This is a genomic window from Pseudomonas sp. MYb2 (genome assembly GCF_002979955.1).
Taxonomy (GTDB): domain Bacteria; phylum Pseudomonadota; class Gammaproteobacteria; order Pseudomonadales; family Pseudomonadaceae; genus Aquipseudomonas.
The window spans coordinates 1-57,671 of the sequence record NZ_PCQC01000025.1 but is presented as its reverse complement, the minus strand read 5'-3'; the positions used below and the strand labels follow the sequence as shown (position 1 = coordinate 57,671).

Annotated in this window: 45 protein-coding genes and 1 pseudogene (1 of these 46 running past the window's edge); 9 read left to right on the top strand and 37 right to left on the bottom strand. The window is 59.7% G+C overall.

The features are described from left to right. The 7 genes from CQ009_RS27265 to CQ009_RS27235 form a co-directional block, all read right to left on the bottom strand. A protein-coding gene (locus CQ009_RS27265) for a hypothetical protein (protein WP_105709261.1) crosses the window boundary here: on the bottom strand, window positions 1-318 show its 5' portion. It extends 162 nt beyond the left edge of the window; the window shows 318 of its 480 coding nt (coding positions 1-318); its start codon is at window positions 316-318; its stop codon lies off the left edge, out of view. A 164-nt stretch (window positions 319-482) separates the two neighbouring features. Beyond that, complete coding sequence (locus CQ009_RS27260) at window positions 483-1,856, bottom strand: DUF1329 domain-containing protein (RefSeq protein WP_105709260.1); 1,374 nt, start codon at window positions 1,854-1,856, stop codon at window positions 483-485. Window positions 1,857-2,019: 163 nt separating this feature from the next. Further along, window positions 2,020-3,978, bottom strand: a complete 1,959-nt coding sequence (locus CQ009_RS27255; RefSeq protein ID WP_105709259.1) for a DUF1302 domain-containing protein — start codon at window positions 3,976-3,978, stop codon at window positions 2,020-2,022. Window positions 3,979-4,025: 47 nt separating this feature from the next. Continuing rightward, window positions 4,026-5,315, bottom strand: coding sequence for a phospholipase (locus CQ009_RS27250; protein ID WP_105709258.1), 1,290 nt, complete (start codon window positions 5,313-5,315; stop codon window positions 4,026-4,028). Between the two features lie 241 nt (window positions 5,316-5,556). Beyond that, window positions 5,557-7,125, bottom strand: a complete 1,569-nt coding sequence (locus tag CQ009_RS27245) for an FGGY-family carbohydrate kinase (protein ID WP_105709257.1) — start codon at window positions 7,123-7,125, stop codon at window positions 5,557-5,559. Window positions 7,126-7,145: 20 nt separating this feature from the next. Continuing rightward, entirely contained in the window at window positions 7,146-8,741 is a 1,596-nt protein-coding gene (locus tag CQ009_RS27240) for a glycerol-3-phosphate dehydrogenase/oxidase (protein WP_105709256.1), read from the bottom strand. A 5-nt stretch (window positions 8,742-8,746) separates the two neighbouring features. Continuing rightward, complete coding sequence (locus tag CQ009_RS27235) at window positions 8,747-10,342, bottom strand: FAD-binding oxidoreductase (RefSeq protein ID WP_105709255.1); 1,596 nt, start codon at window positions 10,340-10,342, stop codon at window positions 8,747-8,749. A 208-nt stretch (window positions 10,343-10,550) separates the two neighbouring features. On the opposite strand from CQ009_RS27235, the gene CQ009_RS27230 reads away from it, so the two are divergent. Both CQ009_RS27230 and CQ009_RS27225 read left to right on the top strand, forming a co-directional pair. Continuing rightward, the gene (locus tag CQ009_RS27230; protein ID WP_105709254.1) at window positions 10,551-11,567 is read left to right on the top strand and encodes an AraC family transcriptional regulator; all 1,017 of its coding nucleotides are present in this window, start codon (window positions 10,551-10,553) and stop codon (window positions 11,565-11,567) included. Between the two features lie 277 nt (window positions 11,568-11,844). After that, window positions 11,845-12,097: pseudogene (locus CQ009_RS27225) on the top strand (DUF6124 family protein); the annotation flags it as partial. Between the two features lie 266 nt (window positions 12,098-12,363). Here CQ009_RS27225 and CQ009_RS27220 read toward each other — a convergent pair. The 9 genes from CQ009_RS27220 to CQ009_RS27185 form a co-directional block, all read right to left on the bottom strand. Then, window positions 12,364-12,732 (bottom strand): glyoxalase superfamily protein, encoded by a 369-nt coding sequence (locus CQ009_RS27220; protein WP_064387845.1) that lies wholly within the window; start codon window positions 12,730-12,732, stop codon window positions 12,364-12,366. 151 nt (window positions 12,733-12,883) lie between these two features. Continuing rightward, on the bottom strand, window positions 12,884-14,341 hold the full coding sequence (locus CQ009_RS27215; RefSeq protein ID WP_105709253.1) for an amidohydrolase family protein: 1,458 nt from the start codon (window positions 14,339-14,341) through the stop codon (window positions 12,884-12,886). Between the two features lies 1 nt (window position 14,342). Beyond that, window positions 14,343-15,203 carry a MurR/RpiR family transcriptional regulator gene (locus CQ009_RS27210; RefSeq protein ID WP_105709252.1) on the bottom strand — a complete coding sequence of 287 codons (861 nt, stop codon included), beginning with the start codon at window positions 15,201-15,203 and terminating at the stop codon, window positions 14,343-14,345. A gap of 16 nt (window positions 15,204-15,219) precedes the next feature. Beyond that, window positions 15,220-16,569: a GntP family permease gene (locus CQ009_RS27205; RefSeq protein ID WP_105709275.1), complete on the bottom strand. Its 1,350-nt coding sequence runs from the start codon at window positions 16,567-16,569 to the stop codon at window positions 15,220-15,222. Between the two features lie 637 nt (window positions 16,570-17,206). After that, window positions 17,207-17,515 carry a Fic family protein gene (locus CQ009_RS30295; RefSeq protein WP_256585507.1) on the bottom strand — a complete coding sequence of 103 codons (309 nt, stop codon included), beginning with the start codon at window positions 17,513-17,515 and terminating at the stop codon, window positions 17,207-17,209. Window positions 17,516-17,524: 9 nt separating this feature from the next. Beyond that, window positions 17,525-17,824, bottom strand: a complete 300-nt coding sequence (locus tag CQ009_RS30290) for a hypothetical protein (protein ID WP_241091106.1) — start codon at window positions 17,822-17,824, stop codon at window positions 17,525-17,527. Window positions 17,825-17,964: 140 nt separating this feature from the next. Continuing rightward, window positions 17,965-18,858 (bottom strand): NAD-dependent epimerase/dehydratase family protein, encoded by an 894-nt coding sequence (locus tag CQ009_RS27195; RefSeq protein ID WP_105709251.1) that lies wholly within the window; start codon window positions 18,856-18,858, stop codon window positions 17,965-17,967. A 103-nt stretch (window positions 18,859-18,961) separates the two neighbouring features. Continuing rightward, complete coding sequence (locus CQ009_RS27190) at window positions 18,962-19,873, bottom strand: LysR family transcriptional regulator (protein ID WP_064387840.1); 912 nt, start codon at window positions 19,871-19,873, stop codon at window positions 18,962-18,964. A 120-nt stretch (window positions 19,874-19,993) separates the two neighbouring features. Further along, entirely contained in the window at window positions 19,994-20,584 is a 591-nt protein-coding gene (locus tag CQ009_RS27185) for an NAD(P)H-dependent oxidoreductase (RefSeq protein WP_105709250.1), read from the bottom strand. Between the two features lie 185 nt (window positions 20,585-20,769). On the opposite strand from CQ009_RS27185, the gene CQ009_RS27180 reads away from it, so the two are divergent. Then, entirely contained in the window at window positions 20,770-21,084 is a 315-nt protein-coding gene (locus CQ009_RS27180; RefSeq protein WP_105709249.1) for a putative quinol monooxygenase, read from the top strand. Here CQ009_RS27180 and CQ009_RS27175 read toward each other — a convergent pair. Then, window positions 21,074-21,838 carry a sulfite exporter TauE/SafE family protein gene (locus CQ009_RS27175; protein ID WP_105709248.1) on the bottom strand — a complete coding sequence of 255 codons (765 nt, stop codon included), beginning with the start codon at window positions 21,836-21,838 and terminating at the stop codon, window positions 21,074-21,076. The genes CQ009_RS27180 and CQ009_RS27175 overlap by 11 nt on opposite strands. 212 nt (window positions 21,839-22,050) lie before the next feature. Here CQ009_RS27175 and CQ009_RS27170 point away from each other — a divergent pair, with 212 nt between their 5' ends. From CQ009_RS27170 to CQ009_RS27160, 3 genes are all read left to right on the top strand, one after another. Next, on the top strand, window positions 22,051-22,932 hold the full coding sequence (locus tag CQ009_RS27170; RefSeq protein ID WP_105709247.1) for a LysR family transcriptional regulator: 882 nt from the start codon (window positions 22,051-22,053) through the stop codon (window positions 22,930-22,932). Window positions 22,933-23,127: 195 nt separating this feature from the next. Continuing rightward, a complete protein-coding gene (locus tag CQ009_RS27165; protein WP_045123182.1) occupies window positions 23,128-23,634 on the top strand; it encodes a flavin reductase in 507 nt (168 codons plus the stop codon). A 67-nt stretch (window positions 23,635-23,701) separates the two neighbouring features. Continuing rightward, the gene (locus CQ009_RS27160; protein WP_064387835.1) at window positions 23,702-23,977 is read left to right on the top strand and encodes a LysR family transcriptional regulator; all 276 of its coding nucleotides are present in this window, start codon (window positions 23,702-23,704) and stop codon (window positions 23,975-23,977) included. A 33-nt stretch (window positions 23,978-24,010) separates the two neighbouring features. Here CQ009_RS27160 and CQ009_RS27155 read toward each other — a convergent pair whose 3' ends face one another. The 7 genes from CQ009_RS27155 to CQ009_RS27125 all read right to left on the bottom strand — a co-directional run bounded on the left by CQ009_RS27155 (window position 24,011) and on the right by CQ009_RS27125 (window position 33,180). Continuing rightward, complete coding sequence (locus tag CQ009_RS27155; RefSeq protein ID WP_064387834.1) at window positions 24,011-24,571, bottom strand: chorismate lyase; 561 nt, start codon at window positions 24,569-24,571, stop codon at window positions 24,011-24,013. Between the two features lie 80 nt (window positions 24,572-24,651). Further along, window positions 24,652-25,017, bottom strand: a complete 366-nt coding sequence (locus CQ009_RS27150) for a helix-turn-helix transcriptional regulator (protein WP_064387833.1) — start codon at window positions 25,015-25,017, stop codon at window positions 24,652-24,654. A 129-nt stretch (window positions 25,018-25,146) separates the two neighbouring features. Next, entirely contained in the window at window positions 25,147-26,598 is a 1,452-nt protein-coding gene (locus CQ009_RS27145; RefSeq protein ID WP_105709246.1) for an efflux transporter outer membrane subunit, read from the bottom strand. 10 nt (window positions 26,599-26,608) lie between these two features. Next, the gene (locus CQ009_RS27140; RefSeq protein WP_064387831.1) at window positions 26,609-29,686 is read right to left on the bottom strand and encodes a MexW/MexI family multidrug efflux RND transporter permease subunit; all 3,078 of its coding nucleotides are present in this window, start codon (window positions 29,684-29,686) and stop codon (window positions 26,609-26,611) included. Further along, window positions 29,683-30,783: an efflux RND transporter periplasmic adaptor subunit gene (locus CQ009_RS27135; RefSeq protein ID WP_105709245.1), complete on the bottom strand. Its 1,101-nt coding sequence runs from the start codon at window positions 30,781-30,783 to the stop codon at window positions 29,683-29,685. The genes CQ009_RS27140 and CQ009_RS27135 overlap by 4 nt, the downstream gene beginning before the upstream one ends. Before the next feature lie 135 nt (window positions 30,784-30,918). Continuing rightward, complete coding sequence (locus CQ009_RS27130; RefSeq protein WP_105709244.1) at window positions 30,919-32,076, bottom strand: oxidoreductase; 1,158 nt, start codon at window positions 32,074-32,076, stop codon at window positions 30,919-30,921. A 228-nt stretch (window positions 32,077-32,304) separates the two neighbouring features. After that, window positions 32,305-33,180 carry an NAD(P)-dependent oxidoreductase gene (locus CQ009_RS27125; RefSeq protein ID WP_105709243.1) on the bottom strand — a complete coding sequence of 292 codons (876 nt, stop codon included), beginning with the start codon at window positions 33,178-33,180 and terminating at the stop codon, window positions 32,305-32,307. 155 nt (window positions 33,181-33,335) lie between these two features. Between CQ009_RS27125 and CQ009_RS27120 the strand changes: the two genes are divergently transcribed. Then, window positions 33,336-34,481, top strand: coding sequence for an LLM class flavin-dependent oxidoreductase (locus CQ009_RS27120; RefSeq protein ID WP_105709242.1), 1,146 nt, complete (start codon window positions 33,336-33,338; stop codon window positions 34,479-34,481). A 101-nt stretch (window positions 34,482-34,582) separates the two neighbouring features. Here the strand turns inward: CQ009_RS27120 and rfbA are convergent, their stop codons facing one another. From rfbA to CQ009_RS27095, 5 genes are all read right to left on the bottom strand, one after another. Next, a complete protein-coding gene (rfbA, locus tag CQ009_RS27115; RefSeq protein ID WP_008083352.1) occupies window positions 34,583-35,506 on the bottom strand; it encodes a glucose-1-phosphate thymidylyltransferase RfbA in 924 nt (307 codons plus the stop codon). Window positions 35,507-35,569: 63 nt separating this feature from the next. Continuing rightward, on the bottom strand, window positions 35,570-36,652 hold the full coding sequence (rfbB, locus tag CQ009_RS27110; protein ID WP_105709241.1) for a dTDP-glucose 4,6-dehydratase: 1,083 nt from the start codon (window positions 36,650-36,652) through the stop codon (window positions 35,570-35,572). A gap of 64 nt (window positions 36,653-36,716) precedes the next feature. Continuing rightward, window positions 36,717-38,894 carry a prenyltransferase/squalene oxidase repeat-containing protein gene (locus CQ009_RS27105; RefSeq protein ID WP_105709240.1) on the bottom strand — a complete coding sequence of 726 codons (2,178 nt, stop codon included), beginning with the start codon at window positions 38,892-38,894 and terminating at the stop codon, window positions 36,717-36,719. A gap of 22 nt (window positions 38,895-38,916) precedes the next feature. Then, window positions 38,917-40,125, bottom strand: a complete 1,209-nt coding sequence (locus CQ009_RS27100) for a hypothetical protein (protein WP_241088805.1) — start codon at window positions 40,123-40,125, stop codon at window positions 38,917-38,919. 38 nt (window positions 40,126-40,163) lie between these two features. Beyond that, window positions 40,164-41,135, bottom strand: a complete 972-nt coding sequence (locus CQ009_RS27095) for a DapH/DapD/GlmU-related protein (protein WP_105709238.1) — start codon at window positions 41,133-41,135, stop codon at window positions 40,164-40,166. Between the two features lie 564 nt (window positions 41,136-41,699). On the opposite strand from CQ009_RS27095, the gene CQ009_RS27090 reads away from it, so the two are divergent. Beyond that, complete coding sequence (locus CQ009_RS27090; RefSeq protein ID WP_064387823.1) at window positions 41,700-42,044, top strand: cupin domain-containing protein; 345 nt, start codon at window positions 41,700-41,702, stop codon at window positions 42,042-42,044. 163 nt (window positions 42,045-42,207) lie between these two features. Here the strand turns inward: CQ009_RS27090 and mmsB are convergent, their stop codons facing one another. Next, window positions 42,208-43,110, bottom strand: coding sequence for a 3-hydroxyisobutyrate dehydrogenase (gene mmsB / locus CQ009_RS27085; RefSeq protein WP_105709237.1), 903 nt, complete (start codon window positions 43,108-43,110; stop codon window positions 42,208-42,210). Window positions 43,111-43,120: 10 nt separating this feature from the next. Then, on the bottom strand, window positions 43,121-44,647 hold the full coding sequence (locus CQ009_RS27080; protein WP_105709236.1) for a CoA-acylating methylmalonate-semialdehyde dehydrogenase: 1,527 nt from the start codon (window positions 44,645-44,647) through the stop codon (window positions 43,121-43,123). A 149-nt stretch (window positions 44,648-44,796) separates the two neighbouring features. Here CQ009_RS27080 and CQ009_RS27075 point away from each other — a divergent pair, with 149 nt between their 5' ends. Beyond that, window positions 44,797-45,744 (top strand): LysR family transcriptional regulator, encoded by a 948-nt coding sequence (locus tag CQ009_RS27075; protein WP_064387820.1) that lies wholly within the window; start codon window positions 44,797-44,799, stop codon window positions 45,742-45,744. Here the strand turns inward: CQ009_RS27075 and CQ009_RS27070 are convergent. From CQ009_RS27070 to recC, 6 genes are all read right to left on the bottom strand, one after another. Continuing rightward, window positions 45,741-46,193, bottom strand: coding sequence for an OmpA family protein (locus CQ009_RS27070; protein WP_177330934.1), 453 nt, complete (start codon window positions 46,191-46,193; stop codon window positions 45,741-45,743). The two genes, CQ009_RS27075 and CQ009_RS27070, sit on opposite strands and share 4 nt — an antisense overlap. Window positions 46,194-46,239: 46 nt before the next feature. Beyond that, complete coding sequence (locus tag CQ009_RS27065) at window positions 46,240-47,508, bottom strand: diguanylate cyclase domain-containing protein (RefSeq protein ID WP_105709235.1); 1,269 nt, start codon at window positions 47,506-47,508, stop codon at window positions 46,240-46,242. After that, complete coding sequence (locus CQ009_RS27060) at window positions 47,505-48,080, bottom strand: YfiR family protein (protein WP_105709234.1); 576 nt, start codon at window positions 48,078-48,080, stop codon at window positions 47,505-47,507. The genes CQ009_RS27065 and CQ009_RS27060 overlap by 4 nt, the downstream gene beginning before the upstream one ends. Window positions 48,081-48,198: 118 nt before the next feature. Next, window positions 48,199-50,316 carry an exodeoxyribonuclease V subunit alpha gene (gene recD / locus CQ009_RS27055; protein WP_105709233.1) on the bottom strand — a complete coding sequence of 706 codons (2,118 nt, stop codon included), beginning with the start codon at window positions 50,314-50,316 and terminating at the stop codon, window positions 48,199-48,201. Continuing rightward, window positions 50,313-54,002: an exodeoxyribonuclease V subunit beta gene (recB, locus tag CQ009_RS27050; RefSeq protein ID WP_105709232.1), complete on the bottom strand. Its 3,690-nt coding sequence runs from the start codon at window positions 54,000-54,002 to the stop codon at window positions 50,313-50,315. The genes recD and recB overlap by 4 nt, the downstream gene beginning before the upstream one ends. Further along, complete coding sequence (recC, locus tag CQ009_RS27045; RefSeq protein ID WP_105709231.1) at window positions 53,999-57,451, bottom strand: exodeoxyribonuclease V subunit gamma; 3,453 nt, start codon at window positions 57,449-57,451, stop codon at window positions 53,999-54,001. Before recC ends, recB begins: the two co-directional genes overlap by 4 nt. Window positions 57,452-57,671: the final 220 nt, after the last annotated feature.

Below are 57,671 nucleotides of genomic sequence, written 5' to 3'. Positions count from 1 at the left end.
TACAACTTCACCGGCACGCGCCCCGTATGTTGGGTAAAACTCGCCGTCGATAAACACCAGATGCTTGATCTCTGCATTTGGAAAAGAAAATTTGCCACTGGGCTGACGGTCATTTTTAAAAGCCACGTAAATCTGCGCGTTGCGTGGCTTATCTATATCTCCCGAAACGATCAATCCAATGCCCTGGTCGTCAAATCGGTGAACCAGTGTCGATTCAAATCTGAACTCGTCAACTAACTGGTCATCACCTCCCCGGTAACTCTGAACCATTCCTTTCATCGTGCCACGCGATGCTTTACTTGCCTGATCAGCATCCATATCGTCCACCTCTCGCTCTGCCCAACGCCCACACCGGTATCGGCGCAAGAGCAGCATGCTGCAAGTAAAGAGTCTTTTGACCTGTTAGAACTGACAGTTCGAAAGACTCAATCGCGATTAAAATCCACTGTTGATACGCGCATTTCAGGCGCAACGTCTGACCATTACCGCGTGCCGCGCTGGCGCAACGCCGACGGCATGAAGTAAGCGTCCTCCGGCACCGGTTGCGCAAAATCCACCGTCTCCGCCTCTTCGTTATCAAGGTTCTGCACGTAGTAACGCCGTGCCTGCAAATCGTGGAACACGTCCAGCGCACTCCACGTGGTGGGCAGGTCGTAGAAGTTTTTCAGGTAGGCCATCGACACGCGCCACAACTCCCCTCGCCCATCGTATTGATCGACCAGTGCCGCGCCCCAGCTGTCTTCATCGAGAAACAGCACACGCTTGGAATAGATGTGTCGCGAACCCGGTTTCAGGTTGCCTTCTACGACCCAGACCCGGTGTAGTTCGTAGCGGGTGTATTGCGGATTGAGGTGGCCCGGGGTGAGCAGTTGCGCGTATTTCACCTCGGGGCTGCCGACCTTGTAATTGTTGTAGGGGATGTAGATTTCCTGTTTGCCCTTGAGCTTCCACTCGTAGCGATCCGGCGAGCCGTTGAACAGGTCGGTGTCGTCGGCGGTGCGCAGGCCATCGGAGGAGGCGATTGGCGTGTCGTAGGCGAGGTTCGGTGCGCGGCGCACGCGGCGTTGGCCGGCGTCGTAGATCCACGCTTGGCGCGCATCTTTGAGTTGATCGAGGGTTTCGTGCACCAGTGCGGCACCGCCGGCCAGTCGCGCCGGGCTTTTCACGAAGGCGAGGTAGTAGAACAGGATGTTTTTCAGGTCGGCGAACTGGCCGTTCGGGCGGTAGTAGTTGAACAGGGCTTCCTGCTGCGAGGTCACCAGCGCGAAGCTGCCGTTGCGCTGGACCGGCGCTTCGGAAGCGCGGCGCACGACGTAGATGCCGCGATAGCGGGTGATGTGGTTCCACAGCACTTCAACGCCGTCCTTGGGCACCGGGAATGGTACGCCGCCGTAGGCATCGGAGAAGCCGCTGCCGCCTTCGAGCAGCTTGGCCGAGGTCGCATTCTTGAGGGTGTTGTCGTACAGCCACTGCGGCGCTGAACCCGAACGGCGTGACGGGTAGACCGGCATCTGGAAGGTGTCAGGGTAGCTGTTGAACAGGGCGATCTGGCCGGGGCTGAGGTGGGCTTTGTACTGGTCGAGATTGGCTTTGGTGATGGTGAACAGCGGTTTGTCCGTTGCGTACGGATCGGGGTGATGCTGGCCGGGTTTGTAGCCGGCCGGGGCTTGAGTGATGCCGCCGGTCCACGCGGGGATGGTGCCGGCGGCGTTGCCGGCGCGCTCGGCGCCCATGGGGGTCAGGGAGGTTTTCAGTTGTTCGGCTTGTTGTGGGGTGATGGCGGCGAAAACGCTGCCGGCGGCAAGACCTAGAACAAGCCCGAGCGAAGCCTTAGTCAATCGTGAGTTGTGAAACATGATCAATCTCCGAAATGGGAGTGAGGTCTGCAAATCACCGCAGATCCCCCGTAGGAGTGAGCCTGCTCGCGATAGCGGTGTATCAGGCAAAAACTACTGCGACTGAAAGTCCGCCATCGCGAGCAGGCTCACTCCTACAGGGGATGCGCCTGTGTTCCGGGTATCAAAGGAAATACTTGAGGTTGAGCCCGACGTTGTCGCGGTCGCGGATGCCGTTGTTCTGCCCGCCACCGTAAAACTCGGTGTATTGCAGTTCGGCTTCGAGCTTGTTCTGGTAGTTGGCCTTGATCCCCAGCGTGTAGGCCTTGCGACCTTCGATGGTGTTGCCGGCCTGATAGCTGTTGCCCTCGAAATCGTCCTTGTAAACGATGTAAGGCGAGACGTTGACCCCGGCGTACACGTCGTTCCAGGTGCCGTTGAGCATCGCCGTGTAGCTGTAGGAATCACGGTTGACCTGATCGTCGCGATCACCGCCCGACACATAGGAATAGTTACCGGTGCCGGCGTAATAACGGTTCGTGCCGTCATAAGCGGTGTACTGCAAACTGCTGCCGCGCAGATGTTCCGAGGCCAGTTCAAAGATGCCGAACAGCGAGTCGAACGAGGCCGTCGGGCCGAAGTTGTAGATGGTCCCCAGCGAGGTGTTGAACGCTTCGACACGTTCGGCGTTGTTGATCTCGCTGTTGAGGTTGACCATCTGCCCGCCGACGTTGATCGACCTCCCCATTACCGCCACGGCAGCTCCGTTGGCCAGGTCACCGATCAAATCGTTGGTGGCAGCGACACCGATTGGCAGGTTCGGCCGATAAGCGATTTCACCGAACACCGAGGCCTCGCCCAGCGTGGTGTTGAAGCTGAAACCGTACATGCGAATGTCTTCGGCATAGCGACGATGCGCCTGAATGTTGCCCATCACATCAGCGGTGGCCAGACCATTGGCCAGCGCGCCGGCCTGATCACCTGCGACGCCGGACAGCAGGTTGGTCAGGGTATTCATGTCGATGCCTTGGTAGCCGCCCAGATCTGCTGCAATGGTCGGTTCCTTGGCGTGGTAATTGACCATGTACAAACCGAACTCGGTGCTGTTGAGCTGCTCGGCTATGTAGCGAAAGGCGAAGCCGAATTGGCCGTCGTTGCGCGCGTTGTAGTCTTTACCGATCGACGCCACTTTCAAGGTATTGCCGTAGGCCGGGGTCACCCCGTTGGCATACAGCCCGGTGGATTTCAGCACCGGCCCCAGCAACGGGTTGTTGCCCAGCGCGCTGTACAGACCGATGACGTTGCCGAACCCTGGCACGGGTGTATCGAGCGCCGTGCCGCTGAAGTTGTTGTAACCGGTGTTGCCGCCGTCAGCGAACAGGTCGGTTTGCGAGTAGAAGGTGCCGACCGGATCGATGCGGGTTTCCTTCCAGTTGGTCTGGTAGAAACTCTCCATCGTCAGCGAATCGGTGAGGCCGACGTTGAAGCTCAGCGCCTCGACCGGCACCAGCACTTCCTTCACTTCGGCGCCGGGCAAGCGGTACTTGGCAGCGTCCACCGGGTTGGTTGTGTTGATCCCGCCGCGATAGAAAATCCCCTCGCCCCAGTTGAACACCTGCCGACCGACGCGCGCGGTCACCGGCATCTGCGCAACGTCCCAACTGCCATGCACGTAGGCGTCGAGCATCTCGATGCGGCTGCCGGCGATGTCGCGGGTCTGGCTGGTGAAATGATCGTCCTGCGGGTAGCTTTGGCTCGGTTGCGAGGGGCTGTTGTTGTCGTAGTAGTTGTTGCGTTTGTCCATCAACTGCGTGTCGTAAAACGCGGTGCCGCGCATGAACAAACCGTAGTTCTGATAGTTGGCTTCGAGCTCGGAGGTGATCTTGTACACCTCGGAGACCAGCCCGGTGTCGAAGTTGCGATTGCCGTCGTTGGTGTTGACGTCATCGTTGGTTTTATCGCGCCCCTGCACCCGCCACAAACGGCCATAGGACAAGGTCGTGTCGAACGAGCCGGTGACCTGTTTGTCCAGCACGCTGAACTCCACTGCGTGCGCGCCATCGACTGCGCACAGTTGCAGCAACCCGGCCAGGCCGACACCGGGGAGCGCCGCGCCCGTCAGGCGCAATCGAGAGTTGATCATGTGTTCCTCCTTCCCTGTTTTTTATTGTTGTGGTGTGCGTTGCTGCGTTACGGCGCCAATCCGGCGCTGACGTAAATCCGGCTGTGCGCGCCGAAATGGCCGAGCAATTTGAACAGCTGCTGATTGAGCGCCGGATGGTCGAAATTTTCCCGTTGCAGCTGATTGCCGCTGCTGAAATCACTGGTCGCTGGCGCCGTTGCAAGCCACTGGCCGATGGCCTCGTCGAAAGCTGCGGAATCGTCGACCGACTCGGCGCTGACCACTTCACGCAGGTAGTCCACCGAGTACGGCGGATAGCGTTTGTCCTGAGCCACATCGGCGTAAGCGTCGAGCATCGGATGCGGCAGACCGGCGCGCAGCAAGCGGCGCAGCCAGGTTGACTGGTACTTCTCCACCTCCGTGTGCCGGGTGGCGACGCGCTCGATCGAGGCCTGTTTGTCCTCAGCGAAACCGGCGATGGCCTTACCTTCCAGCAGCAGGAGATTGGCGAGGTCGACGCCGGGCAACGGCTTGGCGTGATAGGGCTGGGTCAGGTCCTGAATGTGGTGCAGGCCCCAGCCAAGAAAGCGATAACCCCAGTACGGATGACCGCTGGCAAACGCCAATCGCGCCAGACCCATGTATTGATACGCGCGCCAATCCGGCCAACTGCGTTCGAGGAAACCGGCAGCGGCGTACACCACAGGGCTTTCATGGAAAAAGCCCATGTGGAACGGCGCTTGAGAACTGTATTGAAACCGCTCATCGCCGAACGGTTGCGGACCGAAGCCATACAGCGCGCCGACTGCACCGGGGTTGTCGCTGAACAGGTTGATGTCGTGGCCGTAATCCGGCTCGTCTGCAGCACTGGCGAGCACGGCCAGCGGGGCGACTTTTTCGTGCTCGGCGACAACGATGAAGCGCTGGCGATTCCACGGCGAAAGGGTTTGCTCGACCATGACTTGATTGACCTGCAAATGCTCACGTTCGGGCAGGTCTTTGCCGGGCAATGGCTGGATGACCATCGCCAGATGAATCTGCGAATTGATGCGCAACGCGGTAAGGAAGTCGTGGCGCAGATTGTCACTCGGCGAGCCGGGTAATTTCAGCGCGTCGGGGCGTGGTGGATATTGGGCGAAGTGCTCGCGGGCGAAGGTTTCCTGTTCCTCCAGCAGTGCACTCACGGCCTCGTATTGCTGCGCAAGAAAGGCTTCCAGCGGCTCGACTTCGACCAGTGGCGCATCGCGCAACGCCGGCAGTTCCTGCAATGCCAGATAGCTGCCCACCGTATGGTTCGACCAGCCCCAGGCGCTCGGGGCCGTTGCACAAAGCAGCAACAGGAGGAAGGTCAGCTTCATTGCTTTTCGTTCTTATTGGAGGTGCCGTGGGGGATGAGCCTAACAACCGACCCCGCCGCTGACACTGTCCGATCTCACCAGAAAAGTTCTCCGATGGCGCCATATACCCGATATCAAAAACACCACCGCCCCCTGTAGGAGTGAGCCTGCTCGCGATAGCGGTGTGTCAGTCAGATAGATGTTGGCTGACCCTCCGCTATCGCGAGCAGGCTCACTCCTACAGGGGATTTGTGGTGGTCAGCTAAACGGGATAGCCGGTGATTTTGCGGATGCTTTGATACAGCGGTTTGAGTTGGCGGTACATGCGCAGGTAGACCTCTTTGTACAGTTGCTGGTAGATCTTCTGCGCTTCGGGCTGCGGGGTGAACACCGCGCCGACGCGGGTCATCGCCGCGATGGCCGTAGGAAAATCCGCATGCAGCCCCAACCCCACCGCACAACAAATCGCCGCGCCCAAACCCGACGCCTCATACACATGCGGACGCTCCGCCGGCAGGCCGAAAATATTCGCCGTCAGCTGCATCGCCGCATCACTTTGCGAGCCGCCACCGGCCACGCGCAAACGCTTGACCGACACCTTCGAACGCCGCTCGATATTCTCCATGCCCTGGCGCAACGCATACGCCAACCCTTCAAGAATCGCCCGGTAAATATGCGCGCGGGTGTGCACATCGCCGAAGCCGATCATCGCGCCTTTCGCTTCCACGCCCGGCTCGCGAATCCCCGGCGACCAGTACGGCTGCAGCATCAAACCCATCGATCCCGGTGGAACCGCATCGACCAGCGCATCGAACAACTGCTCCGGCTCGATGCCCTGCTCTTTGGCCTGCTGCATTTCACGCAAACCGAACTCGTTCTTGAACCAGCTGACCATCCAGTAACCGCGATAAATCATCACCTCGCAGTTGAACTGATCGGGCACCGCTGACGGGTACGGCGGAATCAACGGGACGATTTCCAGATAGCGCGAACGGGTGCTGGTGATCGTCGCCGTGGTGCCATAGGACAGGCACACCGTGCTCGCATCGACCACGCCGGCACCGACCACTTCACAAGCCTTGTCGGCACCCGCCGCAATCAGCGGCAAGCCTTCGGGAATGCCGGTGTGGCGAGCGGCTTCAGCGGTGATGTAGCCGAGGGTTTCACCGGGTTTGTGCAAGGTCGGCAATTGCTCGGGGCGCACCGCCAGCGCCTGCCATTTCCAGTCACTCGGTGCAGCCCATTTCAGGCGTTTGAAGTCGAACGGCAGATACCCGACGCAGCAACCCACCGAGTCGACAAAACGTCCGCACAGTCGATGGGTGAGAAACCCCGAGAGCAGTAAAAACTTGTCCGTCGCCGCCCACACCTCAGGCTGATGCTGAGCGATCCAGTTCGCCTCAGCCTGGGCACGAAAATAATCCACAGTGCCCTGCGCGCCGACCAGTTTGAACAACCAGCCCCACGGCCCTTTGATCCCGCCCGCGACTTCACTCTGCCGTTGATCAAGCCACAGAATCGCCGGGCGCAATGGCTTGCCCTCGGCATCGACATTGATCACCGTGCCGCGCTGCGTGGTCAGGGAAACGCCAGCAATCTGCGAACGATCAATGCCGGTTTGCGCCCAGACTTGCTGACACGCCTCGCCGAGCTTCGCCCAGTAATACTCCGGATCCTGCTCGGCCCAGCCCGGTTGCGTCGAGTAATACGCCTGCAGTTCAACCTTGCCTTTGCCAAGCAGATTGCCCTGCAGATCGAAGAGCAGCGCGCGCACGCTCTGGGTGCCGTTGTCGATGGCCAGCAGGTAACGCTTGTTCGGGTGGTTATCCATGGAGCTCTCTTCAAGGGGCATCAAGGCGTGGCATCCGGCAAACCGTGATGGCGTTGCCACAACGCCCGATAACGCTGAATTTCCTGCTGCCAGTGTTCGTCGCTCCAGCCGAGTCTTGGCTGGCAGAGCTGGCGGATGGCGGTGAAATAATCTTCGCCGCCACGAGGCAGCAACAGGCCCAGACGTGTGCGGCGCAGCAGCAGATCGTCGAGGTGCAAGACCATTTCCGCTTCGCAGGCGAAGGCCAGTTCTGCCCATAAGGTGTCCGTGGCGCCAACCTTTTCGTGGCCGATATCGTTGATCAGTTGCGCCAGCCTCGGCAGGTTTCGGCCATGCCTTCCGGCCAGTCGTCGCCATTGCTGGTTGCTCAATTCTGCAATCGCCAGCGCAGGTACGGCGGCAAACACCGGCGCGGCATCGTCGACGAAGGGACGTTCGAGCATGTCCGCGCAGGCCTTGAGCACTTCGATGGCTTGCGGGCGAAACGTAGTCAGTTTACCGCCGGCCAGAGTCACGCAACCGGACTCCTGCCACAGCACATGCTCGCGGGTTTCGTTCGAGGGTTTGTCTTGATGATTAACCGCTGCGCTGCCGACCACCGGACGCACGCCGGACCAGGTCGACAGCACATCATTCGCCGTCACTTCAGCGCCGGGGAATTGTTGTATGCAGGCCGCCAGTAGATAGTCGAGTTCCTCGCCGCTAATACTCGCGCTCTGATCTAGATCCTCGCGATGATCAAGATCCGTGGTGCCCACCACCGTCGCGCCTTCCCAAGGGAAAACAAACACCGGTCGCCGGTCGCGCTCATGCAGAAACGTGAACGCCTGCGCCACCGGCAAACGCCAACCCGGCAGCAATAAATGACTGCCGCGCAATGGGCGTAATTGCCGTGGTGCCTCAGTCGGCCGCAAGCGCTCAGCCCACGCGCCAGTGGCCACAGCGAGCACACCACAACGCATTTGCAGGGTCGCGCCGGCTTCGCAATCTTCGATCTGAACGCCGCACACCCGTCCGTTTTCTCGCAGCAAATGCTCGACACGAACGCTGTTAACCACCACAGCACCATCCGCCCGCGCCTCGCTCAACACACGCATCACCAGTCGCGCATCATCGGTCAGCGCATCGACAAAACTGGTGCCGCCGAGCAAGTCACTTTCCTTCACGCCCGGCGCCAGATATCGAAGCTGTTGTGCATCATGAAAACGATGGCTGCGCCGTCCCGCCAAGGCGTCGTAAACGCTCAGCAAACCACCCAACACCCGAGGCCCGGGAAAGCCGCCGCGATAGTGCGGCATCAGGAAACTCATCGGCTCGACCAGCCCCGGCGCTTCGTCGAGCAAGCGCTGACGCTCGCGCACCGAATCGCGGGTCAGACGCCACTGGCCCTTGGCGATATAACGCAAACCGCCATGGACCATTTTCGATGATCGGCTGGAGGTGCCCCAAGCAAAGTCGCGCTGTTCCAGCAACAGGCAGCGCCAGCCGCGACGCGCCGCTTCACGCAAAATCCCGGCGCCGCTGATGCCGCCACCGATGACGATCAGATCCCAGGTTTCATCCGCCAGTGTTGGCAGAATCTGCTGGCGCCACGCGGCGTTCCAGTCCTGACTCATGGCCGTCACTCCGGCAACAGCGTGCCGGGGTTGAGGCGCCCGGCCGGATCGAAATGTTTGCTCAGCGCCTGCAAGGTATCCATTGCCAGTGCGCCCTTCTCGCGCAACAGGTACAGCGCGTGATCCTTGCCGACGCCGTGCTGATGGCTGATGGTGCCGTGGTTGTCGACAATGGTCTGGCTGGCCGTGTGTTTGAGCGCTTTCCAGCGCGCCAGCGTCGCCGGATAGTCTGCGGCCGGGCGAAACACGTAAGTGGTGTAGATGCTCGAACCTTCGCCGTAGACGTGGGACAAGTGGGTGAAGACATGCACGCGCTCGCCCTCGGCGGCCAAGGCGTCGCGCAGGCTGGCTTCGATGAGGTTGAGCAGGTTGTCGACGTTGCTCCAGTCGGTGGCGGTTTCGAGGGTGTCGACCACGTAACCGGCGTTCCACAGGTTCTCGCGCAAGTAAGGGAAACGGAAGCGGTTCTGCGCCCATTTCTTGCCGAGCAAGGTGCCGGTGAACACGCCGCAGAAGGCTTTGAGGTGTTGTCTCGCCTGTTTTAGCGACAGTGCGTTTTGTCGGCGATTGCCGGTGACGCCGAAGGTCAGCAGGCATTTGCCCTCTGCCGCCCCCCTTAGCTTCAGATACTTTTCCAGCCAGGCGATTTGTTGCGGATGACCGGCCAGTGCCAGTTGCGTTTCGGTTTCCACGGCGTTGGATAAACGCAGCATCGACAGCGGCACGCGTGCCTGGGCCAATTGGCGAATGGCTCTGAGAGCCTGCGGCCAGTCGGGGAGAAAAACGCCGTAGAAACGTTCATCGGCGGGCAGTGCACTGACGCGTACTTTCACCTCGGAAATGATTCCGAAACGGCCCTCGCAACCGAGCACCACTTCGCGCAGATCAGGACCCGCCGCTGAGGCCGGGAACGTTGGAATTTCCAAAGGCCCGGCAAAGGTTTCCAGCGTCCCGCCAGCAAATAATTGCTCGATCCGGCCATAGCGCAACGACTGCTGACCGCTGGAACGACTGGCCACCCAACCACCCAATGTCGACAGCTCCCACGACTGCGGGAAATGCCCCAGCGTGTAGCCCCGCGCACGCAGCTGACTTTCCACCTGCGGGCCACTCGCACCGGGACCAAACGTCGCCAGCAGGCTCTGTTCGTCGAGGTCGATCAGGCGATTCATCCGCGCCAGCGACACCGTCACCACTGGCCGCGCAGATTCCGGCGGATTGATGTGCCCGGCCACCGACGTGCCGCCGCCATACGGGATCAGGCACAAGTCCTGTTCGTGGGCGAGCGCCAGCAATTGGCGAATATGTTCAGCGGTCTCGGGAAACGCCACGGCATCGGGATAATTGCCCAGCGCACCTTCGCGCAACGCCAGCCAGTCCGGCAGGCTCTGGCCTCGGGCATGCAGCAAACGGTCGTGGGCATCGATGCTGTACAACGTGTGCGCCGACAACCGCGAGGCCGGCACACGCGCCAATGCGGCTTCAAGGGTCGAATCGGGCAGCGCACGCCCCTCGCCCAGTCGCTCATGAAGAAACTCCGCGCCCTGGGCCGGCAGTTCGACCACCGTGGTTGCATCTCCCCAGCCGTTCCAGCGTCGCATGCGTGTGTCCTTCTAACCGTCAGATCAGTGATATTTCAGGCCCCCATACTAGCCAGCGGCCGCAAAGTGTCACGGTCGCATCCGGCCAGTTCGTGTAGCCAATTGAGTCAAACGTCGCGCAAGCGTCAGCCATTTACTTTAGTCGGGGTTTCAAATTACCTTTCAGGCATTCATCCGCCCACGCGGCCGTCGATCAAAGGAAGGGATCATGCAATCGCTCGGCTTCACCTCAGTTCCGCCGCTGCTCAAATACCTGCGCCATGCTGAACAACTGGGCATGGCGATTGAACCTGCATTGGCGTCGGCGGGTTTGCAGGCGCAGCAGTTGAGCGACAACACCTTGCGTTTGCCCGGTGAGGCGCATGAACGGTTGCTGGATTATTTCTGCGAACACTCGGGCGATCCGTTGTTCGGGCTCAACGCGGCGAATTTCGTCCTGCCCAATTCGTGGAGCGTGCTCGGTTACATCACCATGAACTGCGCGACGTTGGGCGATGCGATGAGCCGGATCATGCCGTTCGAAAAACTGGTCGGCGACATGGGCGTCAGCCGCGCCGAGGTGCTGGATGGCCATGTGCATCTGATCTGGACGTGCCGTTATCAGCGTCCACGGATTCGTCGGCACCTGGTGGAAAACGTACTCGGCTCATGGCTGCAATATGCACGCTGGATCGCCGATACACAGATGTCGCCGGCCGGAGTCTGGCTCGAACATTCGTGCCCGGCCGAGGCTACGCCGGCGCAGTACGAAGCGTTTTTCGATTGCCCGGTAGTGTTTGATCAGGCGTATTCGGCGTTGATCGTGCCGCTGGCTTATTTGCAGTTGCCGTTGCGTCAGGCGGATGCGCAGTTGCTGCGCACGCTGGAAGAACATGCGCTGGGGTTGATGGCGACGCTGGAGGATGCGTCGCTGGAACAGCAGGTGAAGAGCATCCTGCGGCAGTTGCTCAAGGAAGGCTTGCCACGCAAGGAGCAGGTTGCCGAACAGTTGAGCGTTTCGGTGCGAACGTTGCAGCGGCAGTTGCATCAAGCGGGGACGTCGTATCAGCAGATTCTCGATGATTTGCGCCAGGAGCTGGCGGAGCATTATTTGCTCAACAGTACGTTGCCGATTCAGGACATTGCGCAGTATCTGGGGTTTACCGAACCGAGGTCGTTTCACCGCACGTTCAAGAGCCGTCGGGGGATGCCGCCGGGGGAGTTTCGGCAGATGCATCGGGGTTGATTGTTCTGGCCCCTTCGCTGGCAAGCCAGCTCCCACAGTGTCCGAGTCGTCCACAAAATCTATTACTTGCACATAAACCTGTGGGAGCTGGCTTGCCAGCGATGGCGTCAGTGGCAGCAACCGATTCCTACAGGTAAATCTTCGATACTTGAGCGCAATAAACATCCCGCACCACAGGTGTTTAAAGACACTCAGCGTTACGCGAAACACCCCACAAATCCTTGCGCCGTAACCTACGCCTGCGCCAGAATCCGCCGGCTTGTGCGCCCTGAGCATGCCGACGAACGCCGACCTCATGGCCACGCCCTATTCGCCCAACACGCTGTACATGGCCAACCCCGCGGCGAACACCGAATCCCTGCTGACCGACACCAGCGAAACCCTGGGTTCGGAGACGGTCATGCTCAACAACCATGCCGCGCAGGTTGAAGGCACCGCACCGCAAGACCCTGCAAGGCATCGCGCAAGTGGTGATGGTGGCGGAAATGGCGGTCAATCGCGTGCTGGACCAGTTAGTGCCGACCGAGTAACGCAAGAGCCCGCGGCCCAACAGGAAGGGTTGGATGGCGGGCTTCTTTTTGCGGTGTGTCATGTTCCCCTCACCCCAGCCCTCTCCCGAGGGAGAGGGGGCCGACCGAGGTGTCTGGCGCTATACATCGACCTGAATGACCGAGTCGATTATGGATTCGACCGAGCTGGTTCAGGTTGGTGTATCTCTCAAGCATCCCCGGATCGGTCCCCTCTCCCTCCGGGCGGTCCGACGTTTCGGGAGGGCTAGGGTGAGGGGCTTTTCGTTCTAGAGGCTAATCGCATTGGTAAACACCAACCGATTGCCAAACGGATCGGCAATCGTCATGTCCTGACTCCCCCACGGCATGGCCTGAATCTGCGGATGCGAGAACTTGTAGTCCTTGGCGATCAATTGCTGCTGAAACACCTCCAGCTCATCCGTCTCGATGCGCAACGCCGAACCCGGGCTCGCATCGCCGTGATGTTCGGACAGATGCAACACGCACTCACCGCGAGACACCTGCAGATACAACGGGAAATTCGCTTCGAAACGGTGCTGCCAGTCGATCTTGAAGCCAAGGAAGTCGACGTAGAATTCTACGGCCTTGGCTTCATCGAAGATCCGCAGGATCGGGGTGGTTTTACCGAAGCTCATGGGGTGCTCCCTGACTGGTTGGCCCGACAGTGTAGTTGGGCTGGATGTCAGCACTTCGGCTTGTTGCTGGCTTTCTTTAATCTCAGAGTGCCACTATGAGACGTGGATCAAAAGATCGCAGCCTGCGGCAGTTCGTACAGGGACATTGCGGTCAATGAAAACCTTCGCGCAAATCACCTTCGCGCGCCAGAAACCGCCCTTCCCTGCGCCCATTTGCCTGCCCGTCGCGGTAACTCAACACGCCATTAACCCAAACCCCGTCAATGCCCTGCGCCGCTCTTTGCGGATCGTTGAAATCGGCGACATCACGCACGGTCGCCGGATCGAACAACACCAGATCCGCCCAATAGCCTTCACGAATCTCGCCGCGCGCCTTCAAACCAAACCGCGCCGCCGACAACCCGGTCATCTTGTGCACGGCGGTGTGCAGCGGAAACAGCCCGACATCACGACTGAAATGGCCCAATACCCGTGGGAAAGCGCCCCACAGACGCGGATGCGGGAACGGGTCTTCCGGCAGTCCGTCAGAACCGACCATCGAAAGCGGATGCGCGAGGATTCTTCGTACATCCGCCTCGTCCATGCCGTAGTACACCGCGCCCGCGGGTTGCAGGCGTTTGGCGGCGTCGAGCAGCGGCAGGTTCCATTCGGCGGCGATGTCGATCAGGTCGCGGCCGCTGACTTGCGGGTGCGGTGTCGACCAGGTGATGGTGATGCGGTGGGCGTCGGTGACTTGCTTCAAATCCAGCGTCGAAGAACTCGCCGCGTACGGGTAGCAATCGCAGCCGACCGGGTGGGTTTTCGCGGCCTCTTCCAATGAAGCGAGGAGCTCAGGGCTGCGCCCCCAGTTACCCACACCTGCACACTTGAGGTGGGAAATGATCACCGGTGATTTGGCGTGGCGACCGATTTGAAAAGCTTCGTCCATTGCTTCCAGCACCGGGGCAAATTCGCTGCGCAAATGGGTGGTATACACCGCGCCAAATGCTGTCAGTTCTTCAGTCAGTTGCATGACTTCATCGGTGGAAGCGTTGTAGGCGCTGGCGTACGCCAGACCTGTGGATAAACCCAACGCACCGTCCTCAAGGCTTTCACGCAATTGCTCGCGCATCGCGGCAATTTCATCCGGGGTCGCGGTGCGGAACAGGTCATCCAGATGATTACTGCGCAGCGCCGTGTGGCCGATCAGTGCGGCGACGTTCAGCGTGGTGTTCGCTGCTTCGACTGCCGCGCGGTAATCGCTGAAGCGTGGATAAACAAACGCCGCCGCGGTGCCGAGCAGGTTCATCGGATCCGGCGGATTGCCCTTCAATGTCACGGGCGATGCGCTGATCCCGCAGTTGCCGACAATCACCGTGGTCACGCCTTGGCTGAGTTTTGGCAGCATCTCTGGCTGACGAATCACTACGGTGTCGTCGTGGGTGTGCACGTCGATAAAACCGGGCGCCAGCACGCGGCCGGCGGCGTCGATTTCTTCGGTCGCCGTGGCGTCGTGCAAGTCACCGATACGCTCGATGCGGCCCGCGCGAATCGCCACGTCGGCGCAGTAACCGGGGGTGTTGCTGCCGTCGATGATCAGGGCATTACGAATCAGGGTGTCGTACAGCATGTCAGTCTCCCAGCGGCAGGTGATCGTCGCCGCCACGGTATTCGTCGAGGGCCAGTTTGATGCGCCGCAGACGTTCTTGATTGTCTTCAGGATTGGCCAGCGCCAGCTCGGTAGCCAGCACGTCGATGGCGAGCAGCATGCCGTAGCGCGCCGCCGTCGGTTTGTAGATGAACGAAGTTTCTGCGCCTTGCAGCGGCAGGACGATGTCGGCCAGTTCCGCCAGCGGCGAGTCGGCGCGGGTGATGGCGAGAATGCGTGCGCCGTAGTTGCGCGCCAGTTCGACAGTCTCAAGCAATTCCGGGGTGATGCCGGTCAGCGAACAGACAATCACCACTTGTTCGGCGTTGAGGCTGGCGGCGGTGACGCGCATCATCACCGCGTCATGGCACACCGCGATCGGATAGCCGAGGCGCACCAGCCGCACTTGCAATTCATCACTGCAAAGCGTCGAGCAACCGCCCATGCCGAAGGCATGAATCATCCGTGCCTGACCGAGCAGTTTCACCGCATCGGCAAAACGTGATTCGTCGAAACCGGCCAGATGCTGACGCAACGTGGTTTCGATATCGCCGACGATCTGCCCGTAGAACGCCGACTGCTCTGGCGTGCCCGCCGGGTCAAGAAAACGGCTGCCAACGCCGCTGGCCTGAGCCAGTTGCAGGCGCAGATCACGCAAGTCGCGACAGCCGACCGTACGGGCAAAACGCGACAGCGTGGCGGTGCTGACTTCGGCACGTTGTGCGAGGTCTTCGAGGCTGGCGCTCGCGGCAAAACCGACGTCATCGAGCATCAAACGGGCGATGCGGCCTTCGCCGGCGCTGAAGGAATCCTGGCGGGCGCGGATCTGGTAGAGGATGTCCATGGGCGGCAGGCTCCGGTTACAGCAAGTAAGAAAGGCCGACGGTCAGGCCGAACGCAACTACCGAGATAAGCGTCTCGAGCACGGTCCAGGTCTTGAACGTCTGCGCGACCGTCATGTTGAAGTATTCTTTGATCAACCAGAAGCCGCCGTCGTTGACGTGGGAAAAGATAACCGAGCCCGCGCCGGTCGCCAGCACCAACAGTTCTGGGTGTGGATATCCCAGACCAATGGCCACCGGCGCGACCACGCCGGACGCGGTGGTCATGGCCACGGTCGCCGAGCCTGTGGCGATGCGCATCAGCGCGGCGAACAGCCAGCCCATGATCAGCGGCGACAGGTGGAATTCATGAGCGAGGCCGACGATCTGATCGGTGACGCCAGCGTCGACCAGAATCCGGTTCAAACCGCCGCCAGCGCCGACCAGCAAGGTGATGCTGGCGGTGGGTGCCAGGCATTCGTTGGTGAACTTGAGGATCGATTCACGGTTGAAACCCTGAGCGATACCCAGCGTCCAGAAACTCAGCAAGGTCGCCAGCAGCAAGGCAATCACTGAGTTGCCGATGAACAACAGAAACTGGTTGAAACCGCCACCCGGCGTGGAAATCAGGTTCGCCCATCCGCCAATCAGCATCAACACCACCGGCAACAGAATGGTCGCCATGGTGATGCCGAAACCCGGCAGCTTGTCGCGCGGTTCGCGGTCGAGGAATTGTTTTTCCAGCGGGTTATCCGCCGGCAATTGAATGCGCGGCACGATGAATTTGGCGTACAGCGGCCCGGCAATGATCGCGGTGGGAATGCCGATGGCAATCGCATACAGCAAGGTCTGCCCGACTGAAGCCTGATAAGCCTGCACCGCCAGCATCGCCGCCGGGTGCGGCGGCACCAGCGCATGCACCACCGACAGGCCCGCGACCATCGGCAACCCGACCATCAGAATCGACACACCCACGCGTCGCGCCACGGTGAACGCAATCGGCACCAGCAAGACGAAACCGACCTCGAAGAACAACGGCAGCCCAACCAGAAACGCGATGCAGACCATCGCCCAGTGCGCGTTCTTCTCGCCGAATTTATCGATCAGCGTGCGCGCCATCTGCTCGGCACCGCCGGACTCGGCCATCATCTTGCCAAGCATCGTCCCCAGCGCCACCACCAGCGCAATATGCCCCAGCGTCTTGCCCACCCCGGCCTCATACGCCCCCACCACACCCGACGGCGGCATGCCCGCCACCAGCGCCAGGCCGATGGAAATCAGGGTGATGACGATGAACGGATTGAGCCGGTAACGGGCGATCAACACGATCAGCGCGATGATGGCGACGGCGGCATAGACCAGCAGCCAATAGCCGAAGGAAGGCGTCATGCGGTACTCCTCGAAAGGGTCACGTTCGAATGGGTTGTGAAACTCATAAATCATTTCGAGATCGAGATTTCAAACCGCATGAAAGTAATTTTCGTGGAGAGGTAAGGTGTGTCGCTAATGGATATGTCTTGTCGCGATTAATGAAAATCGCGGGGCGGGATTTTCATACTTATGCAGCCAACGCAAACCCTGTAGGAGTGAGCCTGCTCGCGATTGCGCCATTTCAGCCAACATGATCATTGGCTGAATGACCGCTATCGCGAGCAGGCTCACTCCTACAGTTTGATTGCATTGCGTCAGGTGCAACGCGGATAACCTGTGGTGTTTACAAGGGTTGGTGGACGACTCACACCATTTCGTTACGAATCCATTCAACCACCGACGTACGCTTCGGCACCCAGCCATAGACATGTTTTTCAAATCCAGCCAAGCGCTATACTCGCCTGACAACCTCCCGGAGTACCTGCCATGAGCCCCACGCCTCGTACCAAAAAAAAACTGACAACCGAAACGTTGATCCGCGCAGTTGCCAGTTCGACAGCCATCGAGACAGGTCAAAGCGTGGAAACCATTGAGCGCAAACTCAAACTCAGGTCCAGTAAGTTCCTGCACTTGTCCCTGGCCAAGTAGTCCCGCCTCAAGTCCATAATGCCTGCCGGACCCAATACTCCATGGGTTCGTAGTTGCAGTTCAGCCCTTGGTTGATGGCTGCAAAATAAGCCTCTTTGTTTCGTTCCCAACTGCTGTAGTCCAGCGGCACGTAGCCCGCCTGAACGGCCATGACATCCGCCAATAATCGCGACAAGCGCCCATTACCTTCGCGAAAGGGATGAATCAGGATGAACTCGACGTGCGTTACAGCGATGGCGCGAATCAGGTTCTCATCCAGATCGGGACCACATGGCGTGTATTTGGACAGGCAGTCCTTTTCAAATCCATCGAGCAATCGAGGAATTTACGGCGCAGCAGCAAAGAAAAATCCATCTTTGCCCAAATTTACCGCGCGGACATCGCCCGCCCATGGATAGATATTCCCGAGCCAGTGTCGATGCCAATCCTTCAGATCCTGAACAGTGATTGACCGATCAGGCAAATGCTCGATGAGCACAGACTGGTAGAGCTTTTCCAACAAAACCAGCTCTGCATCATCCATGTCTTCGGGTTCGATAATTCCCAGTTTATTGCTCAGCACTTGCTCATTCGAGCCGGGCTGAAAGCTGCTTTGCGCCCCTTCTGCTTCATATCGGTCAATCATCCTTGTACCTGCTGAACTGGCAATGTTCAGAGCACCATAGGTCTGGCGTGACACAAGCGCAAAGCCCGAAACGAAAACGGCTGCCCGATGGCAGCCGCTCTAAAGGGTGATAACAAAGCCCGGCGGGGCTCAAACAGTAATCACACCATTTCGTTACGAATCCATTCAACCACTGACGTGCGCTTCGGCGCCCAGCCCAGCAGTTCGCGCGCATGTTTGCCGCGCACTCGGCTGTTGGAGCCGAGGCCGTAGTTGGCCATTTCGTAGCCCCATTCGGCTTCGGCGTCTTTCAGCGGCCAGTCTTGTGGTTGGCCCAGGTTCAGCGCTCCGGCCATGGCGGTGGTCATGTCGATGAACGAGGCTTCGCCGCTTTCGACGAAGTAGAAAGTACCCGGGACGTTTTTGGTCAGTGCCAGCAGATACAGGGCGACGACATCTTCGATGTGCACGTTGGACCAGATGTTCTGGCCGGTGCCGACGTGGCGCACCACGCCGCTTTTGCGAGCCTGTTTGAGCAGTCGCGGCAGTTGCACGCTGTCGCGATTGACGCCCAGGCTGTGGCCGTAGATCAGCGTGTTGCAGATCACTGCCGAATTCACGCCGTCCTTCGCCGCGGCGAGGATCAGGTTGTCGATGGCCACGCGTGCGGCCTTGTCGACGGTCGGTTCTGGCAGGTTGTCTTCAACGTAGATGACGTCACTGGACTTGCCGCCCGACGCATCGCCAACGATGCTCGAACCGCTGGTGTGCAGGAACACTTTGTTCGACCCACGTAACGCGTCGAGCAAGGCTTCGACGGCGCCGCGATGGTCGCTGCTGGCGGCGTTGATTACCGCATCGGCGGCGCGGGCCTGTTCGGTGAGCAGTGCTTTGTCATCCAGAGTGCCGATAACCGGGGTTATGCCCAGCGCTTGCAGCTCGGCAGCCTGTTCGGCGCTGCGCACCAACCCGGTGACGTTATGCCCGGCCTGAACCAGACCGGTAGCGATCGAGCCGCCGATAAAACCGGCAGCGCCGGTGACGAATACGTTCATGGAGAAACTCCCTGCGTGAGTAAGTGATGGGACGAGTATCGGCCCGTGAGCCCGAGGGAAAAACCCGCCCTCGGCCAATTCACTGTTGCGCAGAGGTCACGAATCAGCCCTTGAAATCGGCGCTGGCGTAGGCGGCGAGTTTGCTCTGGATGAAGTCGAGGAAGCACTGAATGCGCAGCGCCAATTGCGAGTTACGGTAGTACACCGCGTTGATCGGCTGGCGATAACCGCTGTTGAATTCGCCGAGCAGGACTTTCAAACGGCCGGCACGGATGTCGTCGATGGTCATGAAGTGCGACAGGCAAGCGATGCCCTGCCCTTCCAGCGCCAGATGCCGCACAGTCTCGCCGCTGGAGGCGCTGATCGCCGGTGTGATTGGCCAGCGGTCGCCGTGCACATAGCGCAGCGGCCATTGGTTGAGGCCTTCGTTTTGAGTGAAACCGAGCAAGGTGTGTTCGCCCAGGTCAGCGACTTGCTGCGGCGCGCCGTGTTTTTCCAGATACGCAGGGCTGGCGACGATCAGCAGCGGACTGCAACCGAGCGAGCGCGCGTGCAGCGTCGAATCGGCGAGGGTGCCGATGCGGATGGCGATGTCGGTGCTTTGTTCCAGCAGGTCAATGATCAGGTCATTGCTGTTGAGTTCGAGCTGGATGTCCGGATAGAGACGACGGAATTCGTCGATGTACGGAACCACCGCGTGGAGCATAAATGGCGAGGCCGCGTTGATGCGCAGGCGCCCGGACGGGGTTTGCTGGCGTGACGACAGGCGTTCTTCGAGTTGGTCCATCTGGTCAAGAATCAGCTTGGCGTGTTCGAAGAAGTACTTGCCCTCTTCGGTCAGGTCCATGCGCCGCGTGGTGCGGTTGATCAGCGTGGTGTCGAGCTTGGCTTCCAGCTTCGACAACGTGCGACTGACCGCCGACGGCGTCTGCCCGACCTGCTCGGCGGCGGCGGAAATGGAACCGCACTCGATCACACAGACGAAAATCTGCAACTCATCGGATCTGGCTTTCACGGGTGTCCTCTTTGAGATCGCCAAGATCGCAGCCTGCGGCAGCTCCTACATGTGAACGCTGCAGGAGCTGCCGCAGGCTGCGATCTTTCGCTGTTACCGCCGATAGTAGCCCTAAATCACTTAAGCCTTAAGGCCAAACACCTCGGTCAGATGCTGCTCGTAACGCGCCACATCCCCTTCGATGTTTGGGCGTTTCATCACGTCCACACACAAAAAGGTCGGCAACCCGGTCATGCCCAAAAATTCATTGGCCTTGTGGAACGGGAAGTACACCGCGTCCACACCTTTGGCTTCGAAGAAATCCGTCGGGTCATCGAAGGCTTGTTGCGGTGCGTTCCAGGTCAGCGACAGCATGTATTGCTTGCCCTGAATCAGACCGCCGCTGCCGTATTTCTGCGAGGCATCGGAGCGGGTGCGGCCATCGCTGGCGTAGAGGCTGCCGTGGCCTTCGGTGAAGACTTCATCAAGGTACTTTTTCACTGTCCACGGCGCGCCCATCCACCAGCCCGGCATCTGATAAATGATCACGTCGGCCCAAAGGAATTTGGCCACTTCTTCCGCGACGTCGTAACCCTCGTCGATAAAGGTGGTTTTGACGTCGAGCCCGCCACGGTCGAGCACACTGAGCGCCGCTTCATGCAGGGTGGCGTTGTAGCGACCGTCGGAGTGAGCGAATTTTTTACCGCCATTGAGCAACAATACTTTTTTCATGAGAAAGCCTCGGCGCAGCCATTCGACTGGGTGGAGAAGGGAAACTGGAATGGCGGCAGATTAACGATCCTTCTCGCGCGGAATAAGCCGTGATTGCGCAAAATACATTTGACTGAAAAGCACGAATCGAATGCCGATTATTGCCCTAGCATGCGCGACCATCTGCATTTGAGGAGCTATTCGAGATGAGTGAACGCCAGGGATTTATCCTGCACGCCAAGACCCGCCCGGAAAAATCCGCGGCTTTTGAAGCACTGTTCCGCGCCTATGTTGAGCCGAGCCGCGCCGAGCCCGGCTGCATCGAATACCACATGCTGCGCGACAAGGAAGACCCGACGCTGTTCATCTTCTACGAGATCTGGGCGAGCCAGGCGCATCTGGATGTGCATTCGAACCTGCCGCACATGAAGGCATTTTTTGCCGAGCGCATGGAATATCTGGAGCGCGATTTCGACATCCGCCCGATCGACATGCTCAGCGATTCATCGGCTAACCGCTGATCAACAAATGGGCGCCGAGCGCGCCCAGTCCAATGAAGAACACCCGCTTGAACAACACAGCGCTGATGCGTTGCCGCAGCCATTGGCCGAGCAACATGCCCAGCACCGCCGGAATCAGCGCCAGCAGCGAGGCGCTCAATTCACCGCCGCCGAGTGCGCCACGCCAGAGCAGGCCGCCGGCCAGCGCCAGGGTCGAGACGGTGAACGACAGGCCAAGCGCCTGCACCAGTTCGTCACGGCTCAAACCCAGCGCCTGGAGATAGGGCACCGCCGGAATCACGAACACGCCCGTGGCGGCGGTGATGATGCCGGTGATCAAACCGCAGACCGGGCCAAGCCAGCCTTCATGGCGGGGGTTTACGCTGAGCGTCGGCAGCAACAAGCCGCTCAGCGCATACAGCAACAACGCCGCGCCGAGTCCGCGCACCACCCAATGTCCGCCGGCCATGCCGATCCACAAGGTGCCGATGCCGGTGCCGAGGAAGATCGTCAGGAGCATTGGCCAGAGGCGTTTGATCAGGCCTTTTAAATGTCCGCCGAATGCCAGTTGCCAGAGGTTGGTCAGCGTCGCCGGGATGATCAACAAGGCGGCTGCCTGCGAGGGCGCCATAGCCAGACCGAGCAGGCCCATGGCGACGGTGGGCAGGCCGAGGCCGATGATGCCTTTGATCAGGCCGGCCAGCATGAAGGTAGCGATGACCAGCAAGGACAGGGTCAGGCCGAGATTTTGGTAGATGTCTGCGAGTATGTTCATGGCGTTACTGTGCGCCAGTCGGGCCGGGGTGAAAATCTGCCATATACTGAGGTTGCCTCTCTATTTGCAAGAGGCTGTAATTTTTATTGCGGCTTCTGGCCCCATCGCGAGCAGGCTCACTCCTACATTAGATCTGTGGCGAACACAAAACCTGTAGGAGTGAATCTGCTCGCGATGGGGCCGGCTTAATCACCACAAAACCGGCTGCCGACATGCACTTCGACCTCACTGACCTGCGCCTCTACCTGCACATCCTCGACACCGGCAACATTACCGCCGGCGCTGCTCGCAGCCATTTATCGCTCGCCGCTGCCAGTGCCAGAATCCGCGCCATGGAAGCCTCGCTCGGCATCGACTTCCTCGAGCGTGGTCGTCGGGGCGTCACCCCGACACCTGTCGGCAAGGCCCTGGCGCAACACGCCCGCGTGCTCCTGCAACAGGCCGAGCGCATGCAGCAGGATCTGGCGGATTACGCGCAAGGCGTCAAAGGCCAGGTGCGCCTGTTGTGCAATACCACGGCGATCACCGAGTACCTGCCGGAAGTGCTCGCCGAATTCCTGCAGCGCCATGCCAATCTCGACATTGATCTGCAGGAACTGCCCAGCGCACGTATCACTCATGCGTTGCGCCAGGGTGCCGCCGACATCGGCATCGTGTCCGACGCGGTCGACACCAGCGATTTGCAAACCCGGGCGTTCCGCGACGATCCAGTGGTGCTGATCCTGCCACCCGAACATCCTCTGTCCGGCTTGAGCGAGGTCAGTTTCAGCGACACCTTGCGCCACGACTTTGTCGGGTTGCGCGCCGACAGCGCGTTGGCGGTGTACCTGGAGGAACAGGCATTGCACGCGGGCGCACGGATGCAGATTCGGATTCGCGCCGACGGTTTCGATGGCGTGATGCGTATGGTCGCGTCGGGCGCGGGCATCGCCATCGTGCCGTTGGCGGCGCTCGAGCGCGCGCCCTTGCCAACCTGCAAAAGCCTGGCGCTGAACGAGCCTTGGGCGCGGCGTAAATTGCTCTTGTGCGCCCGCGAATTCAGCGCATTGCCAAGTTATGCCAGAGCTCTGCTGGACACCTTGTCTGATGCTTGAAGGGCGCGCATTGCCGGTTGATCACACGAGCCAGTATTTCTGCAAAATAAGCACAAGGAATAGCTTGCAAGGTACGTATACATACGTACTATATCGCCAGAGCGAACGTGTTGCCCGATACCGTTTTCGCACAACGACAACGGACAAGGAAGAACGGATCGGCTCCCAATGACCTACATGGAATGAGGTGACGCTGTGGTTGATTCAACGGAGTTTCGTAATGCAATGGCGATGCTGGGGAGTGCCGTCACCATCGTCACAACCGATGGCCCCGCCGGGCGTTTCGGGTTTACCGCTTCGGCGGTGTGCAGCGTGACGGATTCGCCGCCAACGCTGCTGGTGTGTGTCAATCGCTCGTCGTCCAATCACGAGCATTTCAAAACCAACGGCGTACTGTGCGTGAACGTGCTGACCGGTGGCCATCAATCGACTTCCGGGGCGTTCGCCAACCGGCAGTTGACCATGCAGGAGCGCTTTTCCAGCGTCAACTGCCAGACGCTGGTGACCGGTTCGCCGGTGATTGCCGAGGCGTTGGTCAGCCTTGATTGTCGCGTCGCCAAGATCGACGAGGTTGGCACTCACAGCATCTTTTACTGTGAAATTCTCGAACTGCAGCACAGCGAAGCCACGGAAGGCCTCGTCTACTTCAATCGCAATTATTACCGTCTGAACGACGAATTGCGCCTGGCCCCGGATCAGTGATTACGCCTGCGGGCCGACGTGCGCCAGCGCTGCACGTCGGCCTGACGGGCAAAACAGGGAAGTGCCCATGCTATTCAATGAAGACAACTTCGCGGATATCGACCTGAACCTGATCATCACCTTTCTGGTGTTGTTTCGTGAGCGCAGCGTTTCGCGCACTGCCGAGCGCCTGAACGTCAAACAACCCGCCATCAGTGGATCGCTCGCGCGTCTGCGCAAGCGCTTCGATGATCCGTTGTTTCTGCGTTCGTCGCGAACCATGCACCCGACCTTCAAAGCGCAACAACTGGCGCAGGCGTTGAGCCCGGCGATCAGTCAGATTGAAGCGGTGATTCGGCTGTGATCTTGCGGGAGCGTGCTCCCGCAAGGCTTCAACTCATGACGCGGATTTCAGACCCGAGGCATACTCGATGCGGGCCCAGAACGCGGGCAAAAAGCACTCACTGACCAGCAGCGGCGAGCCATTGCGGGTAAATCGCGAGCGCCGCGCCAACAGGCGTTTGGCCTGTGGCGCAAAGCGATGGGACAGTGCCGCCAACGGCGCACCGGGGGATAACAAGGCACACTGGAACGGCTCGCGCAGGGTCTGCTCCGAAGCGTAGAGAATCTCGGCCAGTGGGCGTCCGCCGTAGTTATTCAACTCTGCCCAGTCGCTGTTCAACGCAGGCATGCTGGTCAGACTGCGCGCCGTGACGCACGCCTCGCCATCCAGCTTCATCACCACTTCACGCACCCAGCCCGTGCTCTGCGCGGGCACGTCCAAGGCGTGCGCCTCATCCGGGTTGAGCACGCCCTGGAACTGCTCGACGACTTCGATGGAGTAGGCGCCCATGGCTTTCAAGCGCGGTGTCAGTGCGCCCGGCAGAAACAGCCAGTGATGCTCCGCGCCGGTCAATTGCGCCAGTGGTCGCGACGACCAGTAATGACTCGTATCCATAACTGCACTCAACCTCCCTGTTGATCGTCAATCCGTTGCTGACGCTGAAGAACGGGTCCTTCAGCGTCGCGTTGTCGTTGTCACTCTGTACTGCTGTCTTCGGTCACTTCGTGCTTGCTGATCACATCAACGGTCTGCTCATCGAACTTGACCGCTGTGAGCAGCGAATCGAGCAGGCCGGGAAACCGCACGTCCATGTCTTCGCGACGCAGCGACAGCAGGTTTTCCCGACCGAAAGGCCGTTGCCAAATCAGACCGCTGTCACGCAGCACTCGCCAGTGGTGAGTCATGGTCGACTTCGATGCGCCTCGAAGAATCCGGCCGCAAGGATGTTCCTGGCCATCGGCCAACACTTTCAACACGGTCAGACGCAATGGGCTGCCCAATGCAGACAGAACATTTTCAAGAAGAATCTGATCCTGATTGGGGTGATTCGGGACGTTCATAGGTAGGTACCTTTGATGATATAGGCGGGAGAAAACTTGCTTGAATTCGTCTATACGAGAACAGTAAGACTATACACAACAAGCCCTTCTCCCGCGACAGCCGTCCCGGTGGCTACGGCACGTCTGAAACTACAGTCCAGCGCTCTTCTCGCCCTGCAGCGGCGGCTCCTGGAACCCGCCGCCCAGCGCTGCCATCAAGGAAATCGAGCTGTCGATGTGCTTGCTGTTGAGGAACGCCAGGCGCATCTCGTCCTGAATCAATTGTTGCTCGATGTTTAGCGCATCGAGGAACGTATCCTCCCCGGCCTTGTAGCGCGACTGCGACAGATCGTAAGACGACTGGGCAATCGTGCAGGCATCACGCTGCACAACAATCTGCTGCTCGAATGAGCGCAGTTGTGTCACCGATATCGCCACTTCGTGCAGGGCCGAACTCAGCACGCGGTTGTACTGTGCAATTGAGCTGTCCAGCTGTGCATTGCCAGCCTTGAGGTCGGAGCGCAGACGCCCGGCATCGAAGATCGGCAGCGTCACCGTTGGCGCAACGTTCCAGAACTTGCTGACGCCGGCGAACAGCGCGTCCCCGGTCAGCGCGTGCGAGCCTGCAGCCGCGACCAGATTGATGTTGGGATAGAACGTGGTCTTCACCGCGTCGATGTTTTTGTTTTCGGCTTCGACGCGCCAGCGCGCCGCAACGATGTCCGGACGGCGCCCGAGCAGTTGCGCCGGCAATTGCGCGGGCAACGCCACGACGCTGGCTTGCAGACTCGCCGGGCGTTCAATGGTCTGCGCCCGATCAACGCCTTTGCCGATCAGCGCCGACAACTGCAACCGGGCGATTTCGATGTCCTCGTTGGCGCCAATCAGTGTCGACTCCGAACGCGCCTTGAGACTCTGCACCTGCTTGAGTTGCGACAGGTTATCGAGCCCCGAGCCATAGCGTGAATCGGTCAGCTCGACCAGTTTGCTCAGTCGCTCCAGATCGCGGCGATTGAGTTCCGACACCTGCCAGGCATACGCCAACTGGTTGTAGGCCTTCACCACATTGACCGTCAGAATCAGGCGCGACGATTGCAGATCGACTTCTGCGGCCATCGCGCTGTTGAGCGCCGACTCCCAGGCGGCACGCTGGCCGCCCCAGAGGTCGAAGGTGTAGTTGAAATTGACCGCCAGGTTGCGCGCGGTGAAGTACTGGTGCCCCTCGCCGCTGTAGTCCTCGAACTTCGACAGGCGACCCCGCGTGACTCCGGCCGCCGCGTCCATCTGCGGGTAGCGTTCGGCGTCGCGCAAGTCGAGAAACGCATTGGCCTTGGCCACCCGCGCCGTGACTTCCTGCAAATCCGGGTTGCTCGCATAAGCCTCCTCGATCAGCGCGCCGAGGCGTGGATCACCCAACGATGCCCACCAGTCGCTGCTCGGCCATGCGGCCGGCGGCAAGGTGTCTTTGAGGCTGTCGGAAGGCGCGTCACCAAGCGACAACAGTTTGCCTTGGTGATTGATCCCGGCGTAGTTCACACAACCCGCCGACAACAGGATCGATACCGCCAGAGGCGCCAGCATGAAGCGTGTAATCCGATACATGAAAACGTCCTCAGAAGGTGGTTTGCGGCGCACTGGCCAAAGCGGTTTCAGGGACGCTGGCCGGCTGCTTGATCGAGCTCAGCAAGGTGTAGACCGACGGCAGAATGAACAGGGTGAACAACGTACCGATGAGCATCCCCACCACGATCACCAGGCCCAGGCCGAAACGGCTGTTGGCGCCGGCACCACTGGCGAACAGCAACGGCGCCAGACCGACCACCATCGCCGCAGTGGTCATCAGGATCGGCCGCAGGCGGACTTGCGCGGCGTGCTGAATGGCTTGTACACGGTCCATTCCCTCCTTGCGCTGCAGTTCGTTGGCAAACGCGACCATCAGAATCCCGTGCTTGCTGATCAACCCGATCAGCGTGATCAAACCGATCTGCGTGTAGATGTTCATCGAGGTCATGCCCAGCGCCAGCGGCACCAGTGCGCCACAGATCGACAGCGGCACGCTGATGAGGATGATGAACGGGTCGCGGAAGCTCTCGTACTGCACGCTCAGCACCAGGTAGATGATCACCAGGGCCAGACCGAAGGTGAACGCCAGGCTGTTGCCTTCCTGCACGTATTGGCGCGCGTCGGACTGCCAGTCGAAGCTGAAACCGGCGGGGAAACTTTCCGATTGTTTTTGCAGGAACTCCACCGCAGCCCCCAGCGTCACGCCCGGTGCCGGAATGGCCTGGAACGTCGCGGAGTTCTGTTGATTGAACTGGGTCAGGCGATTCGGCTCGACCTTGACGCTGAGGGTTGCCAGCGTCGACAACGGCACCGGATTGCCCTTCTGGTCCTTGACGTAATAGAGCTTCAGGGTTTCCGGGGTCAGGCGGTCCGAAGAGATCGACTGTGGAATCACGTCATACGAACGCCCGTGGAAGGAGAACCGGTTGACGTACTTCTCGCCGATCAGACTGTTCAGCGTCTCGCCGATGTCCTGCATGCGAATACCCAGGGCGTTCGCCTTGGCGCGATCGACCTGAATCTCCACCACTGGGTTGTTGAAGTCCAGATCACTGTCGACCACCGCGAACAGACCGCTGGCCTGCGCCGCTTTCTTGAGCTGATCCATCACGTTGAACAGCGCCAGGTAATCCTGATCGCTGCGGATCACCATCTGCACCGGCAAGCCACCGGTGGAGCCCGGCAGAGGCGGCATCTGGAAGACGAAAATGCTCGTGCCTTCGATCTGGTTCACCCGAGCCTGCAAATCCGGCTGAATGGTATTGGCATCGCGGCCACGTTTTTCCCAATCCACGAGGTTGATCCCGCCGACGCTGTTGGACAGGCCGTCCGTACCGTTGGCCACCCAGTTGCTGTAACCCTCGGGAATTTCGTTGAAAGTCTCGTAGAGCTTGTGCGCGTAGGCCTCCAGGTAGTTGAGGTTGGCGTGCTGTGGCGCCTTGATCGCGGTCAGCAGAATGTTCTGGTCTTCCAGCGGCGCCAGTTCGGTCTGCGCCGAGCGATAGAGGAACGGCAGGCTGAAGAAGATCACCAACGCCACGGTCAGACTGATCCAGCGCTTCGCCAGCGAACCGCCGAGCAATACGCCATAACGACGCGACAGGTTCTGGAAGAAGCGATCGGCCTTGACCGCCATGAACCCTTCGCTGGTTTTCGCATCCAGCAAACGCGTGCTCATGATCGGCGACAAGGTCAGCGCGACGATACCGGAAATCACCACGGCGCCAGCCAGGGTCAGTGCGAATTCCTTGAACAGTGTGCCGGTCAGGCCGCCCATCAAACCGATCGGGGCGTACACCGCCGCCAGCGTGAAGGTCATCGCCACCACCGGCCCGGCCACTTCCCGCGCACCGATCAACGCCGCATCAAACGGTGTCTTGCCCTCCTCGATATGCCGGTGGACGTTTTCCACCACGACGATGGCGTCGTCCACCACCAGCCCGATGGCCAGGACCATGGCGAGCAGGGTCAGCAGATTGAGACTGAAACCGAACATCTGCATGAGCATCGCCGCGCCGAGCATCGACAGCGGAATCGTCACCAACGGAATCAATACCGTGCGGAACGTGCCCAGGCAGAGGTAGATCACCAGCACCACGATCACCAGCGCTTCGAGCAGGGTGTAAGACACCTCATCGATCGACGACTGAATGAAGTGCGCCACTTCGAAAGGAATCTGTACGGTCACGCCCGGTGGCAGGGTTTCCTGAATTTGTGGCAGCAATTCGCGCACACGCTTGACGATTACCAGCGGGTTGCCGGTGGGCGCTGCATCGAGACCGAGGAACAGCGCCGGCACATCGCTCATCGCGCCGCTGGTATCGGTAGACGCCGCATTCAGCTCGACCGTGCCGACATCGCGCACACGAATGATGTGGCCGTTATCGTTGCGCAGCACCATGTCGCGGAAGTCTTCCACGCTGTTCAGGTCCGTGTTGACCCGCAGGTTGCTGACCACATACAAGCCTTTGACCTGGCCGGGTGCAGCCTGGAAGTTGTTGCCCTCGATAGCGGTCGAAACGTCCTGTCCGGTCATGCCATATGCGGCCAGGCGTTGAGGGTCCAGCCACAGGCGCATGGAGAGTTTCTGCTCGCCCATGATGTTGATCTTGGCCACACCTTCGATGCCGGCGAACATCGGTTCGACGACGCGGGAAATGTAGTCCGACATTTCTGGAATGGTCAGGTTGGAACTGGCAAACGCCACGTAAGCAACACTGGTGAAACCACCCGAAGTGCGCTCGACCACCGGATCGTAGGCGTCCTTGGGCAAGCGATATTTGATCTGGTTGACCTTGGCCATGACCTCGGTCAGCGCCGCGATGGAATCACTGTTGAGCGCCATGCGGATCGTTACCTGGCTGCGACCCTGTGTCGAAGCCGAAGACAGATAATCGATGCCCTCGACCGAGGCCACCGCCTGGCTGATCGGCTGCGTGACGAAGCCCTGCATCAGCTCCGAGGAAGCACCCGGGTATTGGGTCGTGACCGTGATGGTCGACGTTTCCAGCATCGGATACTGGCGGACCGGCAGGTTCATCAGCGCACGCACACCGAACAACAGGATCAGCGTGCTGACCACCACGGCCAGCACCGGCCGGCGAAGAAAGAGGTCGGTGAAATTCATTTTTCCAGCCCGCTGAGTTTGAGAGCGATCGTGTCCGGGATACCTTCCACAGCGACGCCGTCATGCAGTTTCAATTGCCCTGAAGTCACCACCTGCGCGCCGTCGCTCAAGCCTTTGTCGACCACCGCCCAACCATCGCGACGCTCGCCGACCTTGATGCTTTCACGCTTGACCTTTTGCACACCGGCTTCGTCGGTGTAGACCGAGAACACACTCTCGCCATAGGCGTTGTAAGTGATGGCGGTTTCCGGAATGAGCAATTCGGCGGTTTGCGGCAACGTCACCGAAACCCGTGCATACATGCCCGGACGCAGCAGTTTTTTCGTATCGGTGATGACCGCTTGCACATTGATGGTGTGGGACTGATTGATCTGTGGATCGACCGCAACAATCTTCCCGGCAAACGTCTGGTCCGCCCAGGCATCGACCTTGGCCTGCACCGTCTGCCCCAGTTGCACTTGCGAGCCATCGCGCTCGGCGAGGGTGAAGTTGACTCGCAACACGCCGGGATCCGTCAGCGTTGCTACCGCACTGCCAGCCTGCAGATATTGACCCAGGTGCGCCTGGCGAATACCGAGGGTGCCGGCAAATGGCGCACGGATATGACGCTGGGCAATCTGTGCCTGCATCCGTTCCATGTCGCCTTTGGCTGCGTCGTATTGCGCCCGGGCACTGTCGAAAGCCCGACGGCTTTCTGCGCCGCTTTTGGCCAGCTCCTGAACTCGGACGAATTGCGCCTTGGCCGATTCGAACTCGCCTTTGAGGCGTACCAGTTCGCCCTGCTCCGGCGCGTCATTGAGTTTGAGCAACACCTGCCCTGCCGCCACTTGATCGCCGGACTCGAAATCGATGTCCACCACTTTGCCGCTGACTTCGGCCGAGACCAGCACCTGACGCTGCGCTTCCAGTTTGCCGATCGCTTCGAGGTAGTAGGTGTACGGTTGTTTTTTGGCCACGGCCAGACCGACCCGAGTACTCGGAATGCGCTGGTCGGCAGCGGCTTGCGGTGGCGCCCAGAAGCGCCAGCCGAGCACAGCGGAAAAGATCAGTACAAGGAGAAGAAAAACCAGCGATTTAATGATATTTCGGGCAAGCATATGGCACTCCCTTGACTCTTTATTGCGAGCACAAAAGTTCAGTTATTAAGAAAATAAAGGCTGTTGCACAAAACAGGCGCGCTATATATCCCTGTGGCAATGCACGTGTAACGCGCCTATTTTGTTAGTTATCTGTCAAGCCGCTGCCAGCGCATTGGTTTTATCCAGATAATATTTGCCGATACCGTGCAAGTTCAAAGGCGACAACGTGAAGTGCTTCGAACCGGTATGAATGTCGCGGAAGCAGCGTTCCAGGAAGTGCGACTTGTAAACCGCCTTCGAACCGGCCATCGAAAAGATCTGATTGACCGCGCTCACCGAATTTTCGGTAAGCACCGAAGCCGCCAGCCCGACCCGTGCGCTGACCGGTTCACCGAAGGTTTCACCGCGATTGATCACTTGGTGAATCGCGTCTTCGAGCAGCAACTGGGCGGTGTGCACCGAAGAGATCGCCCGGCCGGTTTTTTCGAAAATCACCCCTTCAAGGCCTGGGTCGGCATTGACTGCGCGGTCGTTGCGGAAGTGATCGACTGCGGCCCGAGCCACGCCCAGCACGGTGGACATCGCCGCCAGCGTGCCGAACTCGTAATAACCGGTGGCGTAGGCACGCGAACTGCGTGCCTCAGGGGATTGCTTGAGGCTTTCGGTGTTCAGGGAGAAGGCCTTGTTGACCAGCACCTGCGAGCATTCGAAGTGATGGCTGCCGGTGCCGCGCATGCCGAGGGTGTCCCAGGTCGGGAGGATTTTGCATTGGCTGGCCGGCACGAAGAACATCCGCACTTCTGGCGTAGTGTTGTTTTCGGTGCCTTTGACGGTGGCGGTGCAGACCAGCCAGTCGGCATGCGCCGAACCGCTGGCGAACGCCCAACGGCCACTGAGCAAGTAATCGTCACCCATCGGCAGCGCTTCGCCACCGGAGTGAATAGCACCGATGACAAAGCCGTCGCAGTGATTGTAGATAGCCTCAGAAGTGCTTTCCGGCAAGTAGTCGGAGAGTCGGCCCATGGCCACCTGCACCGCCAACTGCCAGGACAGCGAAGCGTCGTGACGGGCAAATTCGAGCAACAGGGCGGACGTGGTCTGGATATCGACCTGTGACCCGCCGAATGCCCTGGACACCGAAGTACGGCCAAAACCTTCCTTGAAAAATTGAGACATCACATCCTTGTGCGTCGCGTTCGTCTGCTCGCTGTAATCTCGGTGCTGAACGATCAGCGGATTCAGTGCACGCACCTTCTCAAGCCATTCACTGGATTCGGAGGGAAGGCTGTTCCATTGCATTAGATTCTTCATAACGGCTCCTAGCTATTATTTATTAAGGGTCAGCAGATGAAAAAACAGACAGAATTTTATTGTTGTTAAACCCCGATAAAAATGTACGTCTACAGTCGTACATTGACAAGCGTTATTATCAGACTTCTTGCATATTTCAGTAAAAGACCAATAACTGTCCGACAATAATTCCAGGCGCAAAGTGTCAGCCGAACTTGCACGCAAGTTACGGTCTGTACAGTTAATTTGTTACCTGGAGCCGGCGCGTCGGGCACTGACCTCTGAAAGTGATGCCCAGTCCTGATCGGCCTGACCATGGGCCATGCCATCGAGCAGGTTATCCTTCAACACACTGGCAAACGGCAGTGGCACCTGCGCAGCCTCGCCGGCCTCCAGCGCCAGGCGTACGTCCTTGAGCCCCAGCGACAGTTTGAATCCGGCAGGCTCGAACTGTTTGTCGACCATCAGTTTGCCGTAGCCCTGATAGACCGGAACCGCGAACAGCGTCGAGGTGATCATCTCGATGAAATCCGCGCGGCTGATCCCATAACCATTGGCCAGGGTCGAAGCCTCAGCGGTCGCTTCGATCGCGGCGGCAATCATCAGATTGGCCGAGAGTTTGGCCACGCAAGCGCTTTCAGCGTCTGCGCCGAACGGCCAGGTCTTGCGTCCCAGCACGTCAAACAATGGCTGTACCCGCGCCAGTGCATCAGCGGCCCCGGAAGCGAGGATATTCAGGTTGCCAGCTGCCGCGACGTCCACCCGCCCCAACACCGGTGCCGACACATAACCGACACCGCACGCCGTGTGCAAAGCTGCCATTTCCCGGGCCAGGGCGACAGACACTGTGGACATGTTGACGTGAACGCTGCCGGGCGCCAGACCGTCGATGGCGCGGGCATCCAGAAACACCGCACGAATCGCCGCATCGTCACCGAGCATCGAGATCAGCACCTCGGCGCGAGCCGCGAGCACCGGGCTGTCGACGGCTTCGGCACCGGCAGCGACCAACGCCTGTAACGGCGCCGCCGAACGGTTCCAGACGCGCACCCGATGTCCGGCTTTCAGCAGGTTCAGCACCATCGGTGCACCCATCGTACCCAACCCGATAAATCCCAGTTCCATGTCGTGCTCCCGTCTAGATGAGGTCTTCGAAATCCGTTCGAACGATGATCCACGATTGCGATTGTACGTGTACAGGCGTACATTTCAAGTGCCTCGAAGATTTAACCTTCGTGGCAGGGTTTCAAACAAACCTTTACCCAAGGCAAGGAGGCTTTATGCAATTCGGGATCTACACCGTTGGCGACGTCACGCAAGACCCTACCAACGCCCGTACCCCCAGCGAATCGGAACGCATCCAGGCGACCCTGCAAATTGCGCAGAAAGCCGAAGACATCGGTCTGGATGTTTTCGCCACCGGCGAGCATCACAACCCACCGTTCATCACCTCCTCTCCCACCACGCTGCTGGCCTACATTGCCGCGAAAACCCAACGCATCATTCTGTCGACGTCCACCACCCTCATCAGCACCAACGACCCGGTACGCCTGGCCGAAGAATATTCGCTGCTGCAAAACCTCTGCGGCGGGCGCATGGACTTGATGCTCGGGCGCGGCAACACCGCACCGGTCTATCCATGGTTCGGCAAAAGCATCAGCGACGGACTGCCGCTGGCGATGGAAAACTATCGCTTGCTGCATCGGCTCTGGCGCGAAGAAGACATCAACTGGAGCGGACGTTTTCGCACCCCGTTGAAAAACTTCACGTCCATTCCCCGTCCGCTGGACGACCTGCCGCCCTTCGTCTGGCATGGCTCGATCCGCACCCCGGAAATCGCCGAACAAGCGGCGTATTACGGTGACGGTTTTTTCGCCAGCCACATCCTCTGGCCGCGTGAACATTTCATGGCTCTGGTCGAGTTCTATCGGGCGCGTTTCGCCCACTACGGGCATGGCACGCCGGAGCAAGCCATCGTCGGTCTCGGCGGGCACATTTTCATGCGCCGCAATTCTCAGGATGCCCGCCGCGAGTTCCGTCCGTACTTCGACAACGCGCCGGTGTATGGCCACGGCCCATCCCTGGAAGAGTTCATGGAGATGACCCCGCTGGCCGTTGGCAGCCCGCAGGAAATCATCGACAAGACGCTGACTTTCCGCGAGTACTTCGGCGACTATCAGCGCCAGCTCTTTCTGTTCGACCATGGCGGTATTCCGTTGAAAACCGTGCTGGAACAACTCGACATGTTCGGCAAGGAAGTGCTGCCGGTGCTGCGTGAAGAAACCCGCAAACGCCGCTCGCCGCTCGCCGCCGAAGCACCGACCCACGCCAATCGCCTGGCACATCTGCAATCGCTGCAGATGCCGTCTGTCGATCAACGCCCGAACGCCAATACCGCGCAAGCGGACAGCGTCACCGGCCACTAAAACCGCAGAAAGCGGGCGTGCTCGCGAAAGCGCTCGTGCGGGGTGTTCGCCCCTCCGAGCGCTTCGTCGGCAAACTCGCTCCACCTGACGCTGCTGAACAATCAGGCCGCGCCCTTCAACGAGCGCTGGGCATCCAGCACCGTCAGCACGTCATCGTTGATCAGTCGTGCCAGATACTGACCGTAACCGGTCTTGCTCATGCTGCCCGCCAGCACCAGCAACTGCGCGTCATCGATCCAGCCCTTGTTGTAGGCAATCTCTTCCAGGCAAGCGATTTTCAGGCCCTGACGTTTCTCGATGGCCTGGACAAAATTGCCCGCTTCCATCAACGCGTCGTGAGTCCCCGTATCCAGCCAGGCCATGCCGCGGCCCATCACCGACACGTTCAATTGCCCACGTTGCAGATAGACATTGTTGACGTCGGTAATTTCCAGTTCGCCGCGCGGCGACGGCTGGATCTCGGCGGCAATGCGCAGCACTTCGTTGTCGTAGAAATACAGGCCGGTGACGGCGAAGTTGGACTTCGGCTCGCTCGGTTTTTCGCAGATGCTCAGGGCCTTGCCGCTGGCGTCGAATTCCACCACGCCAAAGCGTTCCGGGTCCGCCACGTAGTAGCCGAACACGGTCGCGCCCTCTTCGCGGGTCGCAGCCTGCAACAGCGTTTCACCGAAGCCGGCGCCATAGAAAATGTTGTCGCCGAGCACCAGGCAGACGTTGTCATCGCCGACAAACTCGCGACCGATGATGAACGCCTGCGCCAGGCCGTCCGGGCTCGGCTGCACGGCATAACTCAGGCTCAGGCCCAATTGGCTGCCGTCACCGAGCATGCGCTGGAAGCCCGGCAGATCTTCGGGCGTGGAGATGATCAGGATCTCGCGAATTTCCGCCAGCATCAGCACCGACAGCGGGTAGTAGATCATCGGTTTGTCATACACCGGCAGCGACTGTTTCGAGACGCCCAACGTGATTGGGTGCAACCGCGAGCCAGCGCCGCCCGCCAACAGAATTCCCTTGTACTTGGCCATGCCTGTTTCCTTTTCAGCAATAGATGACTGACGCCAGCCGGCGTCATTGAACGGGGGTTGATTTCAAGCCACGCGGGCTTCTTGCAGGTGGTCGCCGAGGCGCTCCAGGGCATAGGCGCCGGACATCACGCGAATCCACCAGGCGCGATTGTCGAGGTACCAGTCGACGGTTTTGTTCATGCCGCTTTCGAAGGTTTCCTGCGGCGTCCAGCCCAACTGCGCGTGGATCTTGCCGGCATCGACGGCATAGCGCTTGTCGTGGCCCGGACGATCCTTGACGAAGGTGATCAGGTCGCGGAAATGCGCGACCCCGGCCGGCTTCTGCGCCCCACGTGCTTCAAGCAGATCGCACAAGGTGTGCACCACTTCAAGATTGGTTTTCTCGTTGTGACCACCGATGTTGTAGGTCTGCCCCACTTCACCATTGCTGACCACCGCGTATAACGCCCGGGCGTGATCCTCGACAAACAGCCAGTCGCGGATCTGCGCACCGTCGCCGTACACCGGCAGCGGCTTGCCTTGCAGTGCGTTGAGAATGACGTGCGGAATGAGTTTTTCCGGGAAGTGATACGGCCCGTAGTTGTTCGAGCAATTGCTCATCACCACCGGCAGCCCGAACGTGCGGTGCCAGGCCCGCACGAGGTGATCCGAACCGGCCTTGGTCGCCGAGTAAGGTGAGCTGGGCGCATAGGCGGTCGTTTCGGTAAACGCCGGATCTTCAGGCTCCAGATCGCCATACACCTCGTCGGTGGAAATATGGTGGAAGCGGAACGCCTGCTGGCGCTCAGCGTCCAGACGGTTCCAATAACCGCGCGCGGCTTCGAGCAGGGTGTAAGTGCCGACGATGTTGGTTTCGATGAAAGCCTGAGGGCCATCGATCGAACGATCCACATGGGATTCGGCCGCCAGATGCATCACCGCATCCGGCTGCAGGCGCATGAAGATTTCGTCCAGCGCCGGCCTGTCGCAAATATCCACTTGGCAGAAACGGTAGCGCGGCGAGTCCGCGATCTCAGCCAGCGACTCCAGATTGCCGGCGTAAGTCAATTTGTCGAGATTGATCACTTCGCAGTCAGTTTCATTGAGCAGAAACCGCACCACTGCCGAGCCGATAAAGCCCGCGCCCCCTGTCACTAAAATTTTCATCAGCGCCTCCCCTGGCAAAATGATGATTCACAGTCCTTCGATGCTGCCCGCCTTCAGGGGCGGGTCAGTTCAGTAATGCCACCCAGTATTGCGACAGGCCTTGCTCAAGAATCAGCAGCGTCTGGATGCAGACGAAGCTTTCGTCGGTGGTTGCCGAGGTCGAGTTGAGCGGGCCGAAACCACCGTCCTGTTTCTGGTGAGCCGCGATCCAGTCCTTCGACGCCTGTAAATGCGTCGGCTGAGCATCGAGCAGGTACATCGCCGCAATCGCCATGTAAGTACCCACCAGACTGACTGCCTTGCCTGGCCGATAGTGGAACGAGCCGTTTTCCAGTTGCAGGCTTTGCAGCCATGCCACGGTCTGCCGTGCATCGACGATGCGCCGGTTGAGAATGAACAGCGTGGACACCACGCGATACACCGAAAACGCATCCGGTGGATAACCCGGCTTGTTGCCGAATCCGCCGTCAGCGGAGCGGCAGCGCAAGGCGAACGCCATCACCGCTTGCTCATCCGTAGCCTTGGCGCCGAGCGCATGCAGCGACAACACGGCAAGGTTGGTGTGCCAGATATCGGAGCCGAAACCCGCCACGTCGCCGAACCCGCCATCGGCGTTCTGGCACGCTTGCAGATAGCCGACACATGCCTGGGCATCGGCCGGCAACGCACCCAGCACGCGAAGCGACAACACCGCACAGTACGTGGCGAAGACATCACTCAGGTGCCCGGGCTGTTCGGCAAAACCACCGTCGATATTTTGCGAGGCCTGGATGCAGTCGATCAGGCTCGCCTTGTTTTCGATTTGCAGACCCAGCGCATGCAGATCAGAGATCACATGCAGACCGGAAAACACCTGCCAGGTCTTGTCAGCGCGAAAGCCCAGCGGTGTGGTTTCGGCGGTCAACCCGTAAGGTGTCTGATTGGACGCCCGGGCCTTGGCCAGCCACGCGAGATAACGTTGCAGATCGACATTGATCGACGGCACGCCGCGCGGGTGAATGTCCTGCACGTCGCCGCCGCCATCGATCACCTCCAGCTCGCGGCTCACCCGATCGGCATTGTCGTGCGCTTGTGCAACGGTAACCGGCGCAATGGATTGCAAGGCATGCGCCGCAGCGAGTTGGGTTTTCAGACTCTTCAAGTGCAGCGGCAAGTACGTCAGGTTGCCGATACTGAAGATCCCCGGCTGACGCGGCGGTGCCCAGAACTGGCGAATGAACGGCACGGTCGGGTCATCGGGCGTCGACCAGAAATAGCCTTTGCCCATGAACAGCCCACCGTTGCAGGTGTCGTGAAACTCCAGCAGCGCGGCCGTCACCGACACTCGATCACTTTCGCTCGCGCCTCCCGGCAATGCCTGGATCACCTGTAACAGCAACGCCACGTCATACGCCGTTTTGATCGGAAATGGCGACTCATGATGCTTGTAGGACGTATGCCAGTCGCAACGAACCTTGCCATTGATGCCGACCCGATCCCAATAACCGCCATAGGCCGGGTCGCGGAACAGCGCCAGAGTCTGCAACAGAAACGAGCGCGCCAGATTGGCCAGCGCGTTGTCGTCACGCACACTGGCCAGACGCGCCAGCACCAGGCTGACTTGCGCCCGTACCGCACAACGGCTCAGCGCGACGTCGACGCAAGACTCGCTATCGCTGCCCGCCACGCGGGCGATCAGATTTTCCGCGTGGACCTGCAAATGCCCGACCAGACCGAGGCCCAAAGGCTCGTTGTCGATACGCGCCAGCAGGGCCGTGGCACTGATATCGAGGTCGATCGATGTCGCAAGCTCCAGCGGCGTCGACCAGTCGCTGGTGTATAACCCGGCGACTGTGGATCTGGCGTAGAGCGCTTCGACTCGCTCGAGCATGGCGGCAATCACCCCACGGTTGCTGGCGTCCTCCGGCACCCGGCGCTGATAGGCAATCAATGCTGCCAGCGCATCCAGTTGCACTGCCAGTGTTCTGCAACGGCCCGAACCATGTGGCGTCCAGTAGCGATCGGCAAGTTCGTGAAAACCTGCGTTCGCGACGTCATGCAATCGCATCAGCCCGGCATGGGCGAAACGCAGTTGCGCGTCGTCGCCGTGCTCGGCCTGATAGAGCGTTGCGTCGATCTGATCCTGCAACTGCTTGTCGCTGGAAATCGCGACTTTCCCACTGGCATCGGTGACGGCAAAAAAACCACCGAATTCGATGTCCATGAGGCCTTGATCAAATTGAAACTGCGGATGCAGCGCCATGGTGAATCCCTCTTCCGTGAGGTTAAGCCGCTTTGCTTTCGGTCAGCGGCAAAACCGTGCCGTTGCACAATTCGATGATACGGGTCGCCGCGCGTACCGCGCCTTCGCCGTCCGGTGCCGCCACTTGTCGATGGGGCGCGTAGTACGCCGGCGACCGGGTGTCTTTCTCCAGTTCGTTTTGCACCAGTTCGACGATACGGTCACGGTCGTGCCCCAGGTGAGTCGGGAAACCGAGCAGCTCCAGGCGGCGCAGCGCTTCAAGTTCGTGGTATTCCGACTTCGATGGCAGCACGAACAGGGTCGGAATATGCAATGCGGCGATTTCCGTCACGGTGATCCATCCCGGAGCCGAAATCAGCAGTTCGGCCTCGCGCAGCAGGCCCATCCAGTCCGGGTAATACGGCACGCAAACCACACCGTCCTGCGCCTGGATATCCTGACGCCCCAACAGCACCAGTTTCAGTTCCGGATTGCGTTCACGCAGGATCCGGAAGCTGTCGAGATAAGCGGCGAGCAGCGCATCCTTGTTTTGCGCAAACATAGTGGTGCCGCTGATCGACGCGACAATGAACGGCGAATCGCCAAGGTTCAGTTGCTCGCGCACGTTCAGGCCGCTCTGCACATTGATGTCGCGAATCATCGGCCCGACAAAGTGCGCCTTGCCGCTGAGCAGCGCTTCGGCGACCGGCGTGCCGTGATCCAGAGAAGCCACGTACGGCTTGTCAGTCAGCACCAATTGGCTCTGGTTGATCATCCAGTTGAACTGGCTGTGCAGTGCGGTGCGGGCCCGGGCCATTTCCAGCGCATTGACCTCGAAACCGCCGTCGGCCAGGTCATGGTCTTCCAGCTGGCAGAGGGTGAAGTCATAGCGTTCGGTGACGAACACCAGCGGCGTACCGCTGAAAATCGCCGCCAGACAGGCCGCCATGTTGTAGTCCGAGACCAGCACGGTCGGTTTGTATTCGGCAATCAGCGCCAGGTAGGAAAGGATTCGCTCACCGGACAAAAAGGTATTGGCGATATAACCGCCGATATAATTGGCCCAGTCGAGTTCTTTCGACAAGTTACTCTTTTTCGAGTAATCAACCAGGCGACCGGCAATATCTACCACTTCAATACCGGACTGTTCGAACAGCGGCGTGAATGTCGGCTGCAAAGAAGCCAGCGCCACAGTCAGCGGCATATTCGGGCTTTGCTTTTTTATCGCCTGAGCGATGGAAAGCGCACGCATGTTATGACCGGAACCTGTCGGATTTGGGGCAAACAAAATCATTCTTGAATCTCCATTAGTTGAACAACGCCATGAACCACAGTGTTTTCCAATACATCCCTTATAACCACCGAGTGTGGTTTTATAACCGCACCATCACCAACACTCAGTGGACCAACCAAGAGCGCGCCCTCACCGATGACGCAACGACTTCCTATCCGTACGGGAGCCTCTTCCCAAGGCAACGAGCGAAATGAATGATCGTGAGTTGAAGCCACAATCGTGACGCCCGCCGCCACCTCGCTGAACGCGCCGATCGATACGCCGCCAGCGGCTTCGATGACCACGCCTTCACCGAGCCGGACACCCGTGCCGAGTTCGATACCGCCCAGTTGCGACATCCCGCCCTGACGGCTGCTGCGCCCGATCAGAATGCAATCGCGGGCGATTTCCACCGACGCACCACCGCGTAATTCCGCGTCGATCAACGCTTCGTCGCTGATCTCCCACGTAGCGGTTTCAGGGTTCAACGATTTCAACCTGGCCACCGATTGCGTTGAGCGATCAAGCATCGACGGCAAGCCCGAGCGAGCTCTTTCACGGACTTTTGCCAGCACCTGTTCCGGGCTTGGGCGGCCATCCTCGACCACCGAGCGCCAGCCGATGAAGCGCGCCGGGCGCCCCACCATGATGGCGTCAGCCGGCACATCTGCCGTGACCAGCGCACCGGCGGCGATCACTGCACCTGCACCAATGCTGACTCCCTCGTTAACAGTCACCTTGGCACCCAGCCAGACGTTCTCGGCAATCCGGATCGGCGCCTGCGCGGTGCCCATGCAGTGCACACCCGTGGCCAACATGCTGGAAGTGCCGATTGCGGCAAACTGCACATCGCAGCGAAAACCGATAAAACAGTCATCACCGACCTGGACATTTTGTAGACGAGTGCCAGCGCGCACCCAGACATGGCGGCCAAGTACGCTGCCACTGTCCACTGTCGTCGAAACTTCAATTACGTTTACGTCGTCCACAATCCAGCCTCATTCCATGATGCCAAGCACAAGTGATTTGACGCACAAAGATATCCCGCGCACGCAGTCAATCGATGCGAACTAATCGTTAATTGTTTATTTAAAGCTCACGCAAAGCACGCAGGACATTGCGTCCGCGCAACTATTAACTGAATGTTCCATTTAACTACCAGTGCTCATTAACGACAGGTAGAAGTCAACGCTTGCGCCAATGGCCAAGTCAGTCGTCTGCGTGAGAAAAAACCAATTCAAGTCTGTCCGTGACTCAGGTGTAACTCCATCTGGGTGGGAATGTCCTTTAGTACGAATGTTATAGTACAGACGATTTTATTTTGCAATAGGTGTCAGAACGGTTATCTCGTTTTAGTCTAAAAATTCATTGAACTTTTATGGGGCATGACTGTATTAAAACCGTCATATATGCACGGCAATGGTGCAACGCTCGATGTTACGAGAGTGTTGCTGCTAAGCGCTCACAGGCATCAGGAGGTCGACCTCAGACATCCCGGCCGTTTCAGCAGACGCTAAGTTGGCGGTTCAATCCGTCATTTGCCTGGAGCCTTCATGTCCGCCCCCATCACCGTTCTGCGTGACACCCATCCCCTTCCGGTACTTGACGCCTGCAAGTGGGAAAAACTCGAAGGCGACCCGCACACCGTCAATCTCAACGCCTACACCAGCGAAGACGGCAACAAGATCATGGGCACGTGGATCTGCACACCCGGCAAGTGGCGCGTGGAATATGTGAAGTGGGAGTATTGCCATTTCCAGGAAGGCTACTGCGTGATCACGCCGGACGGCATGGCGCCGATTCACTTGCGCGCTGGCGACATCTTTGTGATTGAGCCGGGGATGAAAGGCACCTGGGAAGTGGTCGAGACCGTGCGCAAGTATTTCGTGTTTGCCTGATGCAAAAAAGCCGGGAGATCACCCGACGTGATTTCCCGGCAAACAATGTCTGATATACGCAATCCTCCTGTGGGAGCGAGCCTGCTCGCGAAAGCGCACGGTCAGTCACCTCAGTGTTGAAGTTACCGCCGTCATCGCGAGCAGGCTCGCTCCCACAGTTTGTTCAACGCTGCCCTTCTATTGCAGGCTTGCGATAGCTGTTGATGATCGCCGAGAAATCCTTCCCGCCATCCCCGCGCTGACTCATCGCCTGATAAAGCTGTTGCGCCACCGCGCCGAGCACCACCGGCTGATGCGCCTGACGCGCCGCTTCCGTCGCCAAACCCAAATCCTTGAGCATCAATTCCGCACCGAATCCACCGGTATAGCCGCGCGAAGCCGGCGCCGTTTCGACGATGCCCGGCCATGGGTTGTACATTTCCGAGCTCCAGCATCGTCCGGTCGAGCTGTTGATGATCCCGGCCAGCACTGTCGTATCGATACCCAATGCATCACCCAGTGCCATGGCCTCACTGACGCCGACCATCGAGATCGCCAGCAGCAGGTTGTTGCAGATCTTGGCGATCTGCCCGGTGCCGACCTCACCGCAATGCACGATGTTGCGGCCCATCTGCGCGAGCACCGGTTGCAGGGTGGCGAACAGTTCCGGGGTGGCGCCGACCATGAAGGTCAGGGTGCCAGCGGTCGCACCGCCGGTGCCGCCAGAGACCGGTGCGTCAGCCATCGCCACGCCTTGTTTGCTCGCCGCCGCGGCCACATCGCGGGCGGTCTGTGGATCGATAGTGCTGCAATCCACCGCCGGCACGCCTTTGCCGATGCCCGCGAGCACACCGTCCTCACCCAGCCAGACGCTACGCACATGCACAGCCGCCGGGAGCATGGTGATCACCAGTTCGGCATCCTCGGCCGCCTCACGCGCCGAAGCGCGAATGCTGCCGCCCAGTTGCTCGAGTTCCGCCAGCACGGTTTTGTTCAGGTCGACCAGGTTCAGCGAATGGCCAGCCTTGATCAGGTTGCGCGCCATCGGCGCGCCCATGTTGCCCAGACCGATAAATGCGATTTTCATGGCCGATTCCTCAGCGCAGATTGATGGTTGTGTTCACGCCGTCGTTGACGCTGTCGTCATCGAACCAGCGTGCCGTGACCGTTTTGGTCTGCGTGTAGAACTGCACCACTTGCTTGCCGTACGGGCCGAGGTCGCCGAGTTTCGAACCGCGCGAACCGGTGAAGCTGAAGAACGGCACCGGCACTGGAATCGGGATGTTGATGCCGACCTGACCGACGTCGATTTCCGTCTGGAATTTGCGCGCCGCCGCACCGCTCTGGGTGAACAGGCCAGTGCCGTTGCCGAACGGGTTGGCGTTGACCAGGGCGATGGCCTGATCGAGGGTGTCGACTTCCAGCACCACCAGCACCGGGCCGAAGATTTCCTGGGTGTAGATCTGCATGTCGGTGGTCACGCCCGAGAACAGGGTCGGGCCGACAAAGTTGCCTTGCTCGTAGCCCGGCACCTTGATGTCACGACCGTCCAGTTCCAGCTTGGCGCCTTCCTTGATGCCGCTTTCGATCAGGTCGAGAATTCGCGCCTTGGCTTTCTTCGAGATCACCGGGCCGACATCGGTGCCCGGCTCGTTGCCGGCGTTGACGGTGAGCTTCTGCGCCAGCGCTTTCAGGTCCGGCAGCCATTGTTTCGCCGCGCCAACCAGCACCACCACCGAGGTGGCCATGCAACGTTGCCCGGCCGCACCGAAACCGGCACCGACCAAGGCATTCAGCGCTTGCTCACGATTGGCATCGGCCAGCACCACAGCGTGGTTCTTCGCGCCCATCATCGATTGCACGCGTTTGCCGTGTTTACCCGCCAAATCGTAAACGTGAGTGCCGACCGCCGTCGAACCGACGAACGACACTGCTTTGATGTCCTTGTGCGTGCACAGGCCATCGACCACGTCTTTGCCGCCGTGAACCACGTTCAACACGCCCGCCGGAACGCCCGCCTCGACTGCCAGTTCCACCAGCAACATGGTCGACAGCGGATCCTGTTCCGAAGGTTTCAGGACGAAAGTGTTGCCGCAGGCAATCGCCATCGGGAACATCCACAGCGGAATCATCGCCGGGAAGTTAAACGGGGTGATGCCGGCGCACACGCCGATCGGCTGGCGCAAGGTGTAGGTATCAACACCGCCGGCGACGTTCTCGGCGAACTCGCCCATCTGCAGCGTGCCGATGGAGCACGCGTGCTCGACCACTTCCAGCCCACGGAAAATGTCGCCCTCGGCGTCAGCAATGGTTTTGCCTTGCTCGGCACTCAGGACGATAGCGATGCGTTTGGAGTGTTCGCGGATCAGCGCTTGCAGCTTGAGCATGATGCGCATGCGCGCACCGATCGGGGTCAGTTTCCAGGTCTGGAACGCACGCTGGGCGGCGCTGACGGCGGCGTCGACTTCAGCGGCGGTGGCGAACGGGACTTTCGCCAGCACTTGCTGGGTCGCCGGGTTGACGATGTCGTGCCATTCGGTGGTCTGCGATTCGACCCATTCGCCGTCGATCAGCAGCTTGACCTTCTGCAGCGTGGTTTCGTTGGGCGTAAGCGATGCGTTCATGCTGGTCTCCGAAACTTGTTTTTATCGTAGGAGCCAAGGCGAAGGGTTCGCCTTGAGATGAGGCGTGTGTCACGAATTGGTTGTCGGACTGTTTTTGGAGTATAGATGTGCAAACTTCTAATAAGAACGCACATATAAGCCCGTCCATCATGCAAAAAAACATCACCTCCCTAGGCTCGCTGAACTGGGACGACCTCAAGTTTTTTCTCGAAGTCGCCCGTACCCGTAAGGCCAGCACTGCTGCCAAACGCTTGGCCGTCGACTACACCACGGTGTCACGGCGAATCAGTTCACTGGAAGCGGCGCTCGGCACGTTGTTGTTTGAAAAGTCGCGCACCAGCGGTTTCGTGCTGACCGCCGAAGGTCAGCGTTTGCTCGGTTATGCCGAGTCGATTGAAAGCACATTGCACATGGCGTGCGAGCAGGTTTCAGGCTCTGGCGTGGCTCTGTCCGGGCATGTGCGCATGGGCTGCACCGAAGGTTTCGGCAGTTTTTTCATCACCCCGCAACTGAGCCATTTCGTCGACGCCTACCCGGCGATCTCGGTGGACATCCTGCCGCTGCCGCACTTCATCAGCCTGTCCAAGCGCGAGGCCGACATCGTTATCGCGCTGGAGCGCCCGGAGCATGGGCCGTACGTCTGCTGCAAGCTCTGCGACTACCGCTTGCAGCTCTACGCGACCCAGGACTATCTCGACAAACACCCACCGATCCGCCGCCCGGCAGACTTGGGCAAGCATCAATTCATCAGTTATGTGGATGATCTGGCGTTCAGCTCGGAGCTGCTCTACTTGGCGAACGTGTTGCCTGGCGCAAGCGCCAACTTGCGCAGCACCAGCGTGATCGCGCAATTCGTCGCGGCGCAGCAAGGGCGCTCGCTGGCGATTCTGCCGTGTTTCCTCGCCGCGCAGGATCCGCGCCTGCTGCCAGTGTTGCCGGAGGAGATCGACATTACCCGACAGTTCTGGATGTACTGCCGCGAGGACCTGAGGAAGCTCAAGCGGATCACCCTGTTGTGGGATTACATCCGCGAGGTGACCGAGCGCAATCAGGCGCTGTTGATGGGTGAAACCGGCGAAATGCAGTTCGCCGATTAGTCGTTGCTGACCACGATCGCCACTCGGCGATTCTCGGTGCGTCCCGCTGCCGTGCTGTTGGACGCCACCGGCTCTTTGCTGCCGAGGCCTTGCAGCTGGATGTTTTCCTGCTTCATGCCGACCGTGCCGAGTACGTTGGCAACGCTCTTGGCGCGGCGCAGTGACAATTGCTGGTTGTAGGTTTCCTTGCCTGACGCGTCGGTATGGCCATCGACCCGCACGCGCTCGATGCCAACGCCCACCAAGGCCTTGCCGATGCGTTCGACGATCTCGGTACTTTCTTTATTGAGGCTTTCGACGTCGCTGCCGAACAGCACTTTACCGGACAGGCCAAACTCCCAGCCTTCATCGGTCAGTTCGAAACCTTGTTGTTTGAGCACGGCGACTTGCGCCGGGGTCAGGCCTTTTTGCGGGGCCGTCTGGCAACCGCTCAATATCAGTGCGGCCATCAACAGCAACGCGGAAAACAGTCGGATTGGAAGTGTGAACACGGGATTAGCTCCTGGTTTGAACGGGATCGGCCGGGTGCTCCGACCCAGCCGTGAATTGAGCGCCACGCGACAGGCGTTTGGCCTGATACATCGCCGCATCGGCGGCATTGAGCAGGCCGCCGGGGGTGGCGCCATGATCCGGGAAAACCGCGATGCCGATACTGAGCGAGGTCACGACACGGGTGTCGCCCGGCAGCGCGATGGGCATGTCCATGCTGGCGAGGATCTTGTCGGCAATACGCTCGGCGTCTTCGATCTTGTGCAGGGGCGTGAGCAATACGGCGAACTCATCGCCGCCCAGCCGCGCCACCAGATCTTCTTCACGCAATTGCGCGCGAACGCGATTGGCGATGGCCACCAACACCGCATCGCCGGCAGCATGGCCGAAGTTATCGTTGATGCCTTTGAAGCGATCACTGTCGAGAAACAGCACGGCCACTCGCTCATTGAGTTTGCCGGCGTTGCGCAAGGCACGAATCAAGCGCCCCTCGAAAAACGCACGGTTCGGCAGACCGGTGAGGCTGTCATGGCTGGCTTGATGCGCGAGGCTTTCGTTTTCGCTTTGCAGATGGCTCTGCCAGGACTCGAGCTCATCGAGCAAAGCATTGAAGTCGTTGCCGAGGTTGTCGAGTTCGGCGATCTGTGCCGGCGGCACGCGCCGATCCAGTGCCCGTTCGCTGCGGGCGGCGTGGGCCACATTGGCCAGACTGCGCAGAGGACCGGTGATCGCGCGTAGCTGGCGACGCGCCAGGTAGAGCGCAACCCAGGCGCTGATCGCGGTGCAGAGGATGATCCCCGCCAGACCGCTGAGCAGAAAGCGCATCAGGCTGCCACCATGGCCGGTAAGCAGCACACGACCGATTTCACGGTCCTGATGCTCGATCGGCAGGCTGATGGGTTTTTCCAGAAGGGCGCGGGTGATCTGCATTTCCAGCTCAGAGAACAAACCGTTTTCCGGGCGTTGCCAATGCGCGAGCACTTGTCCCTGGCTGTTCAGCACCTGGGCGTCAGCGACCTCTTCGGCAGAAGCAATCAGCGCCAGCGATTCATTGGCGGCCGTCTTGTCGTTGAACACCACCGCAGCTTCGACGGTGTAGCTGATCGAACGGGCGATCAAATGCAGGTTGTGATCGGCATAAACCCGTAATGCCAGCACGCCGAGTAACGTCAGCGAAACGCTGGCCATCGCCACGCCCACCAGCGCGACCGTCAAATGCCCTCGGCCAATGACTGAACCCAGCGTTGGGCGGCTATTCGATCTGAACAGTTTCATGGTGCCGCCGGCTTGCGACGCGACAATTGCAGCACGCTTGGATGAATGCGTACGCCGCTGCGGGCAACCGAGTCGAGGTTGACCTCGAAAGACACCTGCTCATCGCCGACGCGCAGGCAGAACAGGCTGCCAACCGTGCACTGATCGTCACCTTCGCTGATGCTCAGCACCGGATGGCCAATCAACGATTCGAAAAGACGACTGCGCTCATCCGCTGTCAGTTTGCCGATATAGACCGCATCGCACTCGCTGACGATCGCCGGATTGTCCGCCAGCAAGCGGCGCACGATGACCGGTCGGCCAGTGGCCTGCGTGGTGCCTTTGACCAGATCATCGGTGTATTCGGTAGGGCCGACGATGCACAGGCGCAGTTGCGCAGGCTCCACCGGCCAGCGAGCGTAACTGAGGATGCCGAGAACCACTTGAGTGACCGACTGCGCGCGTTGCTCAGCCATGCCCGTCGGCTTTTGCGCTTGCGCGACGGCCACGCCCGTCAACAGCCAGAGCAGACCGACAAGCAACGCGTACTTGCAGCGAACCGCGCGCTCTGTCGCCCAGACAGACACCTTCATGCAGGGATTCTCTTGGATCGTAGCGAAATGATGCCGCAACGATAGCACAGCGGTGCAACACCAGCGAGGCGGTGGCCCTGACCGGTTGGTCAATAAACGCCGTTCGACGTCTGGATTTTCACCCGTGAGGCGCGCTGCCCTCTTCCAGTTCCAGCATCAGTCCGCTGAGACGCTTGACCTTGCGTTGTACGGCCTCTTCAAACACCTCGGTACGCGGCTCGATCAGGGTGAACCAGTGTTTCGCGCGGGTGATGCCGGTGTAGATCAGTTCCTTGGTCAGCACCGGGTTCAAGGCATCCGGAAGGATCAGCGCGGTGTGGGCGAACTCCGAGCCCTGCGACTTGTGCACCGTCATTGCGTAGACGGTTTCCACGTCGTTGAGCCGACTCGGCAATACGAAACGCACACCGCCCTGGCCATCGTTACGCGGGAAGGCTACGCGCAGCAGCGGCTTGCCGGCATCCGGCCCGTCGCGCTCGGGTAGCTTGAGGGCGATGCCGATGTCGCCGTTCATCAGACCCAGACCATAGTCATTGCGGGTCATCAGTACCGGGCGACCTTCGTACCATTGCTGATCGTTGTCGATCAGGCGTGCCTTGAGCAACGCGGCGGTGATGCGCAGATTCAGGCCCTCAACGCCCCATGCTCCTTTGCGCACGGCACACAACAGCTGGAAGGTGTCGAAGGCCTGCAAGACGTCACGCGCCCAGTGGGTCCAGTCTGGATGTTCCAGCGGTCTGTCGGGCGACGGACGCTGATTGCGCAGCACGCTCAGATAGTGCCGATAGCCTTGCGGTCCGTTGCCATCGCCGTGGCCGTCAAGCGCCAGTCGTTCGAGCTTGGGATCGTGTTCACCCTTGGGCAGTTTTACCGCAAACACATCTTTATAGTGCCCGCTGTCCAGCAGCTGACGCGCTTCAAGCGGTAGCTGCTGATTGACCCGCCGCGCGAGCTGACCGATGCCACTGCCCTCGCCAAAACGTCGCGAGTGGCGCAGCATCACCACTTGTTGCGCCAGTGGATGGGTGCCGTCGATGTCCTCGTGCAGGCCGCTGTCTTGCAACGATTCACCGCTGACAAATTCCAGCCAGTGACGGGTTTGCGGGTTGTACCAGCCCTGCTCGGCGTCACGACACAGATCACCAAGAACCGCGCCGGCTTCCACGGAAGCGAGTTGATCCTTGTCACCGAGCAGCACCAGTCGCGCATGGGCCGGCAACGCGTCGAGCAGGTTGGCCATCATTTCCAGATCGATCATTGACGCTTCGTCGACCACCAGCACATCCAGCGGCAAGCGGTTGCCGGCGTGGTGGCGGAAGTGTCGCGTACCGGGGCGACTGCCGAGCAAACGGTGCACGGTGGTCACGTCGCAGGGGATTTTCGCGCGCACCTCTTCGGCAACTTTCAGCGATTGCACTTGCTGACTAATGGACTCGGTCAGTCGCGCCGCCGCTTTGCCTGTCGGTGCCGCGAGACGAATGCGCAGCGGGTGACCCGCCTCAACCGCCGGCGCTTGAAGCAGCGCGAGCAGGCGTACCACCGTCGTCGTTTTGCCGGTACCCGGGCCGCCAGTGACAATGCTGAAAGCACTGCGAGTGGCAAGGGCGCAGGCGAGCTTCTGCCAGTCGATCACCTCGCCGGAGCGGGCCGATCCGAACAATTCATTCAACCGCTGCGGCAGATCCTCCGGGGTTGCCTCAGTTTGTGCCAAACGCTGGCGCAACGCCGCGTCGATGCGCCGTTCGTAAGCCCAGTAACGTCGCAGATACAGACGTTTCCCGGCCAACACCAATGGCCGCTGCTGCGCCGCTTCTCGGGTATCGGCCGCCAGCGCGACCAGACCACTTCCGGCCAGCGTCTTGCACCAATGCACGCCGTCGAGCGCTTCAAGCAGTTGCGAGGGCAACAGCAACACGCCGCCCTGCACATCACCCTCGGGCGGCAACGACAGAGCAAAATCCGGGGCCTTGAGTGTTTCGAACAGATCCAGACACACGTGGCCGTGGCCCAACTGGTGACTGGTCAGTGCGGCAGCGAGCAACACCAACGGATCGGTGCCCGGCTCAAGCTCGTGAAGAAATGCGACGAACGCCTTGTCCAGCGCACGCAACCAGCCCCGCTCGACCCAGCGGGTGAGTAACAGCAGCAAATCATCGGCGCTGGTCAGCGGCGCAAGTTTCGACAGGCTATCGGCCGCCAACGGGGTCGGCAACAGATCAGCAAAAGTGCGGCTCATAGGAGGACTCCCTGTTCCCATGCGGGTTCGGCCTTGGGTTCGGGTTTACCCTGGAACATCCGGTCCAGCCGCTCGATCAACTCGCGCGGCGGACGGGCAAAGTAAACACCGCGACTGTCTGCACGGGTGCCACGCAGGAACATATACAGCGCGCCACCGATGTGCCGGTCGTAATCGTATTCCGCTAGCCGCGCCTTGAGCTGGCGATGCAGCGCCAACAGGTACAATACGTATTGCAGGTCGTAGCGATTGTCGAGGATCGACTGTTCCATGGCTTGCGCGGTGTAGGCCAGATCATCCACGCCCAGCCAGTTGGATTTGTAATCAGCCACGTAATAACGGCCATCGTGTTCAAAGGTCAGGTCGATGAAGCCTTTAAACATGCCGTTGAGTTGTACTGGTTCTGCCGCAACACGGGCGACGCCATTGTGCGTGTACTGGCGCACCAGTTCGTCAAGTTTGAGCACATCGACTTTATGGCTGGCGAACCAGAACTCCATCTCGACGCGGTACTGCTTGAGTTGCTCGAGAATCACCGGCGGCTGCCCGCCATCAATTGGCAATGGCGATTTAAGCAGGTGCTGCAGCCAGTCACTGAGGGTGAGGATCCAGCCTTCCCAGCCACGCAAGTTGCAGCGACGAGCAATCGCATCTTCCAGCGCCTCGCGAGACACCGCGAAGCCATCGTCTCCGGCCCACTCCAGTAAACCGTGGAGAAACGTTCCTGGATTCGGACCTCGGGGGAAGCGGTGAATATCAGCGCCGCCAGCAATGATTTCCCGTGGTGCGTCCGGGTCGAGGCGCTCGTCATCGAACAGCTTTTGCGCTTGCGGACTGTCCGGAGCTTCATCGCTGCCGACACTCAGCACATCGCTGATGCGCAGCGCGCTGTAGGAGGCGATCCACCAGTTTTCACTGGCCTTGCGCTTGGGCAATAGCGTGGCACTGAGGACGGCTTCGTTGCGCGGCGGCCGGTAGTGTTCATCGGAGGGCTGCGGTGTTTCTGCGATGCTGATTGCCGCGCAGTCCTGCTGCAGATCTCGCAGCCAACGGTCGAGTCCGCTGGATTCCCCCAGAGACGCGCCACCGCCCAGCAGATAACCCAACGCAGAAAGGTGCAGCACCGAGCTGTTGTTATTGCCGCGCTTGAGATCCGTCACGCCCAGCCAGCAGGCATGTTGCGCGCGGGTCAGGGCGACATACAGCAAACGCAGATCCTCGGCGAGGCGCTCTTCATCCGCTTGCGCAATCAATTCGGCGGTTGGCTTGAGGCTCACTTGGGCCTTGCCCGAAGCGTCGTGGTAATGCAGCGGCAATCGGCTGCCGTCGACCGGTTTTGCCGAGCAGATGAATGGCAGGAACACCAGGGGATACTCGAGCCCTTTCGACTTGTGAATGGTCACCACCTTGACCAGTTGCTCGTCGCTTTCCAGACGCAGGATCTGCTCTTCGCCGGCCTGCCCCGACAACGCCAGAAGCTCGGCCAGATGGCGGATCAGCGCTTGCTCGCCATCCAGTTCAGCGGCGGCTTGCTGCATCAGTTCCGAGAGGTGCAAAAGGTTGGTCAGTACCCGCTCGCCATCGCTGCGCGCCATCAAGGTCTGCGGCAATTGGAAGTCGTGCAACAGACGTCGGAGCATCGGCAGTACGCCATGCTTGCGCCACAGTTCGCGGTAACCACGAAACTGCATGACGCGGGTTTCCCAGACCAACTCGTCCTGATTCAGCCGTTCCAGCTCAACCAGGGGCAGGTTCAGGGTGATGCAGGCCAGCGCGGCTTTCAGCGAGCGTTCGACATCCGGTTCGGCACAGGCCTTGAGCCACGACAACAGGTCGTGGGCCTCCTGAGCGGCGAACACCGAGTCCTTGTCCGACAGATAAACGCTGCGCACACCACGACTGGCGAGCTCACTGCGCACGGCCTGGGCTTCTTTACCGTCACGAACGAGGATCGCGATGTCCGAGGGGCGCAGGCCTCTGAAGTCCTTACCATCCTGGGTGAATCCCGCACTGGCGCTTTGCCCGCCATTGAGCAACGCAGTGATCTCACTGGCACAGGCGCCCGCCAATTGTTGGCGATAGACCGCGCCTGACAATGGCTGATCGCTGGGCAACAGCCAGACATTCAGCGCTGCGACGTCTTGCCCGGCAACCTGAAGTTTTTCCTTGCGCCCCTGAGACTCGACAGGGAGAAACGGCACCGGGTTAGCACCATTTTTTTCCCGAAACAAAAACGCGCCGCGTCCCTGCTCTCGGGACTCGGCGCGTTGGAATACATGGTTGACCGCGTTGACCATGCCGTGACTGGAGCGGAAGTTGGTGCCGAGCGTATGCAAGCGGCCGCTGGTAGCCTGACGCGCACGCAAATAGGTGTAGATGTCCGCACCGCGAAAAGCATAGATCGCCTGTTTCGGGTCGCCGATCAGAAACAGCCCGGTGTCTGGATTGTTTTCTTCGATCCGATAGATCGTCTCGAAAATCCGGTACTGCACCGGATCGGTGTCCTGGAATTCGTCGATCAGCGCGACCGGAAACTGCTCGCGAATCAAGATCGCAAGACGCTCTCCTCCTTCGGATTGCAGTGCGGCATCCAAACGCAACAGCATGTCGTCGAAACCCATTTCGGCGCGTCGGCGTTTTTCTTCTTCGAAACGCGCACCGACCCATTTGGCGGCGTGTTGCAGGACAGCGGCGTCGGGGGTGGGCAATGCATCGAGACTGGATTTGAGCCCGTGCATGGCGTCCAGCCCAGGATGACTGGGGGCCTGGCCTTTCCAGGCCTCAGCCATGCCGTCGGGAGTCAGTCGAGTGAAGCCGGTGCCGATGTCCAGTTGCTCCATGGCCTCGTCTTCGGCCCAGGCCTTGAGCTTCTCGAACCACGGTTCAAAGTAACGCGCTTGCATCTTGCGACCATCGACAGTCTTGCTGGCAACACCTTGATGACAGATGGCGAGCAACTCGTCTGCCCATTGGCGCCACGGCATTTTCAGTTCGATCAATGCAGCGCGGCGTTCTTGCAGGCACTCTTCGATAAGCTGAGCAGGTGCCTTACCTTCATCGCTGTCACGCTCACTGGCGAACAAGCCGCGGACACGCGGCAACAATGCCGCAGGACCGCCCCAATTGCTGCGAACCCAATTGAGCGCATCACCCTGCATCGGGTAACAAAACAGCCGCCAGTAATCGCGTAACACTTCACCAAGCAGGTCGCTGTGATCGGTTTCCAGGGATTGGGTGAACAGACTGCCGCTGTCGAACGCATGCTCACGCAGCATGCGCTGACACCAACTGTGGATGGTCGAAACGGCGGCTTCGTCCATCCATTGTGCGGCAATATCGAGACGATTGGCGCAACCGGGCCATTGCTGCGGGACGAATTGATCGCGCAGTTCTGCGATCAATCCGTCAGGGGCCGCCATCTCGTCACGAAAGAATCGTGCGGCCTCGGCCAGTCGCGTACGAATCCGTTCGCGCAGTTCTTTGGTCGCCGCGTCGGTGAATGTCACTACGAGAATTTGCGGCGGCAAAAGCTCACGACCGAAGCTGTTGGCTTCGCCTCCGTGCCCCAGGATCAGGCGCAGATAAAGTGCTGAGATAGTGAAGGTCTTGCCGGTACCGGCACTCGCTTCGATCAACTGGCTGCCACGCAGGGGGAATGCCAAGGCAAGTGGAGTTTTTGTACTCATGCGCGTGCCCCATCACTGGACAATGAGCGCCAAGGGGCTTCAAGCAATGGACGGTACAAGGCGTCGCACCAGCCGGAGAATGTTTCGTCCGCGAGCAGCGCATCGAAGTCGGCATATTGCCGGGACAACGCCGGACTTTCGCGACGCTCGCCTTCACTGGTCTGGCCATCACCTTCGTAGGCTTTACGCGCGGCCGCTTCGGCCTTGAGTGGATCGGTCTGGGACAGCCAGGCGAATGCGGTTTTGACGGCGATCGGTAATGGCTGGCGCATACCGGCCTGCCAGGCGAGCAGCACATCGCCAAGGAAACGCAGCGCTCGCTCTTGCTCCATCGGCTCAAGCAGCAAGGTGTCGTCACTGGCGACCAACGCTGTGGTCAACGAAAGCCCGCAGGCGCAGGCGACCAGATGATTGACCCACGGCTTGGTCAATCGATGCCATTTGCGACTTTTGATCGAGCCGATGCTGTTGGGAATGGTCGTGACCGACAACACACCACCATCGGCGCGCTGATGCAGGCCTGAAAGCCAGCCTTCCAGGCGCAAACCCTGTAAATCGAGGCTGATCGGGATCGCACTGGTCAGCGGTGTCGGCCATAACGTCAGTAGTTGTTGATAACGCTGCAACAGGTCCGGGAGCGGTTCGATCAGTTCTCGCTGTAAACATTCGCCGAAGCCAGCCATCGGCAACAGGCCACTGTTTTGCAGACGGCGGGCTTGAACCTCGAGGGCATGATCAATGTTGTCCGGTTGCCTCAGCGCAGCTTCGAGAAGGCTGTCGCTGAGCGTATAACGCTGCAATGCGTCGAGCACAAAAGGCTCTTCATCGGCCAACGGCGCTTCGGCGGCTTCGAAATACACCTTGAGTCGCTGCGTGAAGAAATGCCGTACAGGATTACGCAGAAAGTCCTGCAAGAGAGCGAGGCTCAGCGGTTCCTCCTGAACGAAAGGCGTGAGTAACTCTGCGTTATTTTTCGGTACAGGCTGTTGATGCAACACCTGCCATTCACTGGCGTAGCTGAACAGTTGATCACCTTCATGGAAATAACGCGCACTGAACGGTTGCAACGGATGCTCCTCTGTCATGGCGCTCAGCAAATCCCGATTTTCGTCGAGCAGTCGCCAGCCGCTGGCCAGGTGATCGCGCAACTGGCCGATCAGCACCGACGCCGGGCGCTCGCTGTTGTCACGAATGCTGCGACCAACCCAACTGATGTAGAGCTGATTACGCGCAGACAGCAACGCTTCGAGTAACAGATAGCGGTCGTCTTCACGCCGGGAGCGATCACCCGGACGGTAGTCGCTGCCCATCAGATCGAAATCCAAGGGTGGTTGCGCACGGGGGTAGTCCCCGTCATTCATGCCCAGCAAACAAACCAGTTTGAAGGGGATGGCGCGCATCGGCATCAACGTGCAGAAGTTCACCGCGCCGGCGAGGAAGCGTTGAGACAATCGGCCTTGATCCAGCCCGGCGAGCCAGGCTTCTCGCACGACAGTCAGTGGTAACTCATCGACCAGCCCCACAGCTTCGCAGGTCTCCAACCAGGTTTCGCGAAGCTCCTCGAGTTGGGTCAGCAAGTAATCGTCGTGTTCATTGCTGGCTTTGAAGAACAGTTGCATGAGCGCTTGCAGTCGCTGGCCCCATTCTTTGGGTTGGGCCGGCTGCGTAAGCTCATGGTGGGCGAGCTCCAGTGCATCAAGCAAGGCCACCAGCGGCCCGATCAATGCGGCATCCAGGCCACCGATTTCATCATAGGGTTCGATACCCGCGCAGGCGTTCGCGCTACCAACGGCGTAACCGAGCAACATCCGGCGCAGACCGAAATGCCAGCTGTTCTGCTCCAGCTCATCGGGCAAGCCGAGCCCTGCGCGTTGCTCGGCGTTCATGCCCCAACGGACACCTGCGCCTTCGATCCAGCGGTGCAGTGTCGGCAAGTCGCGTTCTTCCACGCCGAAACGGGCACGCAATGCGGGAACATCGAGCAGGTCGAGGATCTCACTGACGGGAAAACGGCTGTCCGGCAGTTTGAGCAGATGCTCGACCGCGATCAGTAGCGGATCGCGGCCCCGCTGGCCCTGGTCCGCCAATGTGAAAGGAATGAAGCGTGGATCATGACGATCAAGTTGACCGAATACTGCACGGATATGCGGCGCATAGCTGTCGATCTCCGGCACCATCACAATGACATCCCGAGGACGCAAATCAGGATTTGCGCTGAAACGGGCCAAGAGCTGGTCGTGGAGAATTTCAACTTCACGCTGAGCGCTGTGGGCAATGTGAAAACGGATCGAATCGTCTTTTGTCAGATCAACAGCAGGCCAGTGCTCACGGGTTTCGTTGAGCGGGCGCAGTTCCAGGATATCGTCCTGAAGTTGATTGAGCAGGTTGTGCGCCTGAGTTTCGCTGAACAGATCGATTCGACCATCGCGAAACGCTGCACGGTAGCTGTTGGGGTCGTCGTAGCTATCGAGCAGGTTGATGTAGTCGCGACCTTGTTTTCCCCATGCAGCCAGGAGCGGGTGCGCATGTTGGTGCAACGTTTCCGGATCCAGCACAACAGGCATTCCGCTCTTGCGGGACTGTCGTTTGTATTGGTGGCGCAGCAAGTCCTTGTCGGCGACGATATCGGCCCAGTGATGACGACAAGGGTTGTGCACACAAAGCAGAACCTGGCTGAAACGCGCGAGCCCGGCCAGCGCTTCAAGGACTTGGGCCGGCAACGAAGAAATCCCGAAAACGATCACTCGCGAGGGGAGCCCTGGCGGAGCTTCCGAGAGGTTGTTGATGCGCTCGATGAATCGCTGATGAACACCGGCACGACTTTGTGCCATGCCTTGTTCACCCACATCCTCCAGCAATGCTCGCCACAGTTCAGCTTGCCAGCAACTGGTGGCTGGCAATGCCTTAACCTCGCCTCTGACATTCCTTAGCTGATGCCGCCCTTCAGCCCAGTCTTCAAGCCAGTCAGCCCGATACACCTGGTATTGGTCGAAGAGATCCGCCAGGCGTTCGGAGAGTTGGTAACGCTTGCGCAAGTCAGTGTCGTGGGTGAGGAACCGTTGCAGCGGCTCGAAATGTGCGCGATCGATGACCTGAGGTAGCAGGCGCATGAGGCGCCAAGTCAGTGGTGCTTTATCGAGCAGGGATTTGGCGGGGATTTGTTCTCGGCCCAGAACCATTCGGTAGAGCTGCCACATAAAACTGCCGGGCAGTTGCACATCAATCGCTGCGGCAATACCGCAGCCGCCGAGATCGTCCTCTTCGGGGTCTTCCGCCAAAGCCAATTTAAGCCATTGGGCAATTCCGTTGCTTTGCACCAGGGCAATTTCGTTTTCCAGAGGCGCCAGTGGATAGCGTCGCATGATGCTGATCACAAGGCTGCGCAGTTCGTCCAGGCTGTTGCTCTGAACCACCATGAATGCAGCGTTGAGGGACTGGGCGTCCGGCATAAAGGCTTCCTTGGAAAAGTACAAAAGCTAGGGCAGAACCTTAGCATTGTCGGCAGGTTGTGACAGCCGGACGACGTCCTTGAATGCTGTAAGAACTTTCCTGCGGGCAAAACAAAACCCCAACTGCTTTCGCAATTGGGGTTTCGGAATTTAATCTTGACGATGACCTACTCTCACATGGGGAAACCCCACACTACCATCGGCGATGCATCGTTTCACT

Bases quoted from the DNA above. Each gene is read 5' to 3' on its own strand.
- recB (WP_105709232.1), bottom strand. From the start codon at position 54,002: ATGAGTACAAAAACTCCACTTGCCTTGGCATTCCCCCTGCGTGGCAGC.
- CQ009_RS27185 (WP_105709250.1), bottom strand. From the start codon at position 20,584: ATGAAAAAAGTATTGTTGCTCAATGGCGGTAAAAAATTCGCTCACTCC.
- mmsB (WP_105709237.1), bottom strand. From the start codon at position 43,110: ATGAAAATCGCATTTATCGGTCTGGGCAACATGGGCGCGCCGATGGCG.
- CQ009_RS27180 (WP_105709249.1), top strand. From the start codon at position 20,770: ATGAGTGAACGCCAGGGATTTATCCTGCACGCCAAGACCCGCCCGGAA.
- CQ009_RS27205 (WP_105709275.1), bottom strand. From the start codon at position 16,569: ATGACGCCTTCCTTCGGCTATTGGCTGCTGGTCTATGCCGCCGTCGCC.
- CQ009_RS27125 (WP_105709243.1), bottom strand. From the start codon at position 33,180: ATGGAACTGGGATTTATCGGGTTGGGTACGATGGGTGCACCGATGGTG.
- CQ009_RS27245 (WP_105709257.1), bottom strand. From the start codon at position 7,125: ATGGATAACCACCCGAACAAGCGTTACCTGCTGGCCATCGACAACGGC.
- CQ009_RS27175 (WP_105709248.1), bottom strand. From the start codon at position 21,838: ATGAACATACTCGCAGACATCTACCAAAATCTCGGCCTGACCCTGTCC.
- CQ009_RS27155 (WP_064387834.1), bottom strand. From the start codon at position 24,571: ATGGATACGAGTCATTACTGGTCGTCGCGACCACTGGCGCAATTGACC.
- CQ009_RS27215 (WP_105709253.1), bottom strand. From the start codon at position 14,341: ATGCTGTACGACACCCTGATTCGTAATGCCCTGATCATCGACGGCAGC.
- CQ009_RS27235 (WP_105709255.1), bottom strand. From the start codon at position 10,342: ATGCGACGCTGGAACGGCTGGGGAGATGCAACCACGGTGGTCGAACTG.
- CQ009_RS27260 (WP_105709260.1), bottom strand. From the start codon at position 1,856: ATGTTTCACAACTCACGATTGACTAAGGCTTCGCTCGGGCTTGTTCTA.
- CQ009_RS27130 (WP_105709244.1), bottom strand. From the start codon at position 32,076: ATGAAGAATCTAATGCAATGGAACAGCCTTCCCTCCGAATCCAGTGAA.
- CQ009_RS27230 (WP_105709254.1), top strand. From the start codon at position 10,551: ATGCAATCGCTCGGCTTCACCTCAGTTCCGCCGCTGCTCAAATACCTG.
- CQ009_RS27255 (WP_105709259.1), bottom strand. From the start codon at position 3,978: ATGATCAACTCTCGATTGCGCCTGACGGGCGCGGCGCTCCCCGGTGTC.
- CQ009_RS27070 (WP_177330934.1), bottom strand. From the start codon at position 46,193: ATGGCCGCACTGATATTGAGCGGTTGCCAGACGGCCCCGCAAAAAGGC.
- rfbB (WP_105709241.1), bottom strand. From the start codon at position 36,652: ATGAAAATTTTAGTGACAGGGGGCGCGGGCTTTATCGGCTCGGCAGTG.
- CQ009_RS27120 (WP_105709242.1), top strand. From the start codon at position 33,336: ATGCAATTCGGGATCTACACCGTTGGCGACGTCACGCAAGACCCTACC.
- CQ009_RS27160 (WP_064387835.1), top strand. From the start codon at position 23,702: ATGCTATTCAATGAAGACAACTTCGCGGATATCGACCTGAACCTGATC.
- CQ009_RS27105 (WP_105709240.1), bottom strand. From the start codon at position 38,894: ATGGCGCTGCATCCGCAGTTTCAATTTGATCAAGGCCTCATGGACATC.
- CQ009_RS27060 (WP_105709234.1), bottom strand. From the start codon at position 48,080: ATGAAGGTGTCTGTCTGGGCGACAGAGCGCGCGGTTCGCTGCAAGTAC.
- CQ009_RS27075 (WP_064387820.1), top strand. From the start codon at position 44,797: ATGCAAAAAAACATCACCTCCCTAGGCTCGCTGAACTGGGACGACCTC.
- CQ009_RS30290 (WP_241091106.1), bottom strand. From the start codon at position 17,824: ATGATTGACCGATATGAAGCAGAAGGGGCGCAAAGCAGCTTTCAGCCC.
- CQ009_RS27250 (WP_105709258.1), bottom strand. From the start codon at position 5,315: ATGAAGCTGACCTTCCTCCTGTTGCTGCTTTGTGCAACGGCCCCGAGC.
- CQ009_RS27080 (WP_105709236.1), bottom strand. From the start codon at position 44,647: ATGAACGCATCGCTTACGCCCAACGAAACCACGCTGCAGAAGGTCAAG.
- rfbA (WP_008083352.1), bottom strand. From the start codon at position 35,506: ATGGCCAAGTACAAGGGAATTCTGTTGGCGGGCGGCGCTGGCTCGCGG.
- recD (WP_105709233.1), bottom strand. From the start codon at position 50,316: ATGAGCCGCACTTTTGCTGATCTGTTGCCGACCCCGTTGGCGGCCGAT.
- CQ009_RS27220 (WP_064387845.1), bottom strand. From the start codon at position 12,732: ATGAGCTTCGGTAAAACCACCCCGATCCTGCGGATCTTCGATGAAGCC.
- CQ009_RS27150 (WP_064387833.1), bottom strand. From the start codon at position 25,017: ATGAACGTCCCGAATCACCCCAATCAGGATCAGATTCTTCTTGAAAAT.
- CQ009_RS27065 (WP_105709235.1), bottom strand. From the start codon at position 47,508: ATGAAACTGTTCAGATCGAATAGCCGCCCAACGCTGGGTTCAGTCATT.
- CQ009_RS27240 (WP_105709256.1), bottom strand. From the start codon at position 8,741: ATGAGTCAGGACTGGAACGCCGCGTGGCGCCAGCAGATTCTGCCAACA.
- CQ009_RS27170 (WP_105709247.1), top strand. From the start codon at position 22,051: ATGCACTTCGACCTCACTGACCTGCGCCTCTACCTGCACATCCTCGAC.
- CQ009_RS27140 (WP_064387831.1), bottom strand. From the start codon at position 29,686: ATGAATTTCACCGACCTCTTTCTTCGCCGGCCGGTGCTGGCCGTGGTG.
- CQ009_RS27090 (WP_064387823.1), top strand. From the start codon at position 41,700: ATGTCCGCCCCCATCACCGTTCTGCGTGACACCCATCCCCTTCCGGTA.
- CQ009_RS27100 (WP_241088805.1), bottom strand. From the start codon at position 40,125: ATGCGTGCGCTTTCCATCGCTCAGGCGATAAAAAAGCAAAGCCCGAAT.
- recC (WP_105709231.1), bottom strand. From the start codon at position 57,451: ATGCCGGACGCCCAGTCCCTCAACGCTGCATTCATGGTGGTTCAGAGC.
- CQ009_RS27210 (WP_105709252.1), bottom strand. From the start codon at position 15,203: ATGGACATCCTCTACCAGATCCGCGCCCGCCAGGATTCCTTCAGCGCC.
- CQ009_RS27195 (WP_105709251.1), bottom strand. From the start codon at position 18,858: ATGAACGTATTCGTCACCGGCGCTGCCGGTTTTATCGGCGGCTCGATC.
- CQ009_RS27135 (WP_105709245.1), bottom strand. From the start codon at position 30,783: ATGCTTGCCCGAAATATCATTAAATCGCTGGTTTTTCTTCTCCTTGTA.
- CQ009_RS27145 (WP_105709246.1), bottom strand. From the start codon at position 26,598: ATGTATCGGATTACACGCTTCATGCTGGCGCCTCTGGCGGTATCGATC.